General features: G+C 45.1%; 51 protein-coding genes (1 of these 51 running past the window's edge). 36 read left to right on the plus strand and 15 right to left on the minus strand.

Annotation, left to right across the window (positions count from 1 at the left end):
• Together GCHA_RS17565 and GCHA_RS17570 are read left to right on the plus strand one after the other, a co-directional pair.
• The coding region (locus GCHA_RS17565) for a PKD domain-containing protein (RefSeq protein WP_039992751.1) at nt 1-2,342 on the plus strand (2,342 nt) is incomplete at its 5' end.
• Nucleotides 2,343-2,458: 116 nt separating this feature from the next.
• The gene (locus GCHA_RS17570) at nt 2,459-3,070 is read left to right on the plus strand and encodes a hypothetical protein (protein WP_007990689.1); all 612 of its coding nucleotides are present in this window, start codon (nt 2,459-2,461) and stop codon (nt 3,068-3,070) included.
• Between the two features lie 100 nt (nt 3,071-3,170).
• Here GCHA_RS17570 and GCHA_RS17575 read toward each other — a convergent pair whose 3' ends face one another.
• Nucleotides 3,171-5,435, minus strand: coding sequence for a tetratricopeptide repeat protein (locus GCHA_RS17575; protein WP_039992760.1), 2,265 nt, complete (start codon nt 5,433-5,435; stop codon nt 3,171-3,173).
• Between the two features lie 281 nt (nt 5,436-5,716).
• On the opposite strand from GCHA_RS17575, the gene GCHA_RS17580 reads away from it, so the two are divergent.
• Genes GCHA_RS17580 through GCHA_RS17590 form a run of 3 tightly spaced genes read left to right on the plus strand, consistent with a single transcriptional unit; the run spans nt 5,717 to nt 8,489 of the window.
• Complete coding sequence (locus GCHA_RS17580; protein ID WP_007990692.1) at nt 5,717-6,019, plus strand: DUF1330 domain-containing protein; 303 nt, start codon at nt 5,717-5,719, stop codon at nt 6,017-6,019.
• 3 nt (nt 6,020-6,022) lie between these two features.
• The gene (locus tag GCHA_RS17585) at nt 6,023-7,078 is read left to right on the plus strand and encodes a nitrilase-related carbon-nitrogen hydrolase (protein WP_007990693.1); all 1,056 of its coding nucleotides are present in this window, start codon (nt 6,023-6,025) and stop codon (nt 7,076-7,078) included.
• Nucleotides 7,071-8,489, plus strand: coding sequence for an aldehyde dehydrogenase family protein (locus GCHA_RS17590; RefSeq protein WP_007990695.1), 1,419 nt, complete (start codon nt 7,071-7,073; stop codon nt 8,487-8,489). The genes GCHA_RS17585 and GCHA_RS17590 overlap by 8 nt, the downstream gene beginning before the upstream one ends.
• Nucleotides 8,490-9,006: 517 nt before the next feature.
• Here the strand turns inward: GCHA_RS17590 and GCHA_RS17595 are convergent.
• From GCHA_RS17595 to GCHA_RS17605, 3 genes are read right to left on the minus strand one after another with little or no spacing between them, the layout of a single operon-like run.
• Nucleotides 9,007-10,272 (minus strand): MFS transporter, encoded by a 1,266-nt coding sequence (locus GCHA_RS17595; protein WP_007990703.1) that lies wholly within the window; start codon nt 10,270-10,272, stop codon nt 9,007-9,009.
• 55 nt (nt 10,273-10,327) lie between these two features.
• Complete coding sequence (locus tag GCHA_RS17600; protein WP_007990705.1) at nt 10,328-10,633, minus strand: YciI family protein; 306 nt, start codon at nt 10,631-10,633, stop codon at nt 10,328-10,330.
• Nucleotides 10,634-10,646: 13 nt separating this feature from the next.
• Nucleotides 10,647-11,402, minus strand: a complete 756-nt coding sequence (locus tag GCHA_RS17605; protein WP_007990708.1) for a GntR family transcriptional regulator — start codon at nt 11,400-11,402, stop codon at nt 10,647-10,649.
• 86 nt (nt 11,403-11,488) lie between these two features.
• Between GCHA_RS17605 and GCHA_RS17610 the strand changes: the two genes are divergently transcribed.
• From GCHA_RS17610 to GCHA_RS17630, 5 genes are all read left to right on the plus strand, one after another.
• Nucleotides 11,489-12,847 (plus strand): MmgE/PrpD family protein, encoded by a 1,359-nt coding sequence (locus GCHA_RS17610; RefSeq protein WP_007990710.1) that lies wholly within the window; start codon nt 11,489-11,491, stop codon nt 12,845-12,847.
• Between the two features lie 3 nt (nt 12,848-12,850).
• Nucleotides 12,851-14,224, plus strand: a complete 1,374-nt coding sequence (locus GCHA_RS17615) for an MmgE/PrpD family protein (RefSeq protein WP_007990711.1) — start codon at nt 12,851-12,853, stop codon at nt 14,222-14,224.
• 4 nt (nt 14,225-14,228) lie between these two features.
• Entirely contained in the window at nt 14,229-15,683 is a 1,455-nt protein-coding gene (locus GCHA_RS17620; RefSeq protein WP_007990712.1) for a phenylacetate--CoA ligase family protein, read from the plus strand.
• Nucleotides 15,683-17,029, plus strand: coding sequence for an amidase (locus tag GCHA_RS17625; RefSeq protein WP_007990713.1), 1,347 nt, complete (start codon nt 15,683-15,685; stop codon nt 17,027-17,029). Before GCHA_RS17620 ends, GCHA_RS17625 begins: the two co-directional genes overlap by 1 nt.
• Nucleotides 17,030-17,675: 646 nt before the next feature.
• Nucleotides 17,676-18,365, plus strand: coding sequence for a hypothetical protein (locus tag GCHA_RS17630; protein WP_007990714.1), 690 nt, complete (start codon nt 17,676-17,678; stop codon nt 18,363-18,365).
• Nucleotides 18,366-18,482: 117 nt separating this feature from the next.
• Here GCHA_RS17630 and GCHA_RS17635 read toward each other — a convergent pair whose 3' ends face one another.
• Nucleotides 18,483-19,256, minus strand: coding sequence for a GntR family transcriptional regulator (locus GCHA_RS17635; protein WP_007990715.1), 774 nt, complete (start codon nt 19,254-19,256; stop codon nt 18,483-18,485).
• 223 nt (nt 19,257-19,479) lie between these two features.
• Here GCHA_RS17635 and GCHA_RS17640 point away from each other — a divergent pair, with 223 nt between their 5' ends.
• The 4 genes from GCHA_RS17640 to leuD are packed head-to-tail and all read left to right on the plus strand — an operon-like array spanning nt 19,480 to nt 24,043.
• A complete protein-coding gene (locus GCHA_RS17640; protein ID WP_007990716.1) occupies nt 19,480-21,066 on the plus strand; it encodes an FAD-binding oxidoreductase in 1,587 nt (528 codons plus the stop codon).
• 4 nt (nt 21,067-21,070) lie between these two features.
• The gene (locus GCHA_RS17645) at nt 21,071-21,970 is read left to right on the plus strand and encodes an alpha/beta fold hydrolase (protein WP_007990717.1); all 900 of its coding nucleotides are present in this window, start codon (nt 21,071-21,073) and stop codon (nt 21,968-21,970) included.
• Between the two features lie 4 nt (nt 21,971-21,974).
• Nucleotides 21,975-23,378: a 3-isopropylmalate dehydratase large subunit gene (locus GCHA_RS17650; RefSeq protein ID WP_007990718.1), complete on the plus strand. Its 1,404-nt coding sequence runs from the start codon at nt 21,975-21,977 to the stop codon at nt 23,376-23,378.
• The gene (gene leuD, locus GCHA_RS17655) at nt 23,378-24,043 is read left to right on the plus strand and encodes a 3-isopropylmalate dehydratase small subunit (protein WP_007990719.1); all 666 of its coding nucleotides are present in this window, start codon (nt 23,378-23,380) and stop codon (nt 24,041-24,043) included. Before GCHA_RS17650 ends, leuD begins: the two co-directional genes overlap by 1 nt.
• Before the next feature lie 107 nt (nt 24,044-24,150).
• On the opposite strand, the gene GCHA_RS17660 is transcribed toward leuD, so the two are convergent.
• Together GCHA_RS17660 and GCHA_RS17665 are read right to left on the minus strand one after the other, a co-directional pair.
• Entirely contained in the window at nt 24,151-25,230 is a 1,080-nt protein-coding gene (locus GCHA_RS17660) for a hypothetical protein (RefSeq protein WP_007990720.1), read from the minus strand.
• Between the two features lie 331 nt (nt 25,231-25,561).
• The gene (locus GCHA_RS17665) at nt 25,562-26,761 is read right to left on the minus strand and encodes a CaiB/BaiF CoA transferase family protein (protein WP_039992754.1); all 1,200 of its coding nucleotides are present in this window, start codon (nt 26,759-26,761) and stop codon (nt 25,562-25,564) included.
• A gap of 348 nt (nt 26,762-27,109) precedes the next feature.
• Between GCHA_RS17665 and GCHA_RS17670 the strand changes: the two genes are divergently transcribed.
• The 4 genes from GCHA_RS17670 (at nt 27,110) to GCHA_RS17685 (ending at nt 30,438) form a co-directional block, all read left to right on the plus strand.
• On the plus strand, nt 27,110-28,042 hold the full coding sequence (locus GCHA_RS17670) for a hydroxymethylglutaryl-CoA lyase (protein ID WP_007990729.1): 933 nt from the start codon (nt 27,110-27,112) through the stop codon (nt 28,040-28,042).
• Between the two features lie 56 nt (nt 28,043-28,098).
• Nucleotides 28,099-28,665, plus strand: a complete 567-nt coding sequence (locus tag GCHA_RS17675; RefSeq protein WP_007990730.1) for a carboxymuconolactone decarboxylase family protein — start codon at nt 28,099-28,101, stop codon at nt 28,663-28,665.
• 93 nt (nt 28,666-28,758) lie between these two features.
• Nucleotides 28,759-29,406, plus strand: a complete 648-nt coding sequence (locus tag GCHA_RS17680; RefSeq protein ID WP_007990732.1) for a glutathione S-transferase family protein — start codon at nt 28,759-28,761, stop codon at nt 29,404-29,406.
• A 39-nt stretch (nt 29,407-29,445) separates the two neighbouring features.
• On the plus strand, nt 29,446-30,438 hold the full coding sequence (locus GCHA_RS17685) for an NADP-dependent oxidoreductase (RefSeq protein ID WP_007990734.1): 993 nt from the start codon (nt 29,446-29,448) through the stop codon (nt 30,436-30,438).
• 137 nt (nt 30,439-30,575) lie between these two features.
• Here GCHA_RS17685 and GCHA_RS17690 read toward each other — a convergent pair whose 3' ends face one another.
• On the minus strand, nt 30,576-31,175 hold the full coding sequence (locus GCHA_RS17690; protein WP_007990736.1) for a PEP-CTERM sorting domain-containing protein: 600 nt from the start codon (nt 31,173-31,175) through the stop codon (nt 30,576-30,578).
• A gap of 49 nt (nt 31,176-31,224) precedes the next feature.
• Entirely contained in the window at nt 31,225-33,096 is a 1,872-nt protein-coding gene (locus GCHA_RS17695; RefSeq protein ID WP_013753374.1) for a hypothetical protein, read from the minus strand.
• Between the two features lie 754 nt (nt 33,097-33,850).
• Between GCHA_RS17695 and GCHA_RS17700 the strand changes: the two genes are divergently transcribed.
• From GCHA_RS17700 to GCHA_RS17710, 3 genes are all read left to right on the plus strand, one after another.
• Nucleotides 33,851-36,124, plus strand: a complete 2,274-nt coding sequence (locus GCHA_RS17700) for a TonB-dependent receptor (protein ID WP_007990742.1) — start codon at nt 33,851-33,853, stop codon at nt 36,122-36,124.
• 81 nt (nt 36,125-36,205) lie between these two features.
• Entirely contained in the window at nt 36,206-37,027 is an 822-nt protein-coding gene (locus tag GCHA_RS17705) for an alpha/beta fold hydrolase (RefSeq protein WP_007990745.1), read from the plus strand.
• Nucleotides 37,028-37,120: 93 nt separating this feature from the next.
• Nucleotides 37,121-37,576: a hypothetical protein gene (locus GCHA_RS17710; RefSeq protein WP_007990747.1), complete on the plus strand. Its 456-nt coding sequence runs from the start codon at nt 37,121-37,123 to the stop codon at nt 37,574-37,576.
• Between the two features lie 123 nt (nt 37,577-37,699).
• Here GCHA_RS17710 and GCHA_RS17715 read toward each other — a convergent pair whose 3' ends face one another.
• Nucleotides 37,700-38,596: a VOC family protein gene (locus GCHA_RS17715; protein WP_007990749.1), complete on the minus strand. Its 897-nt coding sequence runs from the start codon at nt 38,594-38,596 to the stop codon at nt 37,700-37,702.
• A gap of 125 nt (nt 38,597-38,721) precedes the next feature.
• On the opposite strand from GCHA_RS17715, the gene GCHA_RS17720 reads away from it, so the two are divergent.
• The 7 genes from GCHA_RS17720 (at nt 38,722) to GCHA_RS23070 (ending at nt 44,181) form a co-directional block, all read left to right on the plus strand.
• The gene (locus GCHA_RS17720; protein ID WP_007990751.1) at nt 38,722-39,507 is read left to right on the plus strand and encodes an enoyl-CoA hydratase/isomerase family protein; all 786 of its coding nucleotides are present in this window, start codon (nt 38,722-38,724) and stop codon (nt 39,505-39,507) included.
• Nucleotides 39,507-39,923, plus strand: a complete 417-nt coding sequence (locus GCHA_RS17725; protein ID WP_007990753.1) for a PaaI family thioesterase — start codon at nt 39,507-39,509, stop codon at nt 39,921-39,923. Before GCHA_RS17720 ends, GCHA_RS17725 begins: the two co-directional genes overlap by 1 nt.
• Nucleotides 39,924-39,991: 68 nt before the next feature.
• Nucleotides 39,992-40,903, plus strand: coding sequence for a DUF1838 family protein (locus GCHA_RS17730; RefSeq protein ID WP_007990755.1), 912 nt, complete (start codon nt 39,992-39,994; stop codon nt 40,901-40,903).
• Nucleotides 40,904-41,902: 999 nt separating this feature from the next.
• Nucleotides 41,903-42,322, plus strand: coding sequence for a hypothetical protein (locus GCHA_RS17735; RefSeq protein ID WP_153810722.1), 420 nt, complete (start codon nt 41,903-41,905; stop codon nt 42,320-42,322).
• 94 nt (nt 42,323-42,416) lie between these two features.
• Nucleotides 42,417-43,130, plus strand: a complete 714-nt coding sequence (locus GCHA_RS17740) for a hypothetical protein (RefSeq protein ID WP_007990763.1) — start codon at nt 42,417-42,419, stop codon at nt 43,128-43,130.
• 97 nt (nt 43,131-43,227) lie between these two features.
• On the plus strand, nt 43,228-43,734 hold the full coding sequence (locus GCHA_RS17745) for a P-loop nucleotide/nucleoside kinase family protein (RefSeq protein WP_007990765.1): 507 nt from the start codon (nt 43,228-43,230) through the stop codon (nt 43,732-43,734).
• Nucleotides 43,735-43,851: 117 nt separating this feature from the next.
• Nucleotides 43,852-44,181, plus strand: a complete 330-nt coding sequence (locus tag GCHA_RS23070) for a hypothetical protein (RefSeq protein WP_007990767.1) — start codon at nt 43,852-43,854, stop codon at nt 44,179-44,181.
• A gap of 77 nt (nt 44,182-44,258) precedes the next feature.
• On the opposite strand, the gene GCHA_RS17755 is transcribed toward GCHA_RS23070, so the two are convergent.
• Entirely contained in the window at nt 44,259-45,467 is a 1,209-nt protein-coding gene (locus GCHA_RS17755) for an IS4 family transposase (RefSeq protein ID WP_007990769.1), read from the minus strand.
• Between the two features lie 163 nt (nt 45,468-45,630).
• Here GCHA_RS17755 and GCHA_RS17760 point away from each other — a divergent pair, with 163 nt between their 5' ends.
• Nucleotides 45,631-46,755 (plus strand): HNH endonuclease, encoded by a 1,125-nt coding sequence (locus tag GCHA_RS17760; protein WP_007990771.1) that lies wholly within the window; start codon nt 45,631-45,633, stop codon nt 46,753-46,755.
• Nucleotides 46,756-47,177: 422 nt separating this feature from the next.
• Nucleotides 47,178-47,705 carry a DUF3750 domain-containing protein gene (locus GCHA_RS17765; protein WP_039992758.1) on the plus strand — a complete coding sequence of 176 codons (528 nt, stop codon included), beginning with the start codon at nt 47,178-47,180 and terminating at the stop codon, nt 47,703-47,705.
• A 100-nt stretch (nt 47,706-47,805) separates the two neighbouring features.
• On the opposite strand, the gene GCHA_RS17770 is transcribed toward GCHA_RS17765, so the two are convergent.
• The 3 genes from GCHA_RS17770 to GCHA_RS17780 are packed head-to-tail and all read right to left on the minus strand — an operon-like array spanning nt 47,806 to nt 50,408.
• Nucleotides 47,806-48,732: a polysaccharide deacetylase family protein gene (locus tag GCHA_RS17770; protein ID WP_007990777.1), complete on the minus strand. Its 927-nt coding sequence runs from the start codon at nt 48,730-48,732 to the stop codon at nt 47,806-47,808.
• Nucleotides 48,732-49,703, minus strand: a complete 972-nt coding sequence (locus tag GCHA_RS17775) for a polysaccharide deacetylase family protein (RefSeq protein ID WP_007990778.1) — start codon at nt 49,701-49,703, stop codon at nt 48,732-48,734. Before GCHA_RS17775 ends, GCHA_RS17770 begins: the two co-directional genes overlap by 1 nt.
• Nucleotides 49,704-49,724: 21 nt before the next feature.
• Nucleotides 49,725-50,408: an isochorismatase family protein gene (locus tag GCHA_RS17780; RefSeq protein ID WP_007990779.1), complete on the minus strand. Its 684-nt coding sequence runs from the start codon at nt 50,406-50,408 to the stop codon at nt 49,725-49,727.
• Nucleotides 50,409-50,678: 270 nt separating this feature from the next.
• On the opposite strand from GCHA_RS17780, the gene GCHA_RS17785 reads away from it, so the two are divergent.
• The 5 genes from GCHA_RS17785 (at nt 50,679) to GCHA_RS17805 (ending at nt 55,961) form a co-directional block, all read left to right on the plus strand.
• The gene (locus GCHA_RS17785) at nt 50,679-51,416 is read left to right on the plus strand and encodes a hypothetical protein (RefSeq protein WP_007990780.1); all 738 of its coding nucleotides are present in this window, start codon (nt 50,679-50,681) and stop codon (nt 51,414-51,416) included.
• Nucleotides 51,406-52,659: a class I SAM-dependent methyltransferase gene (locus tag GCHA_RS17790; protein WP_007990781.1), complete on the plus strand. Its 1,254-nt coding sequence runs from the start codon at nt 51,406-51,408 to the stop codon at nt 52,657-52,659. The genes GCHA_RS17785 and GCHA_RS17790 overlap by 11 nt, the downstream gene beginning before the upstream one ends.
• A complete protein-coding gene (locus GCHA_RS17795) occupies nt 52,656-53,033 on the plus strand; it encodes a hypothetical protein (protein WP_007990782.1) in 378 nt (125 codons plus the stop codon). Before GCHA_RS17790 ends, GCHA_RS17795 begins: the two co-directional genes overlap by 4 nt.
• 489 nt (nt 53,034-53,522) lie before the next feature.
• Nucleotides 53,523-55,421, plus strand: a complete 1,899-nt coding sequence (locus GCHA_RS17800) for a TonB-dependent receptor plug domain-containing protein (RefSeq protein WP_007990783.1) — start codon at nt 53,523-53,525, stop codon at nt 55,419-55,421.
• Between the two features lie 75 nt (nt 55,422-55,496).
• Nucleotides 55,497-55,961, plus strand: a complete 465-nt coding sequence (locus GCHA_RS17805) for a DUF6314 family protein (RefSeq protein ID WP_007990784.1) — start codon at nt 55,497-55,499, stop codon at nt 55,959-55,961.
• An 84-nt stretch (nt 55,962-56,045) separates the two neighbouring features.
• Here the strand turns inward: GCHA_RS17805 and GCHA_RS17810 are convergent, their stop codons facing one another.
• Nucleotides 56,046-56,927 (minus strand): DMT family transporter, encoded by an 882-nt coding sequence (locus GCHA_RS17810; protein ID WP_007990786.1) that lies wholly within the window; start codon nt 56,925-56,927, stop codon nt 56,046-56,048.
• A gap of 505 nt (nt 56,928-57,432) precedes the next feature.
• Here GCHA_RS17810 and GCHA_RS17815 point away from each other — a divergent pair.
• Nucleotides 57,433-57,671 carry the 5' portion of a YHYH protein gene (locus GCHA_RS17815; RefSeq protein ID WP_007990788.1) on the plus strand. The gene runs 790 nt beyond the window's last position, so the window shows 239 of its 1,029 coding nt (coding positions 1-239); it begins with the start codon at nt 57,433-57,435; its stop codon lies off the right edge, out of view.

Below are 57,671 nucleotides of genomic sequence, written 5' to 3' on the forward strand. Positions count from 1 at the left end.
CCAAATCACTGGGTGCTAATGAACATGGTTCGCTGATAAATGGTGGCTCCGTCAGCGGTGATATCACCTTAGGTGACTTAGATACCTGGACATTTAGCGCGAGTGCAGGTGAACGTTTACATATCCAATTGTCGGATGTGGATCGGAATAACTATTTTCCATGGATGGTGCTTTATTCACCTGAAGGGGAGAGACTGAGTCAGTCTGGTAATTACTCTGTGGCGAGTATAAGAAATCTTCTCGCTACGCAGACCGGCACTTACACATTATTAGTACAAGATGGAACAAGTCGACGTGATCAAACTGCTGATTATGAAATTTACTTTGCTAAATCACTCGGTGCGAATGAACATGGGAAGTTGAGTGGTGCTGGCTCCTATTTTGAAACGGTGACTCAAGGTGACTTGGATACGTTCACCTTTGATGGGGCTGTGGGAGATGAAGTAACGTTAGTCATGCGTGAAATTGACGCCATAAACTTATACCCCTTTATGACTGTACATAGTCCCGATGGCAGTTACCTTACGAACGCAGGCGACTATTCCAGCGCTGGACTCTATAATTTAAGCCTGCCAATGGATGGCACGTACACACTGGTGCTAAGTGATGGGACATCAGGCAAAGATCAAATTGGCGACTACGTCCTAGAGTTTAATTTGCCTACCGCGGCCCCTGATCCGCAAAAACCTATTGCGTCAGCGTCTTCTGCGCCAACGGTATATAAAGATCAGGTTATTCAACTCAATGGTTCGGGTTCGTTTGACCCCGACGACGCACCAGAGCCACTCTCGTACAGCTGGGCATTGGTCTCTACCCCTGATCTCAGCGGTTTGACACAAGCTGATATCACCAATGCACAAAGCTCAAATGCCACGGTTCAGCCAGACGTATATGGAGAGTATAGATTTGAGCTTGAAGTGAACGACGGCTTACTTACAGACAGCGCTATTGTTACGGTGACAGTGGTGAACCGTGCACCCACCGCCCATGCCGGTGCAGATCAAAACGCTGAGCTAAACGCGCTTACACAACTTGATGGCAGTGCATCTAGTGATCCTGACGGGGATTTACTCACTTACGTTTGGACCATTAGTGCCGTTCCAGCAGGCAGTAACCTTGAACAATTGCAAAATGCTTCAAGTGTAAACCCTAGCTTTACGCCTGATGTGGCGGGTGACTATGTATTCAGCCTTGTTGTAGATGATGGCGAAAATAGCAGTACAGGTGATTCAGTCGTTGTACGGGTCGCTGAAGCAAATGTAGCGCCGCAAGCAGATGTGCAAGTAAGCGGTGAAATGCTAACCGGTACGCAAGTCACCCTTGATGGCAGTGCAAGTGTTGATAACGACAATGGGCCTCAGGCATTGACCTACAGTTGGCAAGTGCTCAGTGTGCCAACAGGTAGTGCGGTTTCCAGTGGCAGTTTGGTTAACCAAGGAACCCCCAACACGAGTTTTACTGCCGATGTAGCGGGCAGCTATAGCATACAATTGTCGGTTTCAGACGGCGAACTAACAGATGTCATGGCAGTCACTGTGGTTATCAATGAAGTCGTAATAAACCAGCCGCCCGTCGCTAACGCCGGGAATGATCAGCAAATCGAAATAGGCGACAGCATCCAGGTTGATGCCTCTGCCAGCTTTGACCCAGACGAGGGCCCAGCCCCATTGTCGTTCGAATGGGTGTTTGTGTCGGTGCCACAAGGTAGCTTACTAAATAGCGAGAGTATTCAAACCACCTCAACCGGATCAGCGATGTTTGTGCCAGATGTATCGGGGGCTTATACGCTAATGGTTTCAGTGAGCGATGGTGAATTGAGCGATTCTGATTCAGTTGTGGTTACCGTCAGTGAAAACCAAATACCGGTAGCAAATGCAGGAGAGGATCAAACAGTTGATGCTGGTGAAAGTGTGGTGCTGGATGGCTCACTGAGCTTTGATCCTGATTCTGGCCCTCAATCTCTGTCTTACCTATGGGAAATTGCTTCACGTCCCCAGAACAGTGTGGCCACTATCGTTAATCAAAATAATGTGGTTGCCTTTATCGACCCCGACTTAGCTGGTTTGTATACCTTACGCTTAGTGGTTAGCGATGGGCAGGCGAGTGACTTCGACGAGGTACTCATTGATGTCATAGCGCAGGTTGAACCTAAGATGTGTGATGTTGATGGCAATAACTTTGTTGATAGCTTGGACATTCGCGCTATTGCTAGACGTCGTAATGCAACAGCAGAAGAAAATGATGTCGCAGATTGGGACCAAAATGGCGTGATTAATGTGCTCGACGCCAGAGGATGTGCACTGGAGTGTGACCTACCGCGTTGCTTGTCGAGACCCGATTAATACCAGCGAGATAAGCACAAGGATGTGCTGCTTTATCTCATATGATTATCTCGATCATGACAGTGACACAAGCGTTAGAAATTACTGCAAATTCAATATATAAATAAGGAATATTCATGTTGATCAAAACCAATATCGCTCATACGCTAAAACGCATAGTTCTTGCAGCAACTTTGCTTCTTGGGGTTAATCAAACGGCAAGTGCATTGCCAATACTATCGTTTAACAACGCGCAAAGTAGCGTAAACGAAACCGTTAATATCGGCGATACAGTGTCATTTGAATTATGGTTTTCCGGGTTAGAAACCGACGATGTAGGCGGGTTTGAATTTTTGCTTGGGTTCAATAACATTGTGAGCTCTATAAATTCAGCGGTGGGCAATATCGCGTTAGATGAATTTGATATTTTTGACGTATTCGCAAACGTTAATGATATCGACGTATATGCCGTCTCTTTTGTTGATGATTTATCTGCTCAAGCTGATGAGTTCATGTTTGCTACGCTGACGTTTATGGCGAGTAATGTAGGTGTTAGTCAGCTTAGTTTTAGCAATCTTATTGTGTCTGATGCGAATGCGATCGCGTTGGATATCAGTGTATTTGACGCACAAATTACAGTGCTTGACGATACAAGCAATGTGCCTGTGCCTACTCCTGCGTCCTGGGGAGTATTCTTACTCGGTGTGCTAGGGCTAGCCTGCAGATATAAAGGTGTTAAACCGAGCTAATACTTATGCTTACACCGACGCTAACACCGAAGAAATTACGGACGCTTACACCGACGAAAATACCTATGCTTAACCATGGGTGCGTTGCATTTGTCCATTGTTAGCTAGGGTTTACGTTTAGCGCGGCTGAGTTTAACGCCTTAAAGTCTGGTGATGCGGCAAAACCAGGGCAAATAGCGCTGAGTTTATCCCGGTACTCACTGGCTTTATGCGTGTCACCAAGGTGCAGCCAGCTCAATGCGAGTTGATGCAATGACACAGGATCAGCCGCGTTACTAAGGGCTTCAGCCTGCTCTTGCAGCGATGCTAACAGTTGAGCGGTTTGCAACTCAGGTGAAAGCTCAGTAACTAAAATATACATAGCCAAACGAGATGCTTTTTGCATCACGTTTGCTTCCCCTTGGCTAACCTCACGGTCAAGTTCAGACATGGCATTACGATATGCTTGAAGTGCCTTTTTGGTGTGACCTTGCGTGCGGTAGACGTCTGCTACATTCGACCAGAGTTGGTATAGCCCAGGGCCACCTTCTTCGGTGATGCGCTTGATTTGCGGCTCAAAAATATCCAACGCTTGTTGGTTCTCTCCGAGGTAAAAATGCAGCACTGCAATATTCGACAACAATACGGTGTGCTTTGGTTTAAGGGTTAAAGCTTGCTGATAATGTGCTTTAGCATTTTGCAAGTCACCAACACAAAACTCCAACGCCCCTAGATTGTTTAGCGTTTGGTAGTTAACAGACAACTCTGCAGCTTGGCTGAAATAATCGATAGCGCCGATTTGATCCCCTTTAAAGTAATGGGCGCGGCCTTGGGTATAAGGGATTTTCCAATTATTCGGTTCAAGCTCAGCTGCGTGCTCAAGGGCTGCTAGAATGCGCGTGAAAAGCTCAGGATCGCGGTTTTTAAGAAACATACGCATCTGGCTTTCAGCCATCTTTTGCAGGGCAGTAGTATCATTTTGATCGGCACCGAGCGCCTTGGCAAAATGTTGATTGGCGATTTCATAATCTCCCTTAACTCTGGCGAGATTGCCCAGTGCGTTTTGAATAAACACAGAGTCAGGCTTTATGGCTACCCCTTTGTTGCAATAGGTGCTGGCGTCTTCTAGGTAATTTTTGTCACTGGTTTCTAAATTTTGCTCCACTAGGGCTGCGCACATTCCTGCATAGCCATGCACTAGCTCTGGTGCACTATTGATGACGCGCTGAAAGTCAGCCATTGCGCGTAAAATAACTTGTTCTGAACGCTCACCTTCAAAATTCTGCATACCATGTAAAAAGCGTTGCAAGCTGTACCAGTCAGCAATATTAGCGATCGGACGTTTGGTGAGTAACGTGTTCAAACCCTCTTTCAGTTGTGATTCGATGTATTGTTCAGAAGAAGACTTGCTGAAAACCCCAGACCAAACTTGCTGCATATTTTCATCACGAGATAAAAATAAACGCACCGCGATGTAGCGACCAATTTCAATTAATTCGCCGCTTATGACCAGATCGGCTTTTTTGCTACGCAATAATTCTTGTGGGCTTTGTACACTCGCATGCAAAGCAGAACTACCAACAATAAGCTGGGTTGGGCCAGCCAGTAACTGCTCAATACTGCGCGTTATATCGCTACCTCTTGGGCCTGTAATTGGCATGACAGCAACCACTTTATTGTCAATATCGACAATGCCTGCCAGCGCAGTGCTGGCGACACTGTTGTCATCGAATGGCCAAAATCGGTCTACGAGCAATACGCAAAGTAAAACAACTAGCGTGACCAGCAACAAAGGCATGCGCTTGTTTGTCTGTTTTTGACGCTCAACGTCTTCAGCTTTGTGTATATCAGGTGTGTTGCCAGATGTATTGTCAGATTTGTTATCAGGGGAGTCTTGCTGATGTGAATCTAACGAAGGGTTAAGCACTGCTGGGAGCGGGCTTTCAGCATGTTCCGCCGCTAATGGGGGAGCGTCATTGTCGTGCCGAGGTACATGTAAATGCTCATTATTTTCTGGGACCTTTTCAGGCTCAGTGTGAGCTAGTGCTTGCTGATTAACCGCGGACGCACCGTCATGATTAGCTGTATTTTGGGTCGAGACATCGACTTCACCAGAGTCTAAATAGAGCACCCAAGCTTCTACATTTAATGCTTTTGCTACTCTTTCGATGCTCAAGGGATCGACAGGATCTCCTCGAAACACCCTACTTACCAAAGAGCGAGGTGCTTTTTCTAAGCCTTCAAGGCTTTGTATTTTATCAACTACTTCTGCCTGAGATTTAAACCCTGCGGCTAATTGTGCACTACGTAGTTTTTGTTTGGACGCTCGAATTCCTCGAGAGCGCGCTTTATTATGAGAGGTCTCTGTGGATTGTCCTTTTGTCACAGTTGCCATCCATTATTGTTATCGTCGTTTAAGGGATCTAACGGGATCATTATTAAACTAATAGACCGGAAAGTTAATCGATTTTTGAGTATTTTTTGATTAATTATTAAGCTTGTCTACGGCGAGTTGACGACTTCGTTAAATAGCATATCTTGTTTTTTCTCGTTTTGAGGGATTAACCATTGCCAAATATCAAACAAACGAATCTATAAAACTGCTTTCACTTCAATATGTTGTGGCATTTGCTAAAGTAAACGAAATTTGTTTGCTGAGAGGGCTAAATGAGCGCCTACTTAATAATTCAAGCCACAGTTCATGACTGGCAGAAATTTGCTAAATACACTGAAGTTGTACCGCCTTTGGTCGAAAAGTTTGGTGGCCAGTATATTGCCATGGGTCAGCCCGAGCTCATTGAAGGGCAAGATGCTCCGAAAAGCGTGGTGATATCTCAGTGGCCCGATTGCCAAGCGGCGCACAACTTTTGGCAGTCACCTGAATATGTACAAGCCAAGAAGCATCGTGAAGGTACAGGGCAATTTAGTGTTTTGCTAATCGACGGTTTGTCACAAACAACATTGGAGTAACTCATGTCTTTAGCGTATACCGCAGTTGCATTACAAACGCGATGTTTTGCTATTAATAAGTTAAACGTTGCCGATGCTAGGCAAAAAATGATCAAAAACATACGCACAGTGGCTGGGCAAGTACAAGGAACTAAGGGGTTTGTTGGGCCCAGCGTTAAATTAGTCGTATTACCTGAGTATTTTTTAACTAGTTTTCCATTAGGAGAGTCCCTCAGCGAGTGGAAAGAAAAAGGTGCTATTGCCCAAGACGGTAAAGAGTACGATTTGCTCAGTGAAATAGCCCAGAAAAATAATATTTACCTTTCTGGCAATGTGTATGAGCTTGATCCCCATTTTCGCGATTTGTATTTTCAAACTTCATTTATTCTCGGGCCAAATGGCGATTGTGTTTTGCGCTACCGTCGTTTGGTCTCGATGTTTGCACCCACGCCCCATGATGTGCTGGACAAATACTTAGATGTATACGGTCAAGACGCCTTGTTTCCGGTGGCGAAAACCGAGCTGGGCAATTTAGCCTGCGTCGCCTCAGAAGAAATTCTATACCCTGAGATCAGCCGTTGTTTAACGATGAATGGCGCAGAGGTATTGTTGCACAGTAGCTCAGAAGTTGGCTCTGTTGAGCTAACGCCTAAAGATATCGCCAAGCGCGCCCGCGCGGTTGAGAATTTAGCCTACGTTGTGTCGGCGAATTCCGCAGGCATTGCGGATATTGATTTTCCTGCTGAGTCTACCGATGGTATGTCTAAATTAGTGGATTTTAAGGGCAGGGTTATGGCTGAGGCAGGAATGGGGGAGAGCATGGTGGCAAATGCTGAGCTTGATATCACTGCTTTACGCCGCTATCGAAACAAACCCGGTATGGGCAATATTTTGTCTCGCCAGCGAAATGAACTGTTTAGTGCGCATTACAATCAAGCTGTGTATCCGGCGAATACCATGCTCAATGCTGGTCAGCAGGTTAACGTGCCCGAACGCAGCCACTTCATTCAAACACAGCTTAATAGTATTCAAGCTTTGAAAAAAGCCGGGGTCATTTTGCCGGAGCAGTCAGATGAATAACGACATGCAAACAATGGTTGTGATCAACCCTCGCACAGGCAAAGAAGATTTTAATTTACCCTTGTTCAGTGCACAAAACGTCGTGGATATTGCTCAGCAATTAAAGCAACAACAAATACAGTGGTGGGCACTCGGTTTGAGCGGTCGCATACAGGCCCTAGAGAATTTAGCCGATGCAATGGCTGAACATAAGCCCAAGCTGGTTGCAGCCCTAGTAAACGACACCGGACGAGCAAGTGAATCGGAATTAGAAGTGGATGTGACCATAAGTGGTATACATCGTTGGTGCAAGCAAGCCCCAGGATTACTGGCCAAGTCAGAGCCTTGGGCGGCTGAAATTCCGTTTATTGAATTACAGCAAGACTATTTGCCTTACCCTTTAGTGGGGGTCATCAGCCCGTGGAATTTCCCTTTGCTGCTGTCGTTAGTCGATGCGATCCCCGCCTTGCTTGCTGGCAGTGCAGTGTTAATTAAACCCAGTGAAGTGACTTCGCGATTTGTTACGCCATTTAATGAGCTGCTTTCAAACGTACCGGCCTTACACAAGGTGCTTGATATCGTGACAGGTGCTGGCGCAACCGGTCAAGCGGTTATTGAAAACGTTGATTCGCTGTGTTTTACCGGCAGCGTTGCGACTGGTCGTCAGGTTGGTAAGGCATGTGCTGAGCGTTTTATTCCAGCGTTTTTAGAGTTAGGAGGTAAAGATCCTGCTTTGGTATGTCATGACGCAGACCCAGAGCTTGCCGCAAAAGCCTTATGTTGGGGCAGTATGGTCAACGCTGGGCAATCTTGTATGTCGTTAGAACGGGCTTATGTTCACAAAGATATCGCCAAAGTATTTCTGACCAAATTGGTAGAAAAAGTCGATGCCCTCGCGCACAACTACCCAGACATTCACCAAGGGCAGATTGGCCCAATCATAAGCGCGAAACAAGTGGCCATTGTAGAAGCGCAATTGCAAGACGCTAAAGACAAAGGAGCGACCATTCTATGTGGCGGTGAGGTTCGTAATCTTGGCGGAGGACGCTATTGTGCCCCGACAGTGCTGACGGATGTCACACCGGACATGCGTATTGTGAGTGACGAAACCTTTGCGGCTATTCTACCTGTTACTGTCGTCGACAGCGATGAGCAAGCTATCGCGCTGGCTAATGACTCTGAATTTGGTCTATCAGCGGCAGTGTTTAGCCAAAACGTTGATTATGCAAAGCAGGTAGCTAGCCAACTTGAAGCAGGTGCAGTCAGTATTAACGATGCGTCATTGACAGCGCTTATCCATGAAGCTGAAAAACAATCATTCAAATATTCTGGCTTAGGCGGTTCAAGAATGGGCGCAGAGTCGATTCGCCGGTTCACTCGCAAAAAGGCTTATATCCGCAATACGGGCGTGCCGTCGCCTTGGTGGTTTTAAGCCAATTTTACGCTAGGCATTATGCTAGAAATCCCACGGCGCAGCTGGAAACAGCATGGCGCAATGATAAGAAAGTCGCTGCTAGGCGGCTTTTTTATGGTGTGGGTTCTGCACTTTGTGACGAGTATTCACGTCACAACACAGTGAATAAGCTATAAGGCAAACAGACAATGGTCTTACGCAGTCAATCGCTAAGCCAGTACTGCTAAATAAAACTGCATATTGACACCGTTTCTTGCCCTTTTTAGCCAGCGCCTTTTGTTATCGTTTCTAACTAGCGTTCTTTCCTACAGTTTATAATGACTGTTTATAACTACCGTTCTTAACAACTGTTCTTAACGACCGTTTTGAGTTGCTATGACCTAACGCTTATAGCAGAAAATATCACAAGAGCACTGAAGCGTTTCGCTGTTGTTATTAGCCAACAAAAAACGGCAAACGTAGAGCACGCTTGCCGTTAATTTATGGCTTAAAAAAACCTTTGTTAGAAAGAGTCGGGCACATGTGCCGTAGCGAGCTACACGTGCTTTTTAACCTGACTGATCAGCACCACAGATAAAGCCACCAATACACAGAAAATCATAAATGCATTTTGGTAGCTACCGTAGGCGTCGTAAATGGCACCTGTTGCCCAAATGCCTAAGCCGCCGCCAAAGGCATCTAATACCGTGATGGTACCTAATAATTTGCCTGATGCTTTAAGGCCAAAGTTGTTTACCGCATTGAGTTGCAATAAGGTGTAAAAACCGCCCCACATAAAACCAATTAAACCAACGGCAATGAGCACAGTATCTTCGCCGGTAAATAACATACCCACTAAGCCGAGTAGCATTAAACTTAAATTAGAATACAGAACGCGCCTACCGGTAATTTTGTCGGCCACTAAGCCAAATAGAAACTTACCGATGAGGGCAGGAATAAACAATACGCTGAGTCCCGCTGCGGCAGCTTGAACGCTAAACCCGAGATCCATTAGATGTAACACCAGGTTGGCCTGAAAGCCCATTATGGTGTAGAAGGTGAACATAGCGATAAAGGCAATTGACCAAAATGAACGCGTTTTAATGGCTTCTTTGTACGTTAAGCCGTGTTGGGAAAGATCGGCGCTTGGCGTTTGCGCGCTGCCATCAAAACCATAGGGCTTGAGTCCCATGTCAGTGGGGCGATTGCGCAGTAAAAATAATGCCAGTAAAAATAAGCTGGATGGAATGAGAGCAGCCAATTGCATTCCTTCACGCCATGTCATGCCATCCGCTAGCCAGCCACCAAATAGAGGGGCCAGCACGGCGCCACCCAATGAAGTGCCAACCACGGCAATACCAATGGCTGTTCCGCGCAGCTTAACAAACCAGTTCGAAACCAAAATAACAGCTACGTTTAAACCACAAGCCAGCAATACAATCGCAAATGCAGCATGAATCAAATATAGGTCGCTAATATTTTGAATATTGCCATAGGCGTAAAAGCTTAGACTGAGCACCACAGTGCCTACCATAATAAGAAACTTAACCCCAATTTTGTCGATTAACACGCCAATAATGGGAGCCAACAGGCCGGTGATCGCTAGGGTAATGAACCCTCTTAATTTAAGATCGCCCCGAGACCAGTCACTAAATTCGGCAAGAATAGCCCCATCGAACGCGGTGATGCCGGTGATCACCATGCCGTTAGAGACTAACAAGCACGTCATGGCAATAAATACGGTGATCCAGTGCATAGGATGTCCCGCTCGTTTGCCCTTTTCGGATACTGGGCTTTCATTCGACTCTGATACTGACTGCATGGGTATTCCTCTTGTATTGTTGTTATTTCTCTGCGCAGGACAGGAATTGTTATTATTAAGTTGGCCAGTTTTTCCCGCCTACCCAAGTACCGGCGTAAGCATTAAACGTTTGAATTTTTATTGATGCCCAAATATCGACGAGATAATAAGGGTCGCTAAATAGCAGTGTTTTTGCCTGTTGAACCGTCGGGGCGTCCAGTATGTATAAAGACCCCACAATCTGTTCATCTTGCTTTAAAGGGCCTGCAACACATATTTGTGCCATGTTCGATTCCACCCAAGCAAGATGAGCGCCCAAATTTTCAAGCCGCTTATCTTGCTGGGATGGGGTTTTATCAACACAGTGAAATTGCACTAACATTGTCTTTTAATGCTCACTTATTGGGAAAAAGAACAGACGTAAAGCTGAAGCGCTTAGCTGGATAAATGCTTTGTGCGACAAGAATTAAATCGTCATCCGCTACTGAATAATAGCGCCTAGTAATTTTCATGGCGGCTGAGTTTGCGCTTGCTGATAGCTGTGAAGCCAGCGGCTCAGGCAACAGGCAAGCAGATATTTGCTGTTCAATTTTGCCGATTTTCTTATCGTCTAACGCTTCTATCACTGCGTAAATTGCGGTTTTTTTGTCTTTTAGTTTTTCGTCCACTTCGTCTTGATGTGGGCGGCGATAGATATTCGAATAGCAAATTGGCTTTTTATCGTGAGGCTCAGTACGGATACCACCAATATGGATGCATTCATGACCTTCCGTTGTGTCAAGCAAGGCAGCTGTTTCTTCATCCAATACAATCATGTCGCTGACGTGTACTTCAAATCGGGTGTGCTGACCAAAAGCCAGAAGATCTTTTACCGAGTTAATGAACTGATTTATTTGTTCTGGCATGGTGTTACGTTTGACGAGCGTACCTGACCCTTGCTTGCGCTCAACTAAGCCAGTTTTTTCTACGTACCGCAAGGCTTCGCGGGCGGTGTGACGGCTTATCGAAAATTGCTCACAAAGCTGTTTTTCGGTTGGCAGCAAGGTATTGAGCGCATACTCGCCAGACAAAATCTGGTTAATGAGCGTCTCTCCAATGGTTTGATACAAAGGAAGTGCGTGCTTACTTGACTGAGATTTGATTTTAGTCATTTATCCTCGATGGTTATTCGAATAACAGGAAAATACCTGTTATAAATATGTCCGGACAAATCGAAGAGTATAGGAATAACACTAAATTGCCAATCAATCTTTCACTCACCAAACAGCTGTTAATTGACATTGATCAAAAGTCGGTCGCACCGCAAGATCTGATGCGAGCCGGTGCACATGTTTTAGATTGGGTTGCCTGTGCCAGCCTAGGTGCTGACTCTGCAGCAGGTTCTGCTTATCAGGCATTGTTAACCCTAGACGCAGGTGGGCCATGCTCTGCAATTGGTCAAACTAAACAACTAAGTATGCAAAATGCGGCGTTGTATAACGGGGCGCTAGGCAACGTGCTGGAGATGGATGATATTCATCGTAGCTCTATTTTGCACCCAGGGCCTGTGGTTATTCCCGCCGCTCTTGCAGCAGCGCAGCAAGTTGGGTGCTCTGTTGACGTATTTTTGCGAGGGGTAATTCGCGGCTACGAGGTCACCATTCGTATGGGGGAAGCGATTGGTCGCAGTCATTATGCTTATTTTCATAATACGGCCACCTGTGGTGCCCTTGGCGCAGCGGCGGCGACAGCGGCCATTTTTGAGTTGTCACAACAGCAAACCCTTTGGGCGATTGGTAATGCGGGTAGTACCACAGGCGGCTTATGGCAAATGCGTAACGAGCAAGTGCTAACTAAGCAATGGCATAACGCAGAAGCATGTCGTGCTGGGCTGATGGCCAGTTTTATGGCTAAGCACAACTTAAGTGGGCCGGAATATATATTGGAAGGCCCGCAAGGGATTTTTGCTGCCTTATCTGATGATTCGTGCCCCGAAGCGTTTATTCAAACGCACCCCAGTTGGCGAATTTATGACTGTAGCTTTAAGCCTTGGCCGGCCTGTCGTCACGCTCACCCTGCGATGGACGTATTGCAAGAGCTTATGCGTGAGTATGGTTTTAGTAGCGATGAAGTAGCACATATCGATGTGGGGGTTTATCAAGACGCCCAAGTGTTTTGTGACAGAGCGAATCCGCAAACGAGCTTAGAAGCCAAGTTCAGTATTCAGCATGGATTAGCCGCCATGCTATTGTGGGGCGCACCAATGCTTGCTCACTATCTTCCTGAGGCATTTAGCCAAGCTAAGTGCAGCGCTTTACGCGGGGTAATTCGCGTGCAGGTAAACGCAGAAATTGAACGTCGTTATCCTGCCCGATTTGGTGCCAGTTGCACAGTACGATTGAAAAACGGAACTCAGTATCAGCGCGAACATATAGATACCTTAGGCGACCCAGAAACCCCGTTAACTGAGGCTCAGCGCCATGCAAAAGCGCATATGTTGCTGAGTCACAGTGGTATGTCAGAACAACAAATACAACAGTTATGTCAGTTTGACTGGTTGCAGTCGGGGAATATTTCCACTTTCAGTGCGCTGATGCGTAATCAACATAGTGAATAAATTATGAGCCAACCTATTAATGCCATTGCCCTGTTGTTTGCGCACATCGAAAATACCGCTTATGAGCAGTTACCCGATACCACTATAGCCGCTTGTAAAACGTTTATTTTGGACTCGTTAGGTGTCGGAATAAGTGGTTCACGCGTGCCCCAAGTGAGCCAACTGAAACAGGCTGTAAAACAGTGGGGGCAAGCAGAACAAGCACAAGTTTGGGTGACAGGAGAGTGGCTGCCAGCGGCCTCTGCTGCTGCTATCAATGGCTACCAAATTCATAATCAAGAATGGGACTGTGTGCATGAGCCCGCGGTTGTACACCCTATGGCGGTGATTTTATCGTCTTTGATGGCTTATGGACAAGCGCACAATCTTAGTGCAAAGCAGCTTATTCTTGGTGTGACATTGGCGGTAGATGTAGCCACGTTGATTGGCCAATGTGTGACATCCAGTTTGAAGTTTTTTCGACCGTCAGTGTGCGGTTGCCTAGGAGCAACCGCTGGCATGTGTGCCATGCTCGGCGTAAAAGGTGAGATGTTAGCCAATGCCCTTGGCATTGCCTATAGCCAAATCAGCGGCACCATGCAATCCCATGTTGAAGGCTCACCTATGCTGGCGATGCAAATTGGTGTTAATGCCGCCACCGCTATTCGCGCTGTGGATATGGCCCGTGCAGGGCTAGAAGGGCCAAAAGATATTCTTCAAGGGCCCTATGGTTACTTTCACCTATTTGAAGACAGTTATGATTTGGCGCCCTTACGTGACAAGGTGGGTCGTGAATTTCAGATAGAGCAGGTTAGTCATAAGCCTTTTCCCACTGGCAGAGCCGGGCATGGCACCATTGATGGGCTACAACGATTACAACGCACTCACGGCTTTAGTGCCAAAGAAGTCGCTAAAATTGATGTGTATGCTCCGCCATTAATTAATAAGCTGGTAGGCCGGCCCGTAAAGCTAGGTATGGATGCCAGTTATGCCAAGTTGTGTAATGGCTATATTGCCGCCAGCGGCTTATTAAAAGGCGATGTCGGCGTCACCGATTTTTCCGCTGATTGCTTAGCCGACCCAAATATTCTCACGTTAGGGGCCAAAGTCGATACCCATTTGAATCACGTCACCGACCCTAATGCATTAGCCCCTGTGCGGGTTGAAGTAAGGTTAATATCTGGTCAGCAATACCAGATAGAAATAGCGGATGTGTTAGGTAGCCCGCAAAATCCGTTAGATCGCCAAGCCCAGTTGGCGAAATTTCGCGCGGCCTGTAAAAGCGCGATTGTCCCTTTTGCTGAAGATAAAATTGCTTTTTTGATAAAACGCATAGACCAACTGGAACAGATCCCGAATATTAATCACTTAGTTGATGCACTCGTTAGTAATAGGTAAGCAGATGAAAAACACGGTTGATAACGCAGTCGGTTCTCCGGCAAGTCACACACAAAAACACACGTATCCCACCTATTTTGAGTCCTTCGATTATGACCAAATGCTTAAAGATTTTCCTTTAGGCGATGGGGTATTTGAGACCTTTAAAGGGATGAGCAAAGCTCGTTTAAAAACGCTGCAAAATGAGCGATTTATGGTGGTAGTAAAGCGCGCATGGGAGATCCCTTTTTACCAGCGAATATGGGGTAAAGCGGGTGTGAAGCCCCAAGACATTCAAAGTATCGATGACATTCAAAAGCTACCATTAATTTCCAAATCAGACATTATGGAAAGCGTTGAACAGTATCCACCGATTGGTGATTTTCATGGCCTTGATGGCATACCCGCTGAGCAACGCCCACCCTTGGTATTTCATACGACCAGCGGAACAACAGGTACTCCTCAACCCTTGTTGTTTGGACCGAAAAGTCGAGAAGTACAATCGTTGCTGGTGGCACGGTCCTACCGGTTTATGGGCTTAAAGCCCGCTGCAACCATTCAGTCTTGCTACGGTCACGGCATGATTAACGGCGGGCACTACATTCGTGAAGCCGTTACCAAATATACCAATGCGTTATTTTTATCGGCGGGCACAGGGGTTGAAACACGCTCGGTGCAGCAGGTTAATTTAATGAAAACCTTCGGGGTGAATGTTCTCGTCGGATTCGTTGACTACATCAAACGTTTAGCAGATGTGGCTAAAGAAGAAGGCTTAGAGCCGGGAAAAGACATAAAGATCGATATGATTATCGGCCATTTGGGTATGGAGAGCCGCGAAAGTATTGCTAAAACTTGGGGCAACCCAGAATTGTTTGATTGGTATGGTGTGGGTGACACGGGCACCATAGCTGCTGAGGGCCCGGACCACAGTGGAATGTATGTTTGGGAAGATGCCCAGTATTTAGAATTACTTGATACCCAAAGTAATCAACCGGTGACACCTGGTGATACAGGCAATATGGTAGTGACCTGCCTATACAAAGATGATGTGTACCCGATTATCCGCTTCAATACCCATGATATTACGCAAGAAGTCGTCGGGGAAAATACCCTCAATCTGCCGTTTAAACGAATTAAAGGTTTTATGGGCCGTTCGGACAATATGGTTAAACTCAGAGGGATCAACATCTACCCACAAGGTATTGGCCCAATGTTAGACGAGCGTGAGGAATTCCTTGGGGAATTTATTTGTGAAGCGGTTCGCGACGAAACTGGGCGAGATGAAATGATAGTGCGAGCTGAGGTTTCAACCCCTGAGTCGCAACGAGCGGAGCTGCTGACAAAATACGCTGCAATATTAAAACGCAAGATAGGTATCGAAGTACAAGTCGCGTTGGTGGGAGAAGGGGAATTAACACCACTCACTCAAGTCGATGTGCGCCAAAAACCTATTCGCCTAATTGATAGCAGGTTTAAATAATGGATATGGCACTACTCAGTCAGGATGTGAGCACCCATGTCGCCCTGATCAAAGATAAGCAAATTTCTGCGCAAGAATTGGCAGAGCTGCAATACCGCTATATTAAACGGGTCAATCCTAAAATTAATGCGTTTTTACAAACTGCTTTACCTAAATGTGCACCTCAAGAGACGCGCACAGGTTCGGTGTTTCAAGGCATTTGTATAGGCGTTAAAGACAATATTGATGTGAAGGGGTTTGCGACCACAGCCGGCATGGCGACCCGTATCGGGCGACAAGCGAAGCAAGACGCGTTTGTAATTAATCGTCTTCGTCAAACCGGGGCCCAGTTTATAGGCAAATTGAATATGCATGAGGGCGCCCTTGGTGCCACCAACCAAAATGAACATTTTGGTGATTGCCACAACCCGCACAAACACGGTTATACGCCGGGCGGTTCTTCTGGCGGCTCGGCCGCAGCGGTGGCCTCAGGTATGGTTGGCTTATCACTAGGTACAGATACTATGGGGTCGGTGCGTATTCCTGCGGCCTATTGCGGTATCTTTGGTTTTAAGCCAAGTCGCGGCGCGGTGAGCAATCATGGCTCAGTAACGTGTAGCAGGGTGATGGATAATATCGGGCCTATGGCGCGCTCTGCAAAAGATTTAACACTGGCCATCAGTGTGATGAAAGCATTTGACGAAAGTTGTGCTGCCTCTATCGATTTTAAGGCAATTGATTGCTTTACTGCTTCTGACAATAAAGTACTATTGGTACCCGAAAACCTCGAAGGGTTAGGCGTATCCTCTGATATCGCTGCTGACTTTTCTGCCAATTTAAGTGCATTTACTGACTTAGGGTATACCCTTCAGTATTTTGATTTTTCTGATTATGACTTCGCTGCAGCTCGAAGGGCTGGCCTACTGCTTTGTGAAGCCGACATGCGCGTTGAGCATCAAGAAGATTGGCTAAACCAGCCGCAAAAATTCTCAGAATATATGCGCGGCATGTTGTCATATATAGAACGAAAAACCCCCATGGACATGATGCAATCTGAGCGAGTGCTAGATAATGCGAAAATTTTCGCCCGGCAACTGTTCAAGCAAGGCTGCGCCATACTGATGCCAACGGTTTTGCAACGCGCATTTTCGTTTGCACAGCCAGTACCGGCGAATCAAGCTGACTTAACCAGTTTTGCTAACCAAGCTGGTTTGCCAGCAGTGTCTTTACCAATGCTAAGTGACAATATACTGCCAGCTGGGATGCAAATTGTTGGGCCACTGGGCAGCGACAATCAACTGTTAGACTTAGCCGAGCGTTGGCAAGAGCACACCCAGTTTCGTTATATTTTGCCGAGCCTTGACTAACACTAATGCATGCCAAAAACGGTCAGGCGAACAGCGCTCTGGTTAGCTGTAATTAAGAAGAATAGTTTTCCAAAGAAAGCGAATACTTCATGCTTCACTAAATTAAATCTAACAGGCGGCTGTTTGCCAAATTGCAAGCTGTCGCCATTGGATTGTAAACAGCATAAGCTTCACTAAAACGGCCTTTCATTCGGGGGGCCCACTCAATATCTCGTATTCAATAACTCGCACTCGTATTCAATAACCCGCATAAATAGTGGGGATAATAAGGGGTGCAGTAAAGCCATATTGTATTTGCGGCCTGTTTAGAACGGCGTAATTCCAATGCGCAAAAGCGTGAAAAAATATCCTTCCCTCTACGCGTTTTTTATCGGTTAAATTAGCTTATTTGCCATCTGATTGGTTGTGTAAAATGGCCGACTTGCTGGTTTTTTAACGCCTTAAAGCGCATCTGCTTTTAGTTTCTCTATCCTGAAACCCTTGTTATTCGCTGTTTATAAGCCGGTGACACAGACAAATTGATATTCATCATTCTTGATTAATTGCCCCTAGCGTAGAGTTTTGGCAAGGGTTGAGTGGTAATCAAATTGCAAGGCATGAACGATTATCCCGACTAAGAATAATGAAATATTACAAGGGTTAATCTATGTCTTTTTTGGAAATGTATCAGTTACCCATTTTAAGATGGCTACATATTGTGGCGATGGTGTATTGGTTAGGCGGTGAGTGGGGCGTATTTCAAACCTCATTCAATGTTATCAATCGGAAACTGTCGATGGATGAGCGACGCCGTCATATGGAAACGGCCTATCGTATAGATATATTAGCCCGAACCGGCATCATTATGTTATTGCCACTTGGTTTACACATGGGGCACATCTGGGGTGTTCAGCCGCTAGGTGGAAACTGGCTAACCGGTATGTGGATCTTGTTTGCGCTATGGTTGGGCTTATGTTGGTCAGCTTACATTTTCCGCGAAAGCGATACCGGTATTCGTTTAACTAAAATTGACGAGGGTATTCGCTTCATTGTTATACCGGCGCTGATGATCACTAGCCTTTGGTCACTGTTTGGTGATGGGCCCTTAATGGCTGAAACTGGGCAGAAATGGTTCTCTATTAAAATGTTTTTATATGCCTGTACTTTGGTGATTGGACTTAAATTACGCTTTATCATGCGTGAGTGGACTGAGCTATTTCGCCAGCTTGCAATGGGCGAGAACGCTGAAGTTGAAGCCACCCTAGACCGCTCTATTCGGTTTGGTAGAAAACTAGCATACCTTTACTGGATACTCATTTTAACAGTCGCGTTTTTCGGTGCGGTTAAACCGATGTAGCAAGATACGGATACAATCTCTTGATATGACAAACGCCACTTCATGATGTGGCGTTTTTTATATCTGCAGTCGTCACATTTTAAGCCGTGGCTTTTGAGTGATTAGCGCTTCTTGCTGCTAGTTTGAAGGTTCAGGCGTTAGGTCCATCCGGTATTGAAAACGTTCAGGGTGGTACAGGGCAGACAGGTAATCTACTAGGTTTTCATTTTCATCATATGAGCGACGAGTCAAACTTAACAAGGGAAAGCCCGCTTCTACACCTAATTCTTTAGCCACCTCCGGCGTAGCCGCAGAGGCACTTAAAATTTGCTTTACATGTTTGATTTCGATTCCATTTTTACGAAATATTTCAAGGCGAGTGGTCGTTTCTAAGCTAGCTTTTTCGTTAAACTTATTCAGCCCTTTGCTCCAACTCACATAGTAACCAAACGCTTCATGTAGGCGGCTTCTGACGCGCGTCATTTTCAATAAGGTTTCGCCTTCAACTAGGGCGAATTCTTCCGCTATTTCTGCTGGTGGGCGTGCCGTGGTTAGTTCAACGACTCTTGCTTCTGAGTGCTGGCCCATAAATTCTAGCTCTTGCAGCATGCCGACTAAAGGTGCTTTGACCGGTTTGGGCTGATACTTATGCGTAACATGGGTGCCTTTAGCCCGGCGTCTTGCGACTAGGCCTTCGGCGGCCAGCTCGTCAAGTGCGCGCTTGGCAGTGATCCGTGAAATGCTGAACGCTTGAGACAGCCCCAATTCAGTCGGTAACTGTGACCCATCTTCTAAACTACCGTTCAAGATATTCTGTTTAAGCAGGCTGTAAAGCTGGTAGTAAAGGGGCGTTGGTGACTCTTCATTTAACTTGGTCTGATTGAGCGAAGCAAATTGAGCATCGAATGACATGGGTTATCCATCTCCATATTTGGGTGGTTCAAGAAAATGATATATCAATATAACAAGATAACATAAATAGTGGAGCAAGTCTTTTGTCAAAGGAGAGCTCAATGATCTGTTGTCAGGGATATCATTATCCTGTAATGTCCTAATGATAGAACAATAGGTTTTAAGTTGATGCGGCACCTAAAAGAACTTAAAAGCAAAACAATAAAATTGTCAGGAGAACGCTTTGAATACCGATACGCTACCTAAGCAAGATATGTTGACTGCCATGATTTCAATCTTAGGCAAAGACAATGTGTTAACCGATGATTACTCTACTAGTTTGTACGCCCAAGACGTATTCACCAAAGATATTCCAGCCACCGTGGTTGTCAGCCCAGGTGACAAACATGAGTTATCGGATGTATTAAAAATAGCGACAGAATTCGAGATGAATGTGGTCCCTCGAGGGGGCGGTATGTCATATACCAAGGGCTATGTACCGGCCAAAACTCAAAGCGTTATGATAGATCTTGGCCGCATGAATCGCGTTTTAGAAATAAACACCCAAGATATGTACGTCACCGTAGAAAGCGGCTGCACCTGGAAAAAACTACACGAAGCGCTTAAAGCTCAAGGTGTACGAACGCCTTACTGGGGAACACTGTCAGGCAGCAAAGCGACTGTAGGGGGCGGTTTATCGCAGAATTCGATTTTTTGGGGTTCTGGTCAATTTGGTACTGCGGTTGATTCTGTTATCGGGCTCGAAGTGGCATTGGCTGATGGAACATTAGTGACCACAGGCTCTGGGGCGCAAGTTAATGGCAGTCCTTTTTTCCGTCACTATGGTCCTGACCTGACTGGCATTTTCACTTGTGATAATGGCGCGTTAGGCTTTAAAGCAACCGCCACATTTCGCCTAATACCTGAATTACCCGCAAAAGGCTTTTTAGCGTTTGATTTCAAACAAGGCGATGATTGCATTGCGGCCATGAGCGAGATTTCTCGCCAAGGATTAGCCATGGAGTGTTTTGGTTTTGACCCTTTTTTACAAGCCCTTCGCTTAAAGCGTGAAAGCTTAGCCAAAGATGTAAAAGCATTGGCAGGCGTGATGAAGTCATCCGGTTCATTTCTTGGCGCACTCAAAGATGGAGCGAAGTTAGCCATGGCGGGGCGAGGCTACATGAAAGATGTGGGTTACTCGGTGCAGATTATTGTTGAAGATCGTATTGATGCCGCCGTTGAGGCGCGTATGAATGACATCCGTGCTATTGCCAAGCAATTTAACGGCAATGAAATTGAAAATAGCATTCCTAAAATTACGCGTTCTAATCCATTTGGGCCAGTCAACAATATGCTTGGGCCCCAAGGCGAACGCTGGGTGCCAGTGCATGGTTTGTTTCCGCATTCTAAAATTAAGCAGGCTCATGATGGGGTGGAAGCCATTTTTGCCGAGCATGCCGCTGATATAGAAAAGTTTGATATTGGTGTTGGCTACTTGTTTGCCGTGGTGGCCAATAACTGTTTTGTATTAGAGCCGGTATTCTTTTGGCCCGATGCCTACACCGAAATTCACGAGAAAAGTGTTGAGCCTGACTACTTGGCAAAAGTGGGTAAACACGACGAAAACCTGCCAGCCAGAGCCAAGGTACATCAAATTCGTACTGAACTAAGCAGTTTCTTTAAAGAGCTTGGTGGCGTGCATTTGCAAATAGGCAAAACGTATCAGTTTAAAGAGGGTATTCAGCCTGATACCTACAAGATGATCCAAGGCATAAAAGCAATGGTCGACCCTGACGGGCGAGTTAATCCTGAAACATTGGGATTAGGGTGAGTTTATGCCGAGTTTTCCAGTATTAAAGCACTACGTTTCGCTAGGTGGTGATGCTCCTTGGCAATTGCACTATCGAAGCCAAGGCGCAAATCATTTACCTGTCATAGTGTTGTTGCACGCATCGCCTATGTCATCTGCCAATATGCTACCGATCATGAATGCCTTGTCGGACTCGTTTAAGGTTATCGCCCTTGACACCCCTGGATACGGCCAGTCTGACCCTTTACCACAGTATAAAGACACTCAATTGCAAGCTGAAAAAGGCGCTAAGCCCGATGCAAGCCTTACTCCATACGTGCAGGCCTTGAACGAATTTATCGATGCCTTAGAGTTAAAGCAGCCCTTGTTATATGGCTCTGCCACCGGAGCACAGATTGCCATTGAGTATGCCAAGGCCCATCCGGATTCAATCAAAGGCATGGTGCTTGAAAATGCGGCTTGGTTTAAAGACGATGAGCGTGAGGCTATATTGGCTGAGTACTTCCCCGATATCAGTCCGCAAAAAGATGGTTCTCATTTGGCATTGGTTTGGAAAATGTCGAGTCAGTTATTTCACTACTTCCCCTGGTTTGATACCTCTGAAAGCGCTCGGGTCGGTAGTATTGATATGCCGGCTCACGTCATTCAAGACACCCTTATGGGCTATTTAACCGCAGGTGAAAACTACCATTTAGCCTATCGTGCTGCGTTTATGAATGAGCGACCAGAGCAACTGCAGCCGGTCACAGTGCCAACACATATATTGCGCTGGCCAACTAGCTTACTTAAACAATATGTAGACAGACTAGACGATGCAAATTTGCCGCCAAATATTCAAATGCGTTTCGCACCAGCAGGGATCGAAGGGCGCTTTACCGCACTAAAGCAATCCATGCTTAGTCTTAGCAATTCATCGGATGAGTAACATTATGGACAAAACCTTATTTGAAAAAATCTGGCAGCATCATCTTGTTCAAGAGCTCGACGATGGCGCAGCCTTAATCTACATCGACCGAGTGTTTTTGCACGAACGCACAGGCTCTATTGCCTTGAAAAGTTTAGAAGCCGATAAACGAAAAGTGGTTTCGCCTGAGCATGTATTTTGTACCATGGATCACATTGTTGACACTGTTATAGGCAGGGGAGATAACACCAAGGTACCCAGCGGAAAAAACTTTATTTTGGCCACTCGTGATGCGTGTATTGATGCCAGAATAAAATTGTTTGACGTCAATGATCCACAACAAGGGATTGTACATGTTGTGTCACCGGAACTAGGCATAGTGCAACCGGGCGCAACCTTGGTTTGCCCCGACAGCCATACGTGCTCTCAAGGGGCATTAGGGGCATTAGCATGGGGGATTGGCTCCAGCGAGGCTGAACATGCATTGGCAACGAAGACCTTACGCGTCAGTAAACCTAAAACCATGAAGGTTAATTTTAACGGTCAGCTTGGTTTTGGGGTCACTGCCAAAGACATGATCTTGCATTTGATTGGCAAATACAGCGCTGCGGGTGGGGCAGGTTACGTCATCGAGTTTGGCGGAACGGCGGTGGATGCTCTTGATATCGAAGGCCGTTTGACTTTATGCAATATGGCGGTCGAATTTTCGGCATTTACCGGTTTGGTTGCTCCTGACGATAAAGCAATTGCCTATCTTAAGGGGCGTGAATACACACCAAAAGGGGCGTTATGGCAGCAGGCTGTTGCTTTTTGGCAGTCGTTATACAGTGATGAACACGCGCAGTTTGATAAAACGATTGAGATAGACTGCGCTGATATCAGCCCGACGATTACTTGGGGTAACAGCCCCCAGCACGCTTGCGCCGTGGACTCGGTCGTGCCTTTTGCCCCCGCTGATGCCACGCAGAATCAACTTCAAGCGTTAAATCGAGCTTATGAGTATATGGATTTGCCAGCAGGTAGTGCATTAAAAGGGTTGCCAATAGGGGCGGCTTTTATAGGCTCGTGTACCAATAGCCGTATATCGGATTTACGTTTGGCCGCAAAAGTTCTAAAAGGCCGAAAAGTCGCAGAAAACGTTAACGCGATTTGCGTACCAGGCTCAACCACAGTTAAGCGCCAAGCAGAAGCGGAAGGCCTAGATAAAATATTTATTGCGGCTGGGTTTGAATGGCGTGAAGCAGGCTGCTCTATGTGCTTCTTTGCCGGTGGTGAAAGTTTTGGTTATCGCCAGCGGGTTGTGACCAGTACCAACCGTAATTTTGAGAGTAGACAAGGGCCAGAAACGCGCTCGCATCTTGCTAGCCCTGCTACAGTTGCCGCTTGTGCTATCGCAGGATGTATCGCTGATGTGAGGGAGTATTTGTAATGGAAAAATTTACCGTTCATCAAGGGGTAGCTGCCCCGATGCTACAAATTAATATCGACACTGATGCCATCATACCGTCACGGGAAATGAAACTCGTGTCTAAACAAGGTTTAGGCGAGGGCCTATTTGCAGGCTGGCGCTACACATTACCTAATGGCCGCGAGCCGAATGAAGATTTTGTGCTTAACCAGGCGCAATATAAAAATAGCAGCATTTTATTAGCGGGTGATAATTTTGGTTGTGGCTCGTCTCGTGAGCACGCAGTGTGGGCGTTAAAGGAGTATGGGATCAAAGCGATCATCGCCCCAGGTTTTGGTTCAATTTTCTATCATAACTGCATCAGAAATGGCATTTTGCCTGTGGTACTTGGTAATGATGAAGTACTCGCACTAGCCAACCATGTTGAGAAAGACCCGCAAACGTGCCAGGTTAATATCAACTTACTGGAATGCTACGTATGTGCGTATAACACCGATCATCAAAGCACAGAGCTTGAGGCAACTGACTCAGTTAATGAAACGCTGCGTTTTAGCTTTTCAATTTTACCCGCCCAGCAGGAAATGTTACTCGAAGGGTTAGATGGCATTGCATTAACGTTGAAATCAAAGTCAAACATAGCGAGTTTTAAACAGGCTTATCAGCGTCAGTATCCGTGGTTGGCCTGACATAGTGTTCTAGCGCACGGTTTTCCTGAGTATTACTGATAACTGAAGATAAACTCTGCTGGGCTCTAAATACCGACTATATTCACATCAAAGGCAGCTTGAAACACTTAGGAGCAGATCTTAAACGTGTAGATATGTACTCCACTTTGGAAAAAGTCGACTATTTGGCAGCCCATGCCGCCAGATACAGGAAAAGATGCGCCGCTACCTTTTCCACCACTACCTTTTCCACCACTACCTTCTCCACCACCTGCACCGCCACTCCCGCCTACTGATGAGGTTTTAACTGTTAATAATCCCATATTCACAGCTTCCTCTAATTTTGTTTCAACACATTCGTTATCTATCGGGACAGGACCATTTTCTCCTCTCAATCTAGATAAGGTAAATCCAGCAACCCTAGAACTATCACTTAAATTAAAATCTGTGATTGGAATATTGTTTGCGTCATACCCAAGAACATCGACGGTGAAAAGTAAATAATCCTGCAATGAAGTATTCCTCTCAGACTCATCAAATGACACTACAAAAGACGGATTTCTACTACTGGCTTTGTCAATGATACTTAAGCCAATTCCCATAAAATTTAGGGAGTAGGTATTATTTTTTTTAATCGGGTGAAGATTAGTATCGTTGTTTTTACTTGACAAATTTGTTGCTATTTCAAGTCTTGCTGAGTCTTCTAGATTTTGCATTGCAGATGCATCTGTAATAGTACTTAGTGCTGTCTGCGTGGGGCAATTTGTCGTTTTAGCTTGGACGTAAATAGAAGAAGTGTTATTGACGTTATTTATTGAACCATTGAGGTGAGAAATGTTACTTGAACTAGAGGTAATAGCGGAACCTAAATCTCTGTAGAATTTAGTTAAAACCGCAAACCCTTTTTCCATATTATCATTGAGTGCAATTCTATCTGCGTTAACATTCCATGGTGCATCTGGTTCATGATAAACGTTATACCGATAGGGTTTGCCGCTGTCTCTATCAACGAGAGTGACTATTTTATTTCTCGATGAACAGGTTTTCTGGGGACCAAAATCTTGGTCACAGATAAGCCTATTAGCCTTAGATGTAGCAAAAGCTTTGGCTTTACTTGGGCCTGAACAGTCTATACATAGCAAGGCAGAATTTGCGAATACTGGTGGTGTTGCAATTAGTGTACTTAAAAAAGCGAGTACTTTTTTCATTATTTAATCCATTAATATTAGTAGATAACACTTCTCAAGAATCTATTGACGTTTAGATCCCTTTAAGTTTCGAGACGGTTTAAAAAATTACCATTTTTATGCTGTTCTGTCTTGCTCGGTTTAGAAAACGTAAATTTTAACGAATATCGAATTGAAGTTAGTAATAACGCGTTTTCAACCGGCGTAATGTCAAAGTTGATAATGAATAAGCAGCACATGACCAAAAGACTGGTTCTTTATTTATGCGTATAAAAAAGCCGCAGATTACGTTATTCAGTAACTGCGGCTTTGGTCCTGGGACTGTGCGTTAAATGCTATAGCTGTTGCGGTGTTAGGCGCTTATTACACCGAGGGAAAGTAGTTTTTCAATATCGTCATCGCCAAAGCCTGCGTCTTTTAAAGTCGCTACTGAATTTCCTTTATCGGTGGGAATGTCGTGGCGCAGAGGCATACGTTCATTATTCATCTCCAGAGGTAATCCCGGCAGTTTAGTTTTGACTCCATCTGGCAGAGTGACATCAACCAATCCACCTGCATTTAAATGCGGATCTTCAAATAAATCAGAAGGTTTGTTGATAGGGGCGAACGGCAAACCAGATTTTTCTAATTTCGCCATAAGTTCAGTTTTACTAAGTGTGGCAAACACCGCATTTATTACCGGTAAAATACGCTCTCGTTGAGCGACACGACCATTGTTCTGAGCGAGACTTTGATCTTTTGCGAACTCGATCAGATCAAACGCTTCACAGAAAATTCGCCACTGGGTATCACTGACCACGCCGATAAAAACTTGTTCGTTATTAGCACATTGAAATATATCGTACACTGCCCACGCGGAGCGGCGCACAGACATGGGAGGCGGTGCTTCGCCTGTTACGGCCTGTTGTGCCATGTGTTGCCCAACCATAAATGCAGTGGTTTCATACAGTGAACAAGTAACGTTCTTACCTTCATGGGTATGGTGGCGCTCTTCAAGGGCGGCCAAAATACCAATGACACCAAACATGCCCCCTGTGATATCAATGACCGAAGAGCCTGCACGCATCGGTTTATCGGGAAGACCTGTCATATACGCTAGGCCGCCCATCATCTGGGTAACTTCATCTAGCGCGGTGCGATGGGCATAAGGGCCACTTAAAAAGCCTTTAAGAGAACAGTAAATCAGGCGTGGGTTAATTGTTTTTAGTTGCTCATACCCAAGGCCTAATTTGTCCATTGCGCCAGGGCGAAAATTCTCGAGTAAAATGTCAGCTTCTTTGAGTAATGATAGAGCGACGTCTTTTCCTTCGGCAGATTTTATGTCCAAGCAGACGCTCTGTTTATTGCGGTTGTACATGGAAAAATACCCCGCACCTGAGCCTTTCAAACGTCTAGTGTTGTCGCCTCCTAATGGTTCAACTTTAATTACTTGCGCACCCAAGTCGGCCAAAATAACCCCTGCGGTAGGCCCCATAACCATGTGCGTAAACTCAACTACTTTAATGCCCGATAGCGGCAATCGTCCTGAATTTGGCATAACTGAATTTGTCATCGTTAGTATTCCCAGATTTATTGATAACGCACGATGTCTTTTTCAAGAAGGCGTACTTCATTGCAAAAAAGACTACTTTTTGTCTGTATGATATAATATTATAACAATAGAGTTTGAATGTAAAAGTAGCAGATTAACATTTGTCAATTTCGCTGCACCAACGCGATGCAGAGCCATTGCAAAAGGGCGTCTAAGCAACGTATTTTAATTTTGCTCGTTCTACTTTTTGCTTTGCTTCTTACCTTGGTGCGCTAGAGCGTAAGACGTTTACATAGGAAAGTAGGATCTCATTATTCAACCTTGGTGCTTTTAAGCCTTATCAGTTCAAGGTTCAAAATTGGAAAACATATGGCAACGTTTGATATCGAAATCAGTGAAGTGGGGCCAAGAGATGGCCTGCAAAGTATTAGCACTATTATGCCAACGGCTGACAAACTAGCCTGGATTGACGCGCTAGCGGCAGCTGGCGTACCTGAAATTGAAGTGGGCTCGTTTGTACCAGCTAAAGTGCTTCCTCAACTTGCGGATACCGCTGAGGTGGCCAAATATGCGCGGGAAATCGCTGGGCTGAATGTCGCTGTGTTAGTGCCGAACTATCGAGGCGCACAGAACGCCATTGAGGTAAGGCCTACCAAAATGAGTATTCCTCTGTCAGTCAGTGAAACACACAGCTTACGTAACGTTAAACGTAACCATCAGCAGGTACTTGAAGAGGTAAAACGCATTGCTGAACTGGTGAAAAGCTTACCGAAAGAGCAACGTCCGAAATTTGAAGGTGGGTTATCTACCGCCTTTGGCTGCACCATAGAAGGCGTGGTGAGTGAAGACAAAGTCGTCGAGTTAGCCATTGCATTAATGGAGGCTGGTTGTGATGAAGTGGGATTATCAGACACCACAGGATACGCCAACCCGGCGCAAGTACAGCGTCTAGTAAAGAAAGTATGGGCCGCTATAGGCAAAGAAAACCTGACGGGTATTCATCTTCACAATACGCGCGGCCAAGGATTAGCAAATGCACTGGCAGCGGTTGAAGTCGGCATCACCACAGTCGATTCATCAATGGGGGGCATTGGTGGTTGCCCTGCAGCGCCTGGGGCGAGTGGCAATATCGTCACTGAAGATTTAGTTTTCATGCTCGAAGCCATGGGACTAAAAACCGGTATTGATTTTGACGGTTTATTTGCTGCACGAAAAATATTAGCGAATGCATTACCGAACGAGCCTCTGTACGGATTTACCCCTGATGCAGGCCTGCCAAAAGGCTTTCAACGTGCAGTGTAAACAAGTGAGTCCACTACATAAGTTGAGTAAGTATATTCAAACCGGAGAACAATAATATGTCACGTTTATCAGCCTTATCGATTGACGCGCTACCTGATGACCTAAAAGCCACTATGATGGCAGGTGAGAACATAATGGGGTTTACCCCCAACGACGGTTTAATCATGGCTCGCGCCCCTGAAATGCTGAATGCCTTTTTAGGCTTAGTACAGTCAATTTATCAGCCTAGCGCACTGGATAATGACTTGAAAAAGCTGCTGGGTTTAATGACCAGTAGCGCAAGTGGCTGCCAGTACTGTCAGGCGCATACTCAATATGGGGCGTTAAAACATGGTATTACCGAGCAAAAAATAGCCGCTATTTGGGAATATCAAACCAGTGACTTGTTCAGCCCAGCTGAGCGCGAAGCGCTCGATGTAGCCCGTAATGCTGCCTTAGTGCCAAATGCAGTGACCGATGAACAGTTTGAACGGCTTAAATCGCATTTTAGCGAAGTGCAGATAGTAGAAATAGTTGGCGTGATTTCATTGTTCGGCTTTTTGAATCGCTGGAATGCCACGTTTAAAACCGATATTGAAGCGGCTCCAGCGATGGCCAGCGCAAAATTTACTAGCGTTGTTTAACACGATAAATAACAGCGCGAGCATAGTTCTTGAAATTAGGTCATTCGAATAATAATTACCGTTGTGTCACGGTGAAAATAATGGGGGAATTAAATGCAGTTAATCAACCTTGATCATTCACCATACGCTACGCGTGTGCGCATATTGATCCGCAAAAAGCAGTTAGATATTGCGATAGTGGCTCCCACTTTAGCCTTGAAAACGCCAGAATTTTTGGCTGCTTACCCTCTTGGTAAAATACCCTTGCTTGGGCTAGATAACGGGCAATATCTACCAGAATCGATAGCCATAATGGAATATCTAGAGGATGCTTATCCAACACTAACATTTAGACCTAATGACCCGCTAGCAACGGCTCAATCTCGCGTATTGGCTAGCTTTACGGATACGCATTTAGCGCCTGCTTTGTTGCCGTATTTTAAGGCGATGATGTTGCCGGAATTTACCTTTGATGAAAACGCACAATATGACGTGGTAAGAGCCACGCTTGAAAAGCTCGATCAGTGGCTTGCAACAAATGCCGACATGGGAAGCCAGGCGCTCTCCTTGGGCGACATTGTGCTGGCCCCTACATTCTGGTGGGTTGATGTCACCGTAGGCGCAAAGGCAAAGAGCGAGATAACCAACGGATTGCATAGCCTAAACCAATGGTGGGACTGGGTGCGCAGTGACGCTGATGTTCAAAACGGACTTAGTGAAATGGCCAGTGCTTTTGCGGCTTTTCAACGCCAACAAGCGTGATACACCACACTAACAATAAACAAACGCGGAAAATTAAACATGAAAGAAAATATTCAGGTACAGCTCGCTTCAACACCAGAGTCACAACCGCAGCCGCAACACTTTAGTGTTGTCAAAGGCGACATGCCCAAAGCGCAAGATAAACAAATTCTATGTGAAACTTTGTATTTGTCACTCGACCCCTATATGCGCAGTCAAATTGCTGGCCGTCATATGTCTGGCTCGGTTAACCCTGGTGATGTTATGCGCGGTGAAACCGTGAGTAAAGTCGTTGAATCTCATCATTCTGATTTTCAAGAGGGGGATTTAGTGCGCTGCTTTGGGGGTTGGCAAAACTACTCGGTGCATGATGGCGATAGTGTTTTTAAAATTCAAAAAGAAATTGCTAACCCATCGTATGCCTTGTCAGCCCTCGGCATGCCGGGCCTAACGGCGTACGCGGGTATGATTTGGCAAGCTCAACCGAAAGCGGGTGATGTGGTAGTCCTTCCAGCGGCAATCGGCGGTGTAGGATCAGTCGCTGGGCAGTTAGCAAAAATACACGGCTGTACCGTTATCGGTATTGCTGGTACAGACGAAAAGTGTGATTACGCTGTAAAAAACCTTGGTTACGACGCCTGTATTAATCGTAAAAAAGGTGACTTGGGTCAGCAGCTTGATGAGTTGTGCCCGAACGGTATTGACATCTTTTTTGATTTAGTTGGCGGCGATATGCTGAATACTGTTTCTGAAAGATTGGCCGTTGGTGCCCGAGTGATATTGTGTGGCCTAATGGCCGACTATAACAAAACGACGCGCAGTATGGGGCCGCCTCCTGCTATGTGGATAAAAGCCCGTGCTATCGTTTATGGCTTGGTGGTGTATGATTTTGAGCCACGCCGAGATGAGTTTGTCGATGCCTGCGTAAACTACATAAAAGAAGGGAAACTAACAGTGCGCGAAGATGTTGCCAATGGGTTGGTTGAAGCGCCTGAAGCATTCTGTCGTTTGATGCGCGGCGAAAATATGGGCAAATCAGTGGTCAAGATTTAGCCCGGTCAGCTTGCCATCATGCCTTGTGCTTTATTGACCGCGCTTGCGGCGGTGAACAAAAAAGAGATCTGATAGCGTTTTAACGAAAAATAAACGTATCAGATCCCTTCAGCCTTTTAAGTACTCTTATAAAGTGCTTAATTCAAACGATTTAGCTTGCTTCGCGCTTTGCGTGTACGAAAAGCCATAAATGCAAATCCAGCGAATAAAATGCCTAACGCGCTAGGCTCTGGTACTGCATTTGGGTTATTCACTGTGATGCGCGCACTGTTAAAGTCAACATCTGTAATCTCATTGCCGTCTTGGTCGCCGAGTAACACTGAATCAAAGGCCACCGAGCTGCTACCATAGTTTGTGCCGGTAAACTCGATAGTGAACAGTAGAAATTCACTGGCTTGGTTGTCAATCAAGTATTGTGCTTCTTCTAGAGATGACTCGAGAACGGCATGTAGGTTAGCACCAGATGAGAATTCATCTTGAAAACTAAACCCTAGCTCTGTACCGAAGATGATATTGCTTACCGACAAAATAGAGTCGTTGAAAGCAAGCTCAAAATCAAACGCACCTAAATACTGATCGGTCGCAAAATCAGAAATGGATACATCAATGCTAGCGGTATCACCGAGCTCAATGGTTTGTGAACTTGGCGTCATGGTGATTAACGCGGCATTTGCAGATTGTGCCACAAGACCTAGTGCAATTAGGGCATAGCAAGCGTACTTAACTTTATTTAACATGTTTCATTCCTCTTGAGTTAACCTTCTTTACTTTTTAATGCAGCAATTTCTACAGAACAGCACAACGATTTTGCGTACATTGAATGGCGCATTGTCTGAAGTCTAGGGTATTGATCACGCCATTTCCGTCGTTATCACGCAGATCGCCAGGTAAAGCCGACATGTTGCGGGCAGCACGGATCATCATTAAATCATCCATATCAACGTTCATATCGCCGTCTATGTCACAGGCCATGGCCTCTTCATCGGTGAATTCAATTTCTAATGCACAAGTATTACCCGCACCATCGACCCCTTCAATGCTCGCTGAACCAGGCTGGGATCCATCGATTCTTGTAGCACTGACGCTGACACTGCCATCGCCTGCGGCAAATGGGCTTACTGATATACTGACGTTGGTTGAAGACAATGTATTGACGAAAAATACCCCAGTATCGGCATCTAATACCCCGTTATTGTTGGCATCTTCGCCTGGATCTAACTGGCCGTTATTATTAAGATCTTCATCATTGGTATTGTCACTCACGCTGCCACTGGCCATATCGCCATTCATGGTCACAGAGCACACTGGTGGGAATGGGTCACCCTGAGAATTAATAAAGCCAAATAAAGCACCACCTGGATAAATATACGAATCAAATCCATTGTACCCCTCGACCGTAATGCCGTGCGGATTAAGAGACGAAGTCGTGTGAGTACCTTGGGTTAATTCAATCACTGCAGAGGAAAACGGTATATCGTCAAAGGGGGTGAAGTCGCCAGCGGGCACCGGAACCCCATCAAGTAAGAGCGAACCTACATCAGCATTGGCGGCAATGATGGTGGCAAAATTTTGCACAAATTGCGAATCACCTACAGTCGAAAATGTATAGTCAGTTAAGTATTGCTCTGATGGGATCATATTACCCATTGCAGGGTCGCCTAGTGTTGCACCAGGGGAACTTTGTCCAGGCATATATTGGGTCACGAAGATAGGGTTATCGCCGCTAAACGACAGGTTGCCAGTGAGCAGTGGCGTTTCAATAAACTCGCCGCGATTAATCGTACCTTGAAATATGCCATTTATCTCAACTGACGTATTGTCTTCAGATGCCACTATTCGGTAAATAGTGCCCGATGGGCGATTAGGTAGGTTTGTAGCTGATGCGGTTAAACCCCATGATTGAACAGGTTGAGCCACTTCGTATATGTGGTCGCATGCTGATGTGTTGTTCGGTACATTTGTACATCTATTGCCATTTACTAAACCAACAGGCCTCGTTGCTTCAATAATTGTACCAGTCAACGAACCCGCTGGACCGGTGGTTGCAGACTCGCCATAGTAAATCTCGCCTCTATTAAGCGTGACATCAAAGGGAGTGCTCGCCACATGCCCATTTAAATCGTTGTTTGGGGTTATGGTAACAACTGTGTTGTCTTGGGAAGCATAAACAGCGAACTGTGAACTAAACAATGGGTTATAAGTAGAGACGATATATTGTGTATTCATCGTATCGACGGGCAAGCCTAAAGCAGCATCAGAACTTTGCGCTCTTCTATTAACCGTATAAACCACAAACTCTTCAGTGGCTATCGCGTGTATAGCGTTGTCTCGAATAGTATTAGGTGTCGCGTTTGAAATCGCCGTGATCGGAATAGCAACGACAGTAACGCTACCAGGTACTACATTTTCGACAGTGGTAAAGGTCGGGCTGTTCATTGGGTAGTTGATGGTAACTTGAGTGGCAATATCTCCAGTTAGGTGAATTTCAACGTCTCCTGAGCTATCGAAATTTGGCGTAAAGGCCAAAATAAACTCAGTTCCTTTGTTGTCAATTTGTTGGGCGTTTGCTTGCAGCGCGCTAACGCCGAGTAACCAAGCACACATTACGAGCAAGGTCTTCAGTTGGGACGAATGATTTAGTAGATTTAGGCAACGCATAATTAATTATCCTTAATTATCTTAACGTGTTGAATGTGAGTATTTAAATTATCAGGGCGGCGACCTAGAACATCTAACTACTGAAACAACTAACAACTAAAACATCAAAGATAGGGTTTGCCGAACCGTACAGCTCAAACTCTACTAAGCATTATTTACGCCAAGCGATATTTAAACTATTAAATCATCTACTTAGAGATAGATTCAGTTTAGAAAGTGAGTAAATGTAAAGGAGTTTGACAGGATACGGGTCTATTAGTGGGTTAACGCTGAATTGTTCGAGACTTTTATTTACCACAGTTAAATGGCAGAAAAGGAAGGTGTAGAAGACTTTCGAATACTTACCGCCCACCTATTTTAGAATTATAAATCAATTAGTTACCCGTATTATCATGTGATCTTGATCTTGTTGCTATTACCACTGCGACCGAAAAGTGTACGACAGAAAATGGCATAAATATCGAATTGTACAATTTTTCGACTCCTTGCTCGTTACACCCAAAAGTTCTTAAAACCTCCTTTTAAGGGGCATTTGTTCTAATAGAGAATATTAAAATGGGTGTTAATAATTTACCCGAAAACACTGTGTTGATAATAATTAAATTAATTTTGTTAATTTTATCAAAAGCTTATGCATTTTTTATCATTAAATTTGCGCTCAAACTTTAACCACTTCATGGCTTGACTTTGCTTAATGTTATAATAATATGTCAATAGGCTCATGACAGATTAAAATAATATAAAGGGGACATCTATGAGTAAGTCTATAAAGAAAGGGTACCTTGCAACTGTAATTGCAGCTGTTCTTGCAACGTCGATTTCACCTGTGTTGGCTCAAGTTGCCCCAGAAGAGGAAAATTCGGTTTCAGCCAGTAGCGCTGCTGCAAAAGGTGGCGATGCTTTAAAAGGTGACGACGCTGCAAACGGTGGCGATGATTTAAAAGGTAAAGAGCTGGAAAAAATCGTGGTTACTGCTCAAAGACGTGCACAGTCGATTCAAGAAGTCCCCGTGGCGGTCACCTCTATTGGCGCTGCGGATTTAGAGCTAAAACAAGTCACTAATGTTTTGGACTTACAATATGAAATTCCCAACATCAGCCTAGCCACAAATACCGGTACAGCCAGCGGTGCCAGAATCTTTTTACGCGGGGTAGGAGAGGACGAGTCCCGGGTGTCTGCTGACCCCGCGGTCGGTGTGTACGTCGATGGCGTATATGTTGGCCGTCAAGTAGGTGCTCTATTTGATTTAGTTGATCTAGAGCGAGTGGAAGTGTTGCGCGGCCCGCAAGGGACCTTATATGGGCGAAATTCAAATGGTGGCGCCATTAAACTGATTAGCAAATCGCCTGAACTAAACGAAAATTATGGCTTAGTTAAGGCCACTGTAGGTAGTGACGGCCGCTTAGATGGGCGCTTCACCGGTAACCTCGGTTTATCTGATAGCAGCGCGATACGAGCAACAGTATTAAGCAAATCTCGTGACGGCTTTCATACAGTCAATCCAAATGGTGACTTTGCCGACCAAGCGGGCACCGAAGCGGGCGAAAAAGACACCAAGGCATTGCGCATCGCTTTATACACCGAGTTTAACGAAGATTGGAATATGAATCTTGCGGTTGATTACACCAAAGACGATTCAGACCCCGTACCAGATTCCGTTGCGTTGGCGAATGATGCAGACAACAATTTATTTACTATTGAACCCGTGCCCGGTGTGACATGTTCAGCTGCAACGCCAGCTGCATTTTTGAGCTTAGGGTGTTTCAATGATTATCGCAGTGAAGTGGAAACCAGTGGTTTATCACTAAATGTACAAGGTCAAATTGGTGAGTATGACCTTAGCTTTCTAACGGGTTATCGTCAGATGGAAGATGACCTATCGAGTCGTATTGGTTTTCCATATAGTCAACAGACTGATCAAGATCAGTTCAGCCAAGAGGTCACCTTAACATCCAATTACGAAGGGGCTTTTAACTTTGTCACTGGTGTTTATTACTTCACAGAAGATGTGCAAATGGACTCAATATTTGTATTCCCTTCTGAGTTAGGTGTTGAAACCGATGCCTATGCTGCGTTTTTTCAGAGCACCTATGAGTTCAATGAAACCTTAACTTTGACTACGGGTATTCGCTACACAGATGAAACCAAAGCGATTGACGCTCTAATGCCCGTCAGCGGCGGTAATCGGAATGAGGAGCTCGATTTTAGCAATACCACTTACAATATTGCCTTGAATAATCAATTCTCCGAAGACGTTATGGGGTATGTGTCATACTCAACAGGCTTTAAGAGTGGTGGTTGGTCACCGGATTGCTTCGGTGTTGAAACCGCTTGCTTTTTACCGGTCGACGAAGAAGAACTAGATGCATTTGAAATTGGCGTACGCAGTGATTTGTTGGACAACCGCCTGCGCTTAAACGCCACTTATTTCTATAACAATTACGATAATTTGCAAATTGCTTCCACGGTGCCGGGGTTGGGGTTCACACGCTTTAATGTAGATGAAACCAAGATCAGCGGTATCGAGCTTGAGGCGTTGTTTGAAGTCTCTGAGAGTCTTACAGTCAATGTTACATTCGGTACGATCGACGGTGAGTATAAAGAAATGACACTTGCGCAAGCTGGTGGCCTAACTAACAGCGGGTCAAGCCCTGGTTGTAACGGTGAGGTCTCTATCGAGTGTGCCAAAGCATTGGAGCTTAAAAATGCTCCTGATTATAAAGGCACCATCGGCTTTACCCATAGAATGCCGATTGCGCAGGGCTTACTTACCAGCCGCATTGATTTCTCGTTTGAAGATGATTCTTACAGCTTAGTGGCAAATGCGCCGGCCCACGCTCTTACATCTGTGGGCACTATCATTAACGCACGTATCGCTTACGAGCCTGACAGTGAAAAATGGGCCGTGGCACTATGGGGTAAAAACCTGGGCGATGAAGTGTATGCAAGAGCCGCTGCAGCAGGAGATTTTACTCAGTATGTGGCTGATCCGCTTACCTGGGGGGCCGACTTCGAATATAGATTTTAAAGCTTATATTGCCCCTAGCGCCTTTGGTTGTAGGGGCTTTTCTATCTTTATTTAACACAGCGCTACCCTAGCGGAGTTATCATGCATCAGCCAGTAGTTACGCGACATTTCACTGATGGTCAATTCGGGCAACTTCATTATCGCATGGCTGGTAAGGTTTCATCCAAACCTAGCATAGTGTGTTTGCATATGGTGCCGAAATCTAGCCGTTCATATCAGCATATACTGCCTTTACTTGCACAAGACAGGCTCGTTATTGCTATTGATTACCCAGGTTATGGGGAGTCAGCAGCTCCTTTTGATGAATCACAAGCCAGCATAGAAACGTATGCTCACGCCGTTTGGCAGGTGTTAAAACACCTTGGCGTCACCTATGTTGATTTTGTTGGTTATCACACCGGCTGTATGGTCTCTGTTAGGGCTGCACACCTGTATCCACAGTGGGTCAACAAAGTGATCAATATAGCCGCGCCGGTATTTTTAGAAAGCGAAGTTCAGACGTTTTGTGATATGTACGCTCCTATTCCTCTTGATGAGCAAGGAACGCGTTTTCGTATTATGTGGGAGCGTGTTATTCAGCATCGTGGCCCTGGCATGACGTTACAAATGTGCGCTGCTTCAATGGCAGAAAATTTACGCGCAGGCGAAGCCTATGAATGGGGACACATGGCGGCATTTCATCATGCAGCGCAATATATAGAAGATATTAAGACTCTGCCGCATCGCTTATTCGTGATGAATTTAAATGATGATATGCGGGTTCAAAGTGAACGAGTTGATGCTCACTTAAAAAACGGTTTTCGCAAAGATTATTTTCAGTGGTCAACGGGGTTTTTAGATGCCTTTGCTCAAGATGTCGCCACCGAGTGGCTGGCTTTTTTCGATGATAAAACCCTAAGCTAGCGCCAAGCCAAGCCAAGCCCAAGAAAATCGTCTCTCATCATCATGAAAAAGACATTATGACCCTCAATCAATCAATCAACGAGCGAGAAAGCAATGACATCCATATTAAAGCAGCTTATGCCTGCGGTGCTAGAACACGCAGGCGTGTGGCAAGGCACCTACCGACACATCGACACCAAAGGAAATACCCTTGATTTTCACCACAGCCAAGTCGAATGTGTATTTCCTGACAACGGACCGGTTGTTTATATTCAACGGAATCAATTTAACTGGGATGATGGTCGTCAGTTCAATGTTGCGTTTGATGGCACGATAAAAAACGACAAAATTTATTGGGATACTGATACCTTTAAGGGCTATGGGTGGGTCGCAAGCCCAAACATATTCTTACTTGAGCTTGAGCGTAAAGATGAGCCCGGTGCATGGTTCTATGAAAGCATTGTAATGGGGGCGGACAAAAAGCACCGAGCTCGAACATGGCATTGGTTTAAAGAGGGCGTGTGCTTCAAACGAACCTTGTGTGATGAGCATTTAGTAACCAGTGTTTAGCCAAGGTAACGCGGTTCCCGCTGGTAAATTGCCAACAGTGACTCGTCAGCCGTTCATACCTGCACCTAGCTAATATTATTTCTTCCGCGTTAGTCAAAGTGAGCATGAGGCCAACTTGGCAGATCATGCTGTTGGGCGTTCGACTAACTCAATCAATTCACCGGCTGGCCCTTTGGCCAATATTGCTTTGGCAGTGGGGTAGTAAGCATTGTGTATTTCACATACCGGCAAGGCTAGCTGCTTAGCGGCAAATGCTAAGTCATCAACCATACAGGTTACCATTGCGATCCCTGATGGCAGTGATCCTGAATTGGTTACCGCAGATTGTGCTTGGGGGACCTGGTCAATTTCAAACAGGCATTGCCCGCCAAGCTGTATTGTTGCCACCGGATATTGATGCTCAATGTCGTGGCCCCAAGCATTGTTCAATACGGTCACTTTGGTATTAAATTTAAGCCCTGTTACCTGATTAAGCGACTCATAAAATGCCAAGCTTGCATCGCGGTTGGGCGTGCACAACACAGGTATAAACAAGCTGCCAGTGCGCGCTGTCGTCATAGGAAGCTCAAAGGGGGGAACGGGTTTATCAATTTGTGTTATGTAGCTGACTTCGTCGCATGGGCCAATAACTTGCATTGCTTTTATTGCGTCACTTATTTGTAGATAAGCCGGCTCGCCGATGACTTTGAATACTGTGGTGTCGATTTCTTTGCGGATAACATCAACGTTCGCCACATTGACTTCAAGCGCCATCCAGCCGTGGGTTTTCAGCGGCTTAGTGGGTTGGCATTGTTTGTCTTCTACTATGCGCAGCCAAGCATGCCCATTGGCTGCGGCAAGCACATGTACAGGGCTATTTAATAGCCTTGGTGTATTCCACAGCTCGCACATTTGCTGACTAACGACCTCTTCGCGGACCAACGTATACCCCATACCAGATTGGTAACAGTGACTAGCAAATTTTAAATGGGGCGCCAACAACGTCGCGCCAACGACTGGGCCTAAAAGGGGATCGCTCATATCTTGCTCTCGTGTGGGATAATTGCTAAATCGCAATTTATTATTGTGTTGAATAGCAGATAATTTGACGTAACCTAACTCGCAACGCAACCTTGGACTAAACCAGTACCGGAGCTTATTGATTTATGTCAACAGTCACCTTGAATACAAAGGGAAAAGTCGCTTATTTAAGCCTCAACAGAGCGGAAAAATACAACGCGTTAACTCAGGCTATGTGGCAGGCCATTGCGGATGTTTGTGATACGTTAGCGCAAGAGCGTTCGATTCGGGTTTTAGTGTTAAAGGCCGAGGGACAAAAAGCATTTTGCGCCGGTGCAGACATTCAAGAACTGCATGATATGTTAGCCAACCCAGACGCGTTTTCTGCCAGTAATCAGATCGTTCAAGAAGCCCAACAGAAATTAGCAGCATTACCCTTTGCCACTATTGCCCAGATCAATGGTGTATGCGTTGGTGGAGGAATGGGATTGGCCATGTGTTGTGATTTTCGTATAGCGGTTGAAGAAGCAAGCTTTGCTATTACACCCGCTAAGCTTGGGCTGTTGTACAGTTTGGCAGATACTCAACGCTTGGTGAATTTAGTCGGTTTACCAAGGGCAAAAGAGCTGCTTTATTTGGGCAAGAAAATTGATACCCACACTGCATTCGATTGGGGTTTGCTGAGTCAAGTGGTTGAGCGCGCACACCTCAGTGAAGCAACAGATGCATTGGTCAAACAAATACTGGGCGTGAGCGGCTATTCCGTTAGCGGAACGAAACGCGCGCTGGCATATTTATGTGATATGCCAAACAACGAAGCGTTTGATAACAAAGCAGCATTGCAACAGTTGTTCGATGATGCGTTTCACACTGAAGATTTCATAGAAGGGGCGGCAGCGTTCACGCAAAAGCGCCCAGCGAGGTTTAATTAATGACAGATATACGCTTCGATGAAAGCTTTAGCCAGTGCACCCAGCAAGATGGCTTTTCTGCGCATATGGGACCTTTTTATGAAAAGAATATAAACGGGGTGATGCACCGAGCACTAAAAATACAAGCTCATCATCTTAATCCCGAAGGGGTAGTGCATGGTGGCGTAACATTGGCATTAGCAGATTACGCGATATACCGTGGTATTGGTGATGAGATCGGACATGACATTCGCTTCGCTACGATTTCGCTAAACAGCAATTTAATCGCTGCGGGTAAAGAGGGTGATGTGCTATTTGCAGTGGGCCATGTTGTGCGCAAAACCCGTAGTGTCATTTTTGCTGAAGGGCGAATATTTACCAATAGAAACATTATATTACAAGCCACTGGCGTGTGGAAAATCATCGGGGCGAATTGATAATTCTCAATGCGCTTAGCTCGGGTTCGACTAGTCTAGATTTGGTCAAAAATAAGAGAATGGAACACATGAAAAAGCTCAAACTGGCATCACTAATTCTACTAGCAGGTGCATCGTTTAACAGTGCATTTGCTGCAACTAAACTCGATCTCAATACCCCGGAAGGCGCCAATATGGCGATGCGTAAGATTCAATGCTCTACCATTGATGACAAGCCGGTTTTTTACTGGTGGAAAGGCAAAGTGTTCTCCCGTCGCCAAGGTGAAGTCGACAAGCATATTTTTAACGTTGAAGGTATGAACGTGCGCACTTGTGGCACCGTTGATGGCGGTAAAAAAGGCAAAGCTTACCGCTTGGTTACGCGCGAAATTTTACTCTACACCGACAAGAAAACCGGTCAACCACTGGATACATGGGAAAACCCATGGACCAACGAAGTGGTTGATGTGCACCATGTGTTGAATGACCCCGTTAATCAGCCTCCTAGCTTTCCTCGTAACGAAGATGGCACTGCGTCACCCTGGAAACAAAAATTCGGTGGTGACATAAAAGGAGACTACTGGTGGATGACCTTCCCAGTGCCGCTTTTTTATCACAACGACTTAGGGGGCGATTACCAGAAGCAAGTAGGCGGTGTGTATCATGCCTCTGAGCTATTTAATTTTTCAGGCGACTTGGAAAGCTTAACCAGCAGCGAAAAAGACACCGCCGATGTACATGTAGGTTGGGTGCGTATTTCAGACTGGCTCCCCTTTATGATGATGAGTGGGCGTGAAGGCTCTATTTATATTCACACAGCAGGCCGCAAAGTAGACAGTTTTGACGATATGGGTGACGTAATGAAAACCTTTATCAACGAACATGCGCCAAAATACAAAACACCGCCGCCAACGGATGACGAGCGTCCGAATGAAACAAGTTGGACGGGCTACAAAAAGGTCGTGAAAGGCGAGAAGTTTAAGCGCCAGCGAGCACAATAATAAGCTGCGATATAAAAAGTAGTCGCGAAGTTTAGAAAGGTTAGTCTCAGGGCTAACCTTTTTTTGATTAATGCTCACCTTGGGCAGCAGCGCGTTTTAGCTTAGCTCCAGATTATCAGGCATCAGCTAACTCAATGTTTATGCGGGCAGGGGGCGCTAAATTTAACAGGAGGATAATTTAACAGGACACCCAAGTTAATAAATTTAACAGGACACCCAAGTTAACGGCTAAGAATTTAACAGGACATCCAAGTTAAATGCTAAGTATTCGTGGTGCTCACTTATGCGCAGAATTTAACAGGACATCCAAGTTAAATGCTAAGTATTCGTGGTGCTCACTTATGCGCTGCGCTTATTAAGAAATTTAACAGGACACCCAAGTTAATTGCTAAGCATTCGAGGTGCTCACTTATGCGCTGCGCTTATCGTCATCTCGGTAACTGCTCCTGCGTTACTCTACCTTCCGCCATCCATGGCGGTCGCATGACGAATATGACTCTCGTCCCTACGAGCCAGTAACTTCTTATCAACAGCCAAAAGAAGTCACCAAGACAAAATGGTCGGGAACCATTTTGAACATCCAAAGGATGACCCGAAGGGCAAAGTACAGGATGTACTTTGTAAAGGCCGCCCTCCAGCAAGTCACTTATCTTGGCAACTGGCACGCCAGCCCGGTACTCCCTGCGTTGCTCTACCTTCCAACATCCATGTTGGTCGCCTGTGCTTCTCGACTAACACTGGTAGTGAAAACGCGTTCCCGACGCGGCTTTCACTTGAATGACATCCATGTCATTAACCCAGTGTGAGTCTTCAATGCTCGGGGTGACTTGAGTCGGTGAACAAAGCAAAGCATGCGCTTCGCTTACTTATGAGCACAGAAAAATACTCGTTGCCTTCGACTATTCCGGATAACAGCAAGATCTTGGAAGTTTTCCGTGTTTCCAAAAGGAAAAAGCATAAAGACGGAAAAAATTTAACCTGTACAACAAGTTACTGTGTATGCTAAAAACGACATATAGGGAAAGGCGGAAAAATGCCGTGTTTAAATACGGCATTTTGCAAGATATTAATATTGTTATGCATTTTAAAGTATCAATGAAGGACAACATTTTATATTTAATTCGTAAATACAGTACTTTTTCAACGTTAGTGCTGTCCACAATTATTGTGGCTAATGTGTATTCGGCGTATGTGACTTTCACTTCAGATAGATCAATATTTGATGTTGCCGAAAAAGCATTAGTGGGCGTTTTTATTGTCGTGTGTGCGTCATTAGTTTCATTGTTGCCATATGATTTGTATAAAGTTAATAAAGACAAGAAAATGTGCCGCTCTTTAAACTTGGATTACAGGTCATTTGCTGTTAAAACTGAAGAGCAAAAAGATGAGATTAGAGAGAAGTTTTCGAAACATGCATAACAAGTTAAGTCAGCGGAAAACTACTCGTTGGGCTACGCCCAAAAACACTCGTATTTTTCGCTGCTTAAGGCGTTATGCATCTTAAGGAGTGAGAGTGGCCACCATATTTGCTTTTGTTAAACTATTCGAAAACAAAGCCCATGCCGAAGATTTTGTGAATGGGAAGCTGTTCATGAATACGATTCGTTCTTTTAAAGAATATAAAGATGAGTCAGGTGAACTACGTGGAGATGAGTACGAAGGAATAGTTGCCCTTTATCAGCCTAGCAAGTTAGGTGAAATTAAACTTGGCGAGCATACAATTCCAGCATCAGATTTAGCTGCACCAATCGTAATGCATGGCAATCACTTGCTTGATCATAATGTGTTCTGTATTTACTCACTAAACAGTCGAGGTCACGATTCGGTTTCAGCTGAAACAATAACGGATTTCAAACGAACCTTAGAATTACATGATTCATGTTTTGGTTTGGGTAAATATTGTGTAGCGATTGTAAATGCTACAGAATTTATTAATCGCTGCTCCGCAGCGATTGAGAAGGAAAACCTAAATGGTTCTCTTGGGTTGGTTGATTACTTCAATGAGCATGAATTTCATGGAAATATGCCTGAAGATAAGCTGGGCTACCAAAAGCGTAGCTTCTTTTCACACCAGCGCGAATATCGTGTGAAAATTGATGCCAACAAACCAGAGCCCAGCCCCTATATACTGGAGGTTGGTGACTTAAGTGATATTGCCATCATTACAACACCAGCAGAATTCAATGCACAATTAGAGCTGAAGTTACCGGATGGTAGCCATGCATAACAAAGCCAGCCAGAGGGAACAAAAAACCGCCGCTTCGCTCTGGTTTTTCGTCCCCTGCTGGCGGCGTTATGTTTCAAGGAGGAATCGATAAACTCTTATGTTGTATATCCTTGGCGGTCTGCCCGCAACAGGCAAAACTGAACTTTCAAAGTATTTATCTTCCTCATCGGGTGCAGTCCATATTCGCATCGATACTATCGAACAAGAATTAAAGAACTGTGGATTTAACAAGCTATATGACGAGGGTTATAAGGTTGCTTTTGCTCTTGCACTAGAGAATCTAAAAAACGGGCTTTCTGTAGTAGCAGACTCAACTAATCCAGTTTTAGAGTCTCGTGAAGCGTGGATAAGCGTTGCAAATAAAGCCTCGTCGCCCTTCACAGAAATCGAAGTCATCTGCTCTAATGCACATGAACACAAAGAGCGTGTTGAAAAAAGGCAAACGGATATCCCAAACCTTTTACTTCCGTCATGGGAAAGTGTAACTTCAAGGGATTATCACTCGTGGAAAACAGCACGTATTGTCATTGATACTGCGGGCAAAACTCCGGAGCAAAGTAAAAAAGAGTTGAGTGAGTTACTCCGTAGAAACAATGAAACATAACAACTCAATCAACTCGCTCACTTCGTTCGCTGGGACGCCTATACGCGGGGCGGCTTCGCCATTATGCCCCACGTGCCTGCGCCCGTTATTGAAAAGTTATGTTTCACGAGGAAGTCGATGTATAAGCAAATCGAATATTACCTAATAAAGTACGGTAGGTTTCTAATTGGAATAGGTTTGGTAGTTTCTGCTGCATATCTTCATCAAATAAAAATTGCACAGTGGGAACAAGAAGACCGTGTAAACAGTGCAATTATAGAAGGCTTAAAAAACGACAGATTCGATACTCAGAAAGCTTTAGAGGCTTTGGATGTTGTAATAAAAACAAGCGAGCAAAAAAAGGCTACTTTGCAATCTTGTATTCGTATATTGGGTATTGTTGGCTTGTTCATCACGTTTTTTACTTTCAGAGTAGAGAAACATAACAAGCTAATAAATAAGGACTAAAAACAGTTTGCTGTTTTCGTTCCTCAACATTTTAGCAAACAATTTTTAGCCCATTATTAGGGCGCTGGGGGATCCCCTCATAGAATAGGCCTCCCTTCTTTGTGAACCCAGATAATATATTGGCCGATAGCCCAGGTAATTTGGGCTGAGTTCATCTTGTAATCTTTTGCTCTTTTCCTGACTTCTCTGCCTAGTCTAATAATAGATAACACGCGCCGATTACGGATGGTGTTAGCTTGAAATGCTCTTTCCCAATTTTGTTTTTGAGCAATGAGACCGAGTAGCCGTAATAGCCATTCTGCGAGCATCGCAATCAGCAGTAATATGTCGAATCGTTTGGTACAGCGGCTGTTACTGTGGCGTAGCCCCATACCGTATTGAGGACTTTTAATATCACGGAAGGTTTCTTCTATTTGCATTCGTCTTGCATAAAGGGAAACCAGCTGTTTTGAGTTAAGTTTATTATTCTCGGGAAGATTAGTGGCGAGTAGCCAAGGCTCTTTGCTACCCGCTCGATAGCTTTGTTGGGCGGTGTGGTTTCGTCCTGCTTTTGAAGAGCGGTTGTCCTTTCGATGTTTGGCCTTTGCTTTGTACAAATGCAGATGTGCATGAAGCGAGCTTTTACGCCCCAATTGCCCACACCCTAAGTATTTAGCGCGCGAATTTGCGCTGGGGTAAAACGACTTATTACTTTGCCATAAAGCTTGCCCATCACGCTTAAAACCCACATCTCCGCGCACTCGACCTAGCCAGAACCAGCCATGCTTTTCGACTTCACGAAACCACGGGTTACGATAGCCAGCATCGGTAACAATCAACGGGCAACAACCCGACGGCAGGATACTCGCCAACTCCCGTAAAAAGGGGTTATGACTGACAGGAGAGTTGTACTCAGCAAAGGAAAATACGCGCTCATAAAGTGTGACAGAGCGCCCTTGAACACTGACCGATGCACGTAAGGTTAAATGCCTAAGCTGCTCACGCACATCAGACCAATCCACGAGTACAACAGGCATGGGGTTAGCACCGCAAAGCAGCTTTGCGTGCCAACGGTAGATGTCGAGCCGCTCGTTATGTAGGTTGCTATTACCAAGCAGTCTGTCGATGCGTTTGATGTTGTGTTTCGGGGCTACGGAGCCTGAGATATTCCGTCCTAATTCGGTCAACGACAGTTGCTGGCCATCCAGCAAAGATTGGGTGGCAATCATCAGAGAAGAAAGACGTTTGGCATGTAGATTAGGGCATTGTTTTTTAAGCAAATCGTGTAAGATAGAAATATCACGCATGGTGTTGTTTTTTGCCCGTAACAGCTTGGTTGGTTTTTGGCGAAATTCCTACTTTTAATAGAAGACGTCAAATAGCGCCATGCGTGTCTATATTATTGTTTCTGCTCAAAATTATGAGGGGATTCGTTAGAGCAAGGCGTTATACATCTAATCAGGAACCATCATGGTAGATAGTAATATAAAGAAAAAATTGATTGAAAGGGATGGACTTAGGTGTGCTGTAACTGGCGAAAAAGTTGACTCCCCTGAACAACTTTCCATCGAACAAATAAGGCCCAAAAGCAAAGGTGGTAGTCCGGATTTAGATAATTTAATACTCATAAAAAATGATTTAAATCACTCAATCGCCGATAACGAGCACTATAGGACTAAGCTCCTCTTTGATCAGTTGAAAGAACGTCATAACGAATTGAGTATTCGAGAAAAAGAAGCATTTGAAAGAGAAAACTCCTACCGAATGCAAATTGAAAAACAAAAAGCTCAACTCGATGCTTATCAAGCAAAATTGAATGAAGAGCAAAAAGAGCGCCAGTCGCAGCTTGCAAAAGAAGAAGAACAAAGAAAAATCATGTTTATGCAACAGCAAGAGCAGTTGCATAAAATCGAGGAGCTAGCTCAAAAGGAAAAAGAAGAGGCCGAAAGACTGCAAATTAAAATCTTCGAGCAAGAAAAGCACCTAAAAAAGTCGTACTTACAGCTTGAAAAAGAGAAAGAAAAATACCGTGAAGAGAGTCGTAAAAGCATTGAACAAAAATCGGGAGAATATGTAAACGATGCCCTAGAAGTACTTGAAACTAAAGAGAACCAGTATCATACGATCTCTCGAGTCTGGGCGGTTTTTGGTGCCATCTCTATAGCAGCAGGCATTGTCATTCTGTCATATTTGGGAATCGAAAGTTTTAACATTCTTGAACAAAAGGGGGATGTTAGTTTGAGCTTCCTCGTTCTAATAACGTTTAAGGGTTTGATAGTCGTAGGTTTATTTGTGGCTTTAGCCAAATATTCGTTTAGTTTTAGCCAGTCCTACATGCATGAATCTTTAAAAAGTAGCGAACGTCAACATGCAATTAATTTTGGAAAATTTTATCTTGAATCGTACGGTGTAGATGCTGATTGGGCTCAAATCAGGGAGGCTTTTGAGCATTGGAATATATCTAGTAATACTGCGTTTTGTGCTAATTCTTCAAACTATTTTGATCCTAAAACACTCGAAAGTGCAGCGAGTTTAATTCAAGCAGTAAGTAAATTGTCACTCAATGAAAATAAACCTACTGATTCGGGGAAATAGATGTATAACAAGAGACTATGGCGTCAATTGCTCCTTTTTCAGCCACGATATTGCGCCACTTTTTTCGCTGGTCCAGGGCAACGCCTCAAGCTGTGCATGAGCCACTATCTCGATACCTATACTTTTGAGGTAGTGTTTAATACCTTTCCTTCATCTTACTCGTTTAATCAAAAAAAGCGCCTCGATACCCTCATCTTGTGCAGTTGATGTTTTTCGATATTAAATTAAGTCAGCAATCAAAAGCCCTGTACCACGGGGGGATGACGAAATTGGTAACAAGTGTGTCCTTGCTTGAACAATGCAAATTTGCTTTATTGTTCTTCGAATACAAGATGTTTTCTGATGTGCAACAACGAAAGATTAAACAGCGCGGCAAATGAACGTTGTGAATGAAAAGGTTTAGGTAGTATATGAGGCAAAAAATGAAAGTACTGGCGATTATCGCATTAGTTATTTTGCTCGGGGCGTGTAGCAACAAAGATTGGCGCACAGCGTCTCGTGAATCAGCAGGCTTGGCCCTCAACCCAGTAACGGATACCCAAGCATCGATTGAAGTTTACGCAGCAGATGCCTTTAGTTGGCGCGGTTGGTTTGCGGTGCATACTTGGTTAGCTGTTAAGCAGGAAAACGACCCTGAATATACAGTGTATGAAGTCGTTGGTTGGCGGGTAAATAGCGGGTTGCCAGCGCTGCGAGAATACCAAACAGCCACGCCTGATCGTTTTTGGTATGGGGCAAAACCAGATAAGGTTCTATCGATTCAGGGTGATAAGGCAACAGAGCTTATCCCTAAAATCACAGCTGCTGTTAAACGCTACCCCTGGGCAGACGAATACACCTTATTCCCTGGTCCAAACAGCAATACTTTTCCGGCTTGGGTGGGGTTGCAAGTGCCTGAATTGGAGCTAGACATGCCGTTGAGGGCAATTGGTAGCGGATATGCTGATTAGCTGGTCACGGGTATATCGGCGTTAAAAGTCCCTATTGGCAGGTATCCAAAACCCGCGGCGCATTATGTAAATGTCCCGCGGGTTTATTGTTAAAGGCTTTTTAGGTCGTAGTTTGTGACGTAAACGCCTGCAGAATATCGCTGGCGCTGGCGCTGTATACGTCTTGACTCATCACGTATTCTAGCACTTGCTCTAGCGCCCCAATGCGATGGGGTTGTCCTAGCATCCACGGGTGAATATTTAAGCTCAGAATTCGCCCGCCACTGTGGTTTGCTTCTTTTAGTAAGAAGTCACAGGCATCAATCATTTGCTCTGCGTAACTGTCTTCACTGTGTAAGTTATTGAGCATAATAAACGCATCATCTAGCTCGTTTGAAAGCGGCATGGCCCACAAGTTGCCCTTGTTTGTTTTAAACCTGTAGGGCATATCGTCGTTCACCCAGTCACAAAAATATTCGATACCGTTTGCAGCTAGCAGCTCCGGGGTATTTTCACTTTCGTTGCGCCCTGGGCTTAACCAACCTGTGATGTTTTGCTCGGTTAACTCACGTAATTGATTTACCGAATCTTGTACTAGTTGGGTTTCTAGTTGTTTGTCTTGGCCGCCGTAATGCAGGGCATCCATGTGCATGCCGTGGCACATCACTTCATTACCGCGCTCTGTAATGGTGTTGAGCAAATACGGATTGCGCTTGGCTAGCTGGGTATTCATCGCAAACGTAGGGGTTACGCCGTATTTATCAAACGCTTTTAAAAAACGGAAAATACCCACGCGATTACCATAATCGCGCAAACTAAAATGACGTAGATCAGGGTAGGGCATAGTCATGCCGCCCTGAATTTTAAACGGTTCACCCTTTTGATCCAGCGGGAAAAACTGCAAAGGCACATTCACCCACAAGGCGAGCTTTTTACCGTCAGGCCAAGTGATTTTGGGGCGGTCGGTGAGCATCGACCAGTCGTAACGGTCGTGATCCATGCCATGACTACGGTGGCTGTATTCTAGGTATGATTTATCAAGGGCCATTATTTCGCTCCTTTATGTGTGGCAGCGGGGCCCAAAGCAGCATTTTTTTGCGCAATGTCTGTTTTGGCTTGTTCGTAGTAATGCTCTAGGTAGTGATCGGCAATCTCTTTGCCTGTGGCTACCCACACATCGTCATGGCTGGTAATGTAATCAAGCGCCTCTTCAAATGCTTTCATGCGATGTGGGCAAGACACCTGATAATTGTGGGTGGGAATACACATAATGGTGCCTGACTCGTCCGCTTCGGCGTAAAGTCGGTCAAAGTTTTTCTTGAGCATATTGCCGTAGCGTCTAGGCTCAATTTTATTCACCACGAAGGCAATGGTGTCGTTCATTTCCAGTGAATAAGGAATAGAGACAAAGGGTTTATTACTGCGTGTGTGAATGGGCGTAGGCTGATCGTCATGAAATAAATCACACGTATAAATACCCCCTTCATTGCCAAACAATTCAGTGCCTACTTCGGCAAATAAGTCTAAGGTGAGTTCTGAGTGTGACAGTGCTGGTGCTAAGTAACCCGCACACTTTTGCCCCGTGTGCTGGTAAATGGTTTCCATGGAATCTTTGATCATGTCGCGCTCTTGCTGTTCAGACATACCATAGGTGTAGCGGGTATTGTAAATGCCGTGACTAAAAAATTCCCAATTACGCTCTTTACACATTTGAATAATTTCTGGGTGGTGGTCGCAAAGGGCAGTGGATAACGATATAGAACCCCGTATACCGTATTTGTCGAGTAAATCCATTTGCCGCTGATGACCCACGCGATTGCCATAATCACGAATACTGTAGCCTTGTGTAGCAGGGTAAGGTTGAGGCCAGGCTTTTCGTGATGGATTCGCCGGCGGGTTTAGCTCATAAAATTCAATGTTGGGGGCCACCCAAAATGCCATTTTTTTACCCCCTGGCCAGCGTATTTTGGGGCGGTTTTCATAAGGCCAATAATCGTAAAATCCAGGATCACTCTTCATCTGTCGACACCTCGTTAATTGCTATTTACCGTTTTGCTGTGCTGTTTGCCCGCTGAGCCATTCGTTTACTTCGTTCAGGGTCAATACGTCGGCATATTTCAGTGATAAATCCGTTAGATTGGCATAGTGGTAACTTTCATGTTTATCTGCCACGCACTCTTCAGGAACAATAGTGCGATAGCCACGAGATAAAGAATCAACAGCGGTAGCGCGAATACACCCAGAGGTAGAGCCGCCAGTTAGGATCACTGTATCAACTTGGTGCCACACTAGCAGTGATTGTAATTGGGTTTCAAAAAAGGCTGAGGGCATCTTCTTTAAGTACACAACATCTTTGACGTAATCGATTTCGAGGCGGTCATCGAATTCACTGCGTCGTGAGTCAAACTTAATGTTTTGCAGTGAATCTGGCGTATCAGTGCGCGTTCCCCAAATACCGGCATCCTCGGCGCTTTGCATATAGGCAACGTGCGTCCAAACGACCGGCCAGCCTAGCGCACGAAACGTTTTCGACATCTCATTGATGTACTCCATTTGGCGTGGGTCTGTTTCATATGCTGTCGCAAATTCATCGGTACAGGTATAGGCTTTTTGCGGGTCGATATTGACCAATACGGCTTTGTTGCCAAAACCAAAACGCTTACGTGCAGGGTTATTTTTTACGTCGTTATATATTTCTTTTGCGGTTTTAGTGGTCGTTTGCATCGGATTACCTTTAAATTTTTGATAATTGTCATAGGTGTTATGGCTGATATTGACAACAATTTAACCTTGAATTGCATTAATTTTTAGTGCACCTTTAAGTTAATGTGCTATTGATATAACAATTATATTTATAACTCAGTTTTAGCATAGCTTGCAAATCTAATTGGTGACAAATTGACATCGCCCAAATAGGTCGGTCGTGATCACTGAATTATTTTTCAACGCAGGCAAATATGCCCTTTAAAAAAGCAGATGTAAGGCAGAGCAAACATGAAGCACAGAACGATTCGCGGAACGATTCAATACACCAGTAAAAAACCTGAACGGTTTGGACAAGAGCGCGGAAGGGAGCTTTTCACTCTGACGAATCAATCGGACGGTGTGCAAGTGATGCACGCCCATTGTGAAATCGATGATGAGCCTAATGTGGTGCGCGATGTTGTGCAATCTATGCGTCAAGATTGCAGCCCTATCGATTGTAGCGTGCGCTTATCTGTTGGCGACAAATATGAAGGAAGCGGATGGCTTCGCTTTACCGATACCTACGCTGAATGTGAAACCCATAATCAAAGAGACGGGCGCATTAGCCAACGAATTGAACTTGAGCAGCCAGTTAAGTGGCTACAGTCGCACCCTATTGTGGGCGACGGTATTCTAATGAAGCTCTATGATTTATCCCAAGGGCCGGGTAAAACCTTCTTCCCTGACATCATGCTAACCTCGCCTGATCATCGCGGTGCAACTGGGCCGCTGTTGTTTAAAATGAATGGTTTAGGCATTCGTTATGTGGGCGAAGAGAGCATAGTGGTGCAGGCAGGAAAGTTTATTGCGCGTCATTTTCAAGTAGTAGATACCGCAGGTAACTTACCGGAAGAACACCCTCCCTATAATTTATGGGTGACTGCTGATGATGACTATTTATTACTCAAAGCCGGTGTTGATGGCTATATGCAGACCCACTATGAACTAACTGAATTTGAGATCATTGGAGGTGAAAATGAGCAGTAACGCGTTACCAAGCTGGGATGTATTAACAAAGCATGCGGTATTTCCTAGCGGCAACCATGACGAAGTTGCGCGGCTAAATTTTCTCACTCACTTAAATGTACATTTAAGCAGCCAAATATTGCCTGGGGTGAAAACCGCGTATGATAAGCAAGTCAAGCCAGCCATTATCGCTCAAACAGGCAGCGAGCCCACCTCGCGCCATGATGTACGAAAGCACATGCTGAATAATGGTTATTTTCAGATGTGGAGTGCATTGCGCCGGAACACCATGGAAATGCGCCATCAAGCTGCTCGCTCACAAGTGTTAGGGCAAATTGAAAACATAGTTGAGAAGGTCGATAAAGCCTGTGAAGGCAACGCAAATATTCAGCTTGATAGCAGTGTTAGTATCCCGCCCAATGTGGGCTCGGTGGATATACATTGCCAACCTGGGTGTTATTACCAAGAGTACTTCGAGAACGACGTGACAGTGGCCGCCAGCTACGATCTTGGTTTGTTTGTTACTACCGCCGGTTTATTGGGGGCGCTCAGTGATGGCGGAGGCCAAGGGATAGCGAACTGGCTCAAAACCCAACATCCAGACTTTTCTCCGAAACGAATTTTAGATATTGGTTGCACAGTAGGCCACAATGCTCTGCCGCTGGCGCAGCATTTCCCTGATGCTCAAGTGATAGCGGTGGATGTGGCGCGCCCAAGTTTACGCTATGCCCACGCTAGAGCGGCATCACTAGGTATCGAAAATATTCAGTTTGTACAAGCTAATGCAGAAGAATTAAGCCAATACGATGACGGCTCATTCGATTTAATTACCACTTCGATGTTCTTACATGAACTGTCTCATCAATCATTGCCAAAAATTCTCAAAACCATTCACCGTTTGCTCGCAGACGGTGGGTTAAATTTGCATTTAGAACAGCCGCAATATGCTGGCATGGATGTATATCAACAGTTTATTCGAGATTGGGACACCTACTTTAACAACGAACCTTATTGGGGGCCAATGCACGAACTAGATTTAGCTAAAGTCTTCGCTGAGTGTGGATTCGACCCTAGCGATTTGTTTGATGTGGGCGTGGTTTCCAAAGTCGACGAGAAAATCTTTGGTAAACCTAAATCGGATGGTGAGGACTACGGCCGCTCGCCAGTATGGAATGCGATAGGCTTGTGGAAAGGCCAAAGTGCAAATAACGGTGCTAAAAAGAGCGCAAAGAAAAATGCGAATATGAGTGAGAATGCCGCATGAGTGATACAAAAAAACACCTAAGTGACGCTGAAAAAGTTAACTTGGCAGGCACCAAGGCCAAAGGTCAACGGCCGTACTTTTTAGCGCAAAAGCAAACTGAGCAAGCATTGTCAGTTGCTATGTCTTTGGCGATGGAATTGTCAGTCACCAAGGAGCGCTTGGCATCACTTGAGTGCCTATTGGCTGACAAGGGCATAATTGAAAAAGGTGAGTTTGATGGCTACCAACCTAGCAAGGATGAAGTGGCTAAACGCAGTCTGGAAACCCAAGCCTATCTGGCGCGAGTGCTGCGCATAATGCAGCAAGACAAGGAGGAGCTTGAAAGCAACGACCCAGATATGCAAACAGTGCAAGACGCGCTAACCAAGTGGTAATGTAAGACCAAACACCGCGAAACCGCGACGCTGCTACAAAGTGAACGGTTATATTGCTCGCAAAAAGATACCGTATAAAAAGTCACACACAAAGTCGCACAAACCACCTCTAGCTCGGTATTAGGCTAGGGGCGACTAAGCAAAACCTGTATGGCCAAATGTCGCCTACAGGTTTCTGTGCTACAGCACCTTCCTAGGCTCCTGCCAATCATATACAATCCACGCCCATTTGGTATCGGGTTAAGGATTGCGCTGGTTTATTTGCGAGCCCTTACATTGCAAACCCGCAACTATAAATACGTGACTACAAATACGTATGACATATACCGAGCTACAAACCATTAATTATAAACCTGCAGCGATATATTCTGCTGAATGCTTTCGGGTTAGGCACGAGTACGCCCGCTAAGGTTATTTTTGAAAGTACACAATAAGACATACAAACATGCACAACAAGACACACAACATGCCGCAAAAAAAGGAAGAACAATGATCCGCGCAGTAATAACAACGGCTATGTGTATAGCCTCTACCTTTTCACTCTCTTCATTCAGTGCGGTGGTTGTTGAAAAAAACTCGGAAAGACCGATAGAAAGCAACACCGAGAATGTCATCGAAAAGGACATCGAAAAAATCACGGTTGAGGGCGCAGCAACGGCGAATGAATCACCGGTTGGCACCTTTAATTCGCCCATCTCAAATTTAGAATACGACCCTAGAGTCGATCTGCAATCTAGAAACATGGCTGAAGCACAAGCTGATATCACCATCCGCGGTGGAATTTTTGAAAACACGGGCTTTAGTGTGGGAAGCGCTACCCTTATCGACCCACAAACTGGGCATTACGTTGCTGAAATGCCGATTGCCCCTGAAATGCTCAGCGCACCCGCTATTTTAACAGGGGTGGATAATTCACTTTATGGCGCTAATAGTTCAGTCGGCTCGGTTGCATTTAAATGGCGGCCAATTCAAACGGCAGGCAGTGTTTCGTTAGGCATGGGTAACAATAACTTCAATATGCAACGAATTCACAACGCTGTTTCCTGGTCGGTGGATGATTCTTCCCAATGGAAAGCCGGTATTGAAGGAGAGTACTCTCGCTCTGAAAGTGATGGAACGATAGATAATGGTGACCATCAATTTGAACGGGCCTCAGGGCGCATACAGCTGTTAAGTGACTCATCGCAAACCGACTTGTTTTTTGGCTATCAACAAAAGTTTTTTGGCTGGCCTAACCTGTATACCCCTTTCAATGTGAATGAAACAGAAGATTTAGAAACCCGTTTGTTGCTATTCAATCACCTGCAGCAATATGCTCAAGAAAGCACTTTTGAAGTGTCAGCTTATTACCGTCAGCAAAACGATCATTATGTTTTTTCAAGAGAAAACCCAGAGAGCTTTCAAGCATTTCACGAAACTAAGGTAAAATCAGTCGCGGCATCAGGTCGCCATGGGCTTACTGAGAAACTTGCGCTGAACTATGCCGTTCAATTCACAGCAGACGAGATTGAATCGACTAGTCTTGAAAACAACATTACTTCGCGAGATTACTACAAAGTAAGTTTGGTTCCTGAATACGCAATAGCCTTAAAAGACAATGAGCACATTACGTTTCGGGCAGGAGCCGCCTATGACGATACCAATCGCGATGATTCGAGCATATCGCTGATAAGCGATGTTGTTTGGCATAAAATAAACTCAGACAATTCAGCGCGCACGGTTAACTTGTCCTATTCAGAAGCCACGCAAGTAGCAGGGTATACCGCTATTGGTGGAAGTACCTCAAGTGGGCTGTTTAGAAGCAATGATACGCTTGAGCGAGAAACCAGTAAAAACCTCGAATTGGGACTTTCTTTAGATGAAGCTACATGGCGGGTAGACTCAGCTGTTTTCTACCGCTGGGATAACGAATTAACGGACTGGACCTACAGCTTCGACTCCACTTCTGCGCGGGTGGCGAATCCGGTAGATATTGAAACAATTGGTTTTGAGTTTATCGCCATTACGCGCATGGAAAACGCTGATTTTGTGACCAGCTATACCTATCTTGATAAATCTGAGGATTATGGTGACGAGAACATAGACGCGAGCTTCTACGCGTTAAACTATCCACCTCATCGTTTTACGCTAGGAGTGATTTGGTATCCTGGCGAGGCGCTTGAATTAAGAGTCGACAATGAATGGCGTAAACAAGAAAAGAACCTGTTGCGAAACGGTGACGATAAAGCGTTTTTCACCCACATCACTCTGACTTATGCACCGCCTCAGGTTGAAGGTTTAGAGCTGGTACTGGCAGTCGATAATATGTGGGATGAATCCTTTGAGGAAATTCCCGGTACTCCGGGGCGTTCAGATCAATTATCAGCGACTGTCAGCTATTTTTGGTAAATAAGAGTAGATAACCCACACTGGTCACTAACGCCTGGTTAGATGCGAGCGTGTGTCCATTGATGAGGATTGGCTGTGGTAAATAGAAACAACAGTAAAACGCAAGATCCCAAAACAGTAGCGATGAATCAACATCCTTCTTGCCTAACAGATTTTGTAGGTGCGTGGCAGCTTAGCAGACAGATCCTACAACAACGCGGGGAAACGTTTTCGTTTGAAGGGCTGGCGAACTTTAGCTGGTCAGATTCAGAGTTGATTTACCATGAATCCGGTGTGGTAACTGCGCCTGATGGGCGGGAGTTACAAGCGCAGCGCAGCTATTTTTGGCAGCAAACTGGCGGTAAATTGGCTGTTTTGTTTGATGATAGGCGTTTTTTTCATTCTTTTAGTGCTGCTGACCCAAATGCACAACATCTGTGTGGTGACGATCATTATGTGGTGAATTATAACTTTGATCACTGGCCACTTTGGGAGTCTACGTGGCAGGTAACTGGGCCAAGAAAAGACTACAAAATGATAAGTGTTTATCGTCGAAGTTAAGCCAATTTATACCAATATGATCCACGGCGGTTAAATGAATAGGCGTTTAAATAAGTGGACGTTTAAATGTCTTTCCCTCGTTCGTTAACTGTCGTTACTTGGCAATAATCGGGCATCTTTTTGACTGCGTTTTTGCGATAACCACAGTGCGCCAGCAATAATCACCGCACCTAGTGCTAGGCGGCTAAAATCGGTATCTTTTTGCCACAAAAGTAGGTTAACGATCAGCCCAGCGGGTATCAGTGCATTATTCATAATGGCTAGGGTACCGGCCGATACGCGCAATGCACCTTGATTCCAAAAGTAATAACCCATCCCAGATGCCACTATGCCCAGCCACAACAGTACTCCCCATTGGCTTGTCGTTTGCGGTAACTGATCTGTGTTGCCAAACATAAAGAAGGCAGGTAAGGCCACAGCCAGCGCACCAAGGTAGAACCAGGCAAATATATTGTGATTCGAAACGGATGGCTGGAATGTTGAGGCCAATTTGCGATAGCCAACTTGTCCTAGGGCAAAACATAGATTAGCCCCTTGTACAATGAAAAAGCCTGTCCAGAAATTCTCACTGACGCCCTCAAAACGAATGATCGCTGCGCCGATAGTTGCAATCAGCGCGCAAAACATATGAAAAGGCGAGAAGCGTTTAAACAAGGCATCGTTGAGCATTGCCACGTAAAGGGGCGTGAAAATGGTAAACAACAGTACTTCAGGCACAGATAAATAAAGAAACGAGTGATAAAAAAAGATATACATCATGCCCAGTTGAAGGGCGCCTAAAACTCCCAGAGCCAGTTTTTGCTTGAAAGTCAGCAGTGACACTTTTAGAAACGGCAGAAACAACAAAGAAGCGAGCAATACTCGGGTAACTACGGCAAAGTAACTATCGACGGCACCCGCCAAATATTCACCAATGAGTGAAAACGAAAATGCCCATAAAACGGTGACAGCGACTAAATAAAACACGCGAGACTCTATTGCAAAGTGATGTGCGCGCTAAAGTATTGCATCGTACTTATTTAATCAAGGTTGGCGTTTTGTTTATGGGATGAAAAATCAGTTGTTAGCTGTGGCCTGCTAGCATAGAGCTAGCATACAGGTGCCTCGAGTGCATTTTACCTTTGCCAATCATGGACTAAGCCTCTGGCGTTATTAGTCAGTAATGTTGGGTGCAGAAGCGTACTAACGTATGCGCAAAATACACGCTGCCCTAGTTCTTGGCCGAGTACACTTATTCTTTGTTGGCCTTGGGCTAATTAAGGTCGCTCTTTTTAACGATGCTTTTTAACGTTGCGCTAAGGCGACGCGGGGCTAAAAGTGCGCGCAATATCCTTATTTTCTCCACAATGTTTGCTCTTTAACTTTAGTAAGGTGATTACCAATTTCCGTCGGGGTGACCGCCGTAGGCAAGGCTTATTCAGAACCTATGGATTAAAAAATAATGACTAGGCCAATAAAGAGGATTGTTGTGATGCGTAAAATAAGAAGTGCTGCTTTTGTTTCATTGAGTTTGGGTTTAGTCGCGTGTGGTGGAAGTGATAATACGCAGCTTGACCAGAGCGCTGTTGATGAAATTATTGTTGAAGATGATACCAGCACCGAGCCCGTCACCGATGAAGAGATAGTGATTGACGTGGATGCAACGCTATTTCTAACAGGGGAAAATGTCAGTGTAAACACAGTATCTTGCACGTTAGTTGATGGCAGTGA

Origin of the sequence: Paraglaciecola chathamensis S18K6 (assembly GCA_000314955.1) — a bacterium.
Classification (GTDB): Bacteria; Pseudomonadota; Gammaproteobacteria; order Enterobacterales; family Alteromonadaceae; genus Paraglaciecola; species Paraglaciecola chathamensis.

What these genes read in the sequence shown, in the direction of transcription:
- GCHA_RS17570 (WP_007990689.1), top strand. Translation starts at nt 2,459, where the DNA reads ATGTTGATCAAAACCAATATCGCTCATACGCTAAAACGCATAGTTCTT.
- GCHA_RS17580 (WP_007990692.1), top strand. Translation starts at nt 5,717, where the DNA reads ATGAGCGCCTACTTAATAATTCAAGCCACAGTTCATGACTGGCAGAAA.
- GCHA_RS17585 (WP_007990693.1), top strand. Translation starts at nt 6,023, where the DNA reads ATGTCTTTAGCGTATACCGCAGTTGCATTACAAACGCGATGTTTTGCT.
- GCHA_RS17590 (WP_007990695.1), top strand. Translation starts at nt 7,071, where the DNA reads ATGAATAACGACATGCAAACAATGGTTGTGATCAACCCTCGCACAGGC.
- GCHA_RS17595 (WP_007990703.1), bottom strand. Translation starts at nt 10,272, where the DNA reads ATGCAGTCAGTATCAGAGTCGAATGAAAGCCCAGTATCCGAAAAGGGC.
- GCHA_RS17600 (WP_007990705.1), bottom strand. Translation starts at nt 10,633, where the DNA reads ATGTTAGTGCAATTTCACTGTGTTGATAAAACCCCATCCCAGCAAGAT.
- GCHA_RS17605 (WP_007990708.1), bottom strand. Translation starts at nt 11,402, where the DNA reads ATGACTAAAATCAAATCTCAGTCAAGTAAGCACGCACTTCCTTTGTAT.
- GCHA_RS17615 (WP_007990711.1), top strand. Translation starts at nt 12,851, where the DNA reads ATGAGCCAACCTATTAATGCCATTGCCCTGTTGTTTGCGCACATCGAA.
- GCHA_RS17620 (WP_007990712.1), top strand. Translation starts at nt 14,229, where the DNA reads ATGAAAAACACGGTTGATAACGCAGTCGGTTCTCCGGCAAGTCACACA.
- GCHA_RS17625 (WP_007990713.1), top strand. Translation starts at nt 15,683, where the DNA reads ATGGATATGGCACTACTCAGTCAGGATGTGAGCACCCATGTCGCCCTG.
- GCHA_RS17630 (WP_007990714.1), top strand. Translation starts at nt 17,676, where the DNA reads ATGTCTTTTTTGGAAATGTATCAGTTACCCATTTTAAGATGGCTACAT.
- GCHA_RS17635 (WP_007990715.1), bottom strand. Translation starts at nt 19,256, where the DNA reads ATGTCATTCGATGCTCAATTTGCTTCGCTCAATCAGACCAAGTTAAAT.
- GCHA_RS17645 (WP_007990717.1), top strand. Translation starts at nt 21,071, where the DNA reads ATGCCGAGTTTTCCAGTATTAAAGCACTACGTTTCGCTAGGTGGTGAT.
- GCHA_RS17650 (WP_007990718.1), top strand. Translation starts at nt 21,975, where the DNA reads ATGGACAAAACCTTATTTGAAAAAATCTGGCAGCATCATCTTGTTCAA.
- leuD (WP_007990719.1), top strand. Translation starts at nt 23,378, where the DNA reads ATGGAAAAATTTACCGTTCATCAAGGGGTAGCTGCCCCGATGCTACAA.
- GCHA_RS17660 (WP_007990720.1), bottom strand. Translation starts at nt 25,230, where the DNA reads ATGAAAAAAGTACTCGCTTTTTTAAGTACACTAATTGCAACACCACCA.
- GCHA_RS17665 (WP_039992754.1), bottom strand. Translation starts at nt 26,761, where the DNA reads ATGACAAATTCAGTTATGCCAAATTCAGGACGATTGCCGCTATCGGGC.
- GCHA_RS17670 (WP_007990729.1), top strand. Translation starts at nt 27,110, where the DNA reads ATGGCAACGTTTGATATCGAAATCAGTGAAGTGGGGCCAAGAGATGGC.
- GCHA_RS17675 (WP_007990730.1), top strand. Translation starts at nt 28,099, where the DNA reads ATGTCACGTTTATCAGCCTTATCGATTGACGCGCTACCTGATGACCTA.
- GCHA_RS17680 (WP_007990732.1), top strand. Translation starts at nt 28,759, where the DNA reads ATGCAGTTAATCAACCTTGATCATTCACCATACGCTACGCGTGTGCGC.
- GCHA_RS17685 (WP_007990734.1), top strand. Translation starts at nt 29,446, where the DNA reads ATGAAAGAAAATATTCAGGTACAGCTCGCTTCAACACCAGAGTCACAA.
- GCHA_RS17690 (WP_007990736.1), bottom strand. Translation starts at nt 31,175, where the DNA reads ATGTTAAATAAAGTTAAGTACGCTTGCTATGCCCTAATTGCACTAGGT.
- GCHA_RS17695 (WP_013753374.1), bottom strand. Translation starts at nt 33,096, where the DNA reads ATGCGTTGCCTAAATCTACTAAATCATTCGTCCCAACTGAAGACCTTG.
- GCHA_RS17700 (WP_007990742.1), top strand. Translation starts at nt 33,851, where the DNA reads ATGAGTAAGTCTATAAAGAAAGGGTACCTTGCAACTGTAATTGCAGCT.
- GCHA_RS17705 (WP_007990745.1), top strand. Translation starts at nt 36,206, where the DNA reads ATGCATCAGCCAGTAGTTACGCGACATTTCACTGATGGTCAATTCGGG.
- GCHA_RS17710 (WP_007990747.1), top strand. Translation starts at nt 37,121, where the DNA reads ATGACATCCATATTAAAGCAGCTTATGCCTGCGGTGCTAGAACACGCA.
- GCHA_RS17715 (WP_007990749.1), bottom strand. Translation starts at nt 38,596, where the DNA reads ATGAGCGATCCCCTTTTAGGCCCAGTCGTTGGCGCGACGTTGTTGGCG.
- GCHA_RS17720 (WP_007990751.1), top strand. Translation starts at nt 38,722, where the DNA reads ATGTCAACAGTCACCTTGAATACAAAGGGAAAAGTCGCTTATTTAAGC.
- GCHA_RS17725 (WP_007990753.1), top strand. Translation starts at nt 39,507, where the DNA reads ATGACAGATATACGCTTCGATGAAAGCTTTAGCCAGTGCACCCAGCAA.
- GCHA_RS17730 (WP_007990755.1), top strand. Translation starts at nt 39,992, where the DNA reads ATGAAAAAGCTCAAACTGGCATCACTAATTCTACTAGCAGGTGCATCG.
- GCHA_RS17735 (WP_153810722.1), top strand. Translation starts at nt 41,903, where the DNA reads ATGCTAAAAACGACATATAGGGAAAGGCGGAAAAATGCCGTGTTTAAA.
- GCHA_RS17745 (WP_007990765.1), top strand. Translation starts at nt 43,228, where the DNA reads ATGTTGTATATCCTTGGCGGTCTGCCCGCAACAGGCAAAACTGAACTT.
- GCHA_RS23070 (WP_007990767.1), top strand. Translation starts at nt 43,852, where the DNA reads ATGTATAAGCAAATCGAATATTACCTAATAAAGTACGGTAGGTTTCTA.
- GCHA_RS17755 (WP_007990769.1), bottom strand. Translation starts at nt 45,467, where the DNA reads ATGCGTGATATTTCTATCTTACACGATTTGCTTAAAAAACAATGCCCT.
- GCHA_RS17760 (WP_007990771.1), top strand. Translation starts at nt 45,631, where the DNA reads ATGGTAGATAGTAATATAAAGAAAAAATTGATTGAAAGGGATGGACTT.
- GCHA_RS17765 (WP_039992758.1), top strand. Translation starts at nt 47,178, where the DNA reads ATGAAAGTACTGGCGATTATCGCATTAGTTATTTTGCTCGGGGCGTGT.
- GCHA_RS17770 (WP_007990777.1), bottom strand. Translation starts at nt 48,732, where the DNA reads ATGGCCCTTGATAAATCATACCTAGAATACAGCCACCGTAGTCATGGC.
- GCHA_RS17775 (WP_007990778.1), bottom strand. Translation starts at nt 49,703, where the DNA reads ATGAAGAGTGATCCTGGATTTTACGATTATTGGCCTTATGAAAACCGC.
- GCHA_RS17780 (WP_007990779.1), bottom strand. Translation starts at nt 50,408, where the DNA reads ATGCAAACGACCACTAAAACCGCAAAAGAAATATATAACGACGTAAAA.
- GCHA_RS17785 (WP_007990780.1), top strand. Translation starts at nt 50,679, where the DNA reads ATGAAGCACAGAACGATTCGCGGAACGATTCAATACACCAGTAAAAAA.
- GCHA_RS17790 (WP_007990781.1), top strand. Translation starts at nt 51,406, where the DNA reads ATGAGCAGTAACGCGTTACCAAGCTGGGATGTATTAACAAAGCATGCG.
- GCHA_RS17795 (WP_007990782.1), top strand. Translation starts at nt 52,656, where the DNA reads ATGAGTGATACAAAAAAACACCTAAGTGACGCTGAAAAAGTTAACTTG.
- GCHA_RS17800 (WP_007990783.1), top strand. Translation starts at nt 53,523, where the DNA reads ATGATCCGCGCAGTAATAACAACGGCTATGTGTATAGCCTCTACCTTT.